Source organism: Bacteroides sp. CAG:189 (genome assembly GCF_000432295.1).
Classification (GTDB): domain Bacteria; phylum Bacteroidota; class Bacteroidia; order Bacteroidales; family Bacteroidaceae; genus Bacteroides; species Bacteroides salyersiae.
This window is the reverse complement of sequence record NZ_HF991091.1, coordinates 1-45147: the sequence shown is the minus strand read 5'-3', so window position 1 is coordinate 45147 and position 45147 is coordinate 1. Positions and strand designations below refer to the sequence as shown.

Genomic DNA, 45147 nt, shown 5'->3' with positions numbered 1-45147 from the left:
GACGCTCTTATATAGATCTGATAGCCAAACCTTTTATGCCCAAAGATGACAAAATGAGTTATTATTTCTACGATATCAACGCAAAGGTCAACCACAAGTTTTCAGACCGAAGCCGTCTCTTTCTCAGTTTTTATAAAGGAAAAGATCATTACTCTTTCAAAAGTAAAAGTGTATTTTCTACCACCACATGGGGCAATGATTATGATTTCGGCAACACCTATGAAAATAAAATGTCGCTCGACTGGGGAAACACTGTTGCATCCGTCCGCTGGAATTATATCTTCAACCAGAAATTGTTCTGCAACACCACCATCGCTTACAACAAATATCAAATGGATGCCAACTCCGGCACATACAGCAGCAACTGGGTTGGCAATGCAGTAAACGAAAGCAGCTACCTTGCCAACTATCATTCCGGCATCCGCGACTGGAATTATCAAATGGATTTCGATTACAATCCGTCTCCCACGCATCATATCAAATTCGGCGCAGGTTACCTCCGCCACAATTTTCACCCGGAAGTGGCAACTTCCAAAATCACAGAAAAGGAAGAGGGCGACATTGCACAGGATACCACCTACAACAGTATCTCCAATAGTACAGTCCGGGCACACGAAATATCAGCATACATAGAAGACAATTTCGATATCGGTTCGCGCCTGCGCATGAATATCGGTTTACACCTATCCACATTTTATGTGCAGAAAAAGAGTTATTTCTCCGCACAGCCCCGTGTATCCGCCCGTTATCAATTGAATAAAGACATCGCATTGAAAACGTCGTATACCAAAATGAGCCAGTATATACATCTGCTTTCATCAACTCCCATCTCCATGCCGACAGACCTGTGGGTGCCCGTAACCAGCAAAATCAAACCGATGCAAGCTCATCAATATTCATTGGGAAGTTATTATACGGGCCTGAAAGGATGGGAGTTTTCTGTAGAAGGTTACTACAAGCAAATGCGTAATGTTCTGGAATATAAAGAAGGAGTCAGTTTCTTAGGATCTTCTTCCGGCTGGGAGAACAAGGTAGAAATGGGAAAAGGGCGCTCCATGGGAATAGAGTTCATGGTACAGAAAGCTACCGGAAAAACAACCGGATGGATAGCCTACACACTGGCGAAAAGCGATCGTAAGTTCTCTCCGGGCAGTATCAATAATGGAATACGATTTCCCTATAAGTATGACCGGAGGCATAATCTCACCTTAGTAGCCAATCATCAATTCAATAACCGGATCGACATAGGAGTTTCATGGATATTTGCTACCGGTGGAACAGCTACCATTCCCGAAGAGGTAACGGCTGTAATCCGTCCCGGAGAAAATTTTGTCCGGCAGGAAGATTACGTTGAACATCGCAATAACTACAGGCTTCCCGCCAGTCACCGCCTCAACATAGGTGTCAATTTCAATAAAAAGACCAAACACGGTATCCGTACCTGGAACATCAGCCTTTACAACGCCTATAATGCAATGAATCCGACCTTGGTATACAGTAACGGAAGCGGTGGATACGCCACATATATCAAAAATCAGGAAAATGGGAAAGTCTACTATCAATATATACCCGGGAAACGGAAAATAACCAAGCTGACCATATTACCCTGTATTCCTTCCGTCACTTACACTTATAAATTCTAAGCATTATGATAAAAAGAGAGAACCTGTTGCTTCTTTTTCTGCTATCGACATTCATCAGCAGTTGTGAAAATGAAATCCCTTTTAACAAAGAAGCCAACCCGCCCAAGCTGATAATGAACGCACTCATTAATGCCGACAGCACAAACAATGTGCTCTATCTCAATAAAAGCGGGCAGAATGTAATCAGCCACGTCACTGACGCCAGCGTAGAGATCCGGGTGAATGACGCATTGGTAGAGACTCCGGAAGCATTGCCGATGCCCGAAGGGGAATTTACCTCCCTTCAGAAACGCTTTCTTATTACCACAAAGTTCCACCCTGGAGACAAAGTACGTATCGATGCCATGACCGGAGACAGTGTCCATCATGCTTGGGCAGAAGTAATTGTCCCACAGCCACCAATGCCCATCGTACGGGTAGACACAGCAACCGTCCCGGTCAATGAGTACGACAACTATTATACAAACCGCCTGCGTTACCGTATCACATTTTCTGACCGCACTGATAATACGAGGAATTATTACCGGCTCGTTCTGGATCGCCGTAACACGATCTACGCTACCATTTTCAGTCCCGAACTAAAAGACACAATACTTACCAGCCAGAACTTTCGAATGCTTTCTCGCGAAGATGTAGTCCTTACTGACGGACACCCATCCATGTCGGGAAATGACAACGACCTGTTCGAACAAGCAGAAAACATCTATGGAGTATTCGATAACAGCCGCTTCGCCGGACAAAGTTATACGATGACAGTTTATGCTACAAGTTATGAAGAGTGGCCGGATCTCTTTCCGCCTCACACTGTCAAACGGAAAATCAGCGATTGCCACGTCCGGCTGCTCAGTATCAACGAAACGGATTTTCTGTATTTTAAAGCACTGAATCTAATCGACTCCGATGTGTACGATGAAACCATCATGGAACCGATTGTCTTTGCCAGTAATGTGCACGGCGGACTCGGAATCGTGAGCATCAGCACAGAAACAAGCGTAAAGATCAATCTCACAGATGAAAAGTATGACGAACGATAAAAAATATCGGTCAAAGAATGAACCTTGCACTGCCTACACCATAAGAAAACATTATCTTTGCAGCCTAAAAGTACGGAAATCATGTTTACTATTATCGGAATAATGCTCACAGGAATGCTCGTCGGCTATCTGTTGCGGAGCAAACGTCTTTTATGGATTCATAAAGTGATCACCCTACTGATATGGCTGCTGCTTTTTCTATTAGGCATCGACGTAGGAGGAAACGAAACGATCATCAGGATCCTGCATGCCATCGGCCTGGAAGCTCTTGCCATCACATTCGCCGCCGTTGCCGGAAGCGTACTGGCAGCATGGGGACTGTGGTACCTTGTATATATAAGGAATAAGGAGGCGAAGCAATGAAAGGGAGTCTCATTATCGTTTCATTCTTTATCGTAGGAACCTTTTGCGGGTTATATCATCTGATTCCGTATGAATTCACTCACAGCAATCTAAGTTATTATGCCCTGTGCGGCCTGATGTTCTGTGTCGGAATCAGTATCGGTAACGATCCGAATACCTTGAAAAGTTTCCGCTCGCTCAATCCACGGTTGCTCTTTCTACCTGTCATGACAATACTGGGTACGTTAGCCGGATGTGCTGTTGCCAGCTTGTTCCTGCCCCATCGTTCGGCCACAGATTGTATGGCGGTAGGTGCCGGATTCGGTTATTATTCCCTCTCCAGTATCTTCATCACCGAATATAAAGGGGCAGAATTAGGAACGATTGCATTGCTATCGAATATTCTTCGTGAAATTATAGCCCTGTTAGGTGCCTCACTTTTCGTGAAGTTTTTCGGCCGGCTGGCTCCCATCTCCGTAGGCGGTGCTACCACCATGGATACTACTCTACCCATCATTACCCGCTATTGCGGAAAAGAATTTGTCATAATTTCCATCTTTCATGGCTTTATTGTAGATTTCAGCGTACCGTTTCTTGTGACACTATTCTGTTCCGTGTAGGCAAACGTATTTCAAATAGATTACATTTAAAGGCATATCTTCTACTTTTTAATGCTCATTTATTGATGTACATCAATAAATGCAGGTGTAATATGCACTTTATCCCTATTTTATTTTTATGCTATAAAACATATTCTTATATTTGCATAGGTAAAAAGAAAAATTAAGCGCTTAACTACGTTTTCAATAGGTATTAGATTTAGTTTTTAGGATTAGTTTTTAGGTATAACAATTAAAAAGTAGGTATTATGAAAAGATTAGGATTAACATTCGTGGCAGCATTCTGCCTGGCTGCTATGACTTTTGCAGCAGGAAACCAACCTACGACTGCAAAATGGGAAGGAAACATCAACGTAAATAAGTTGAGTCAGTATCTGAATTTAAATTCAGTACAAAGTGAAGAGGTTTCCAATATCTGTGAATATTTCACAGAACAGATGGGACGTGCTACTGTTGCCAGAAAAAATAAGGAAACAAAGTTGCACAACGCCGTTTACGGAAACCTGAAATTGATGAAAAGAACGCTCACCGATGAACAGTATGCCAAATACACAGCTTTACTGAACATCACTTTAAAGAATAAAGGCATTGAACTGAGCAAGTAAATTGATTAATACATAAATGTGAAAAAGGTGTCGACAGTTTTATGCGTCGGCACCTTTTTTTCTATCATTACTTCGTAACGAAACCTAACGGATAGTTACCAATGTAGCTCCAAAACCATATTCCTGAAAAGAAGCGTCCTGATAACGGCAAGTGCTATATTTGCGCTTTAACTCATCGAGTAAGGCCTTGCGGAGTACTCCATCTCCCTTACCGTGAATGAAAACTATTTTTTGTTCGCGCTTTGTCTTATACCGTTCCATCACCTCACGAAACTTATCCAACTGATAATTCAATATCTCGGCATTACTCATACCATGAGTATCATCCAACAATTCATTGATATGCAGATCTACCTCCACAATACCATTGGAAACACCCCGTTTCACGATCGGCTGTGATTTAGGTTTCTCCACATCTTTTTTCTGCAACAGAGCCGCCTGTATTTCTTCGGCCGAAACATACACCTGCTTAGCCGGAACATCATTTGTTATGATATCATAAATCAATGCCGGCTCTTCAAAGAAATCCGATTCACGGAAAGTATGCAGTTTATAGAACTTTACCGTATCGATACGAAGCTCCACACTGACCGCCGGTTTCACAGAGAAAGTCTTGCTGTCCTTAAAAGCAATAAACTGTATGGAAACACGCTCCAATTCATTCAATACGTCTTTGGCAAAATCCTCAAGAAACAGCTTCGTATTAGGCTCTGCCAATCCGTGAGAGCGAGTTTTCCAAGCCTTGCCTTCAGCACTGAGGTAAGTATAATAAAGATAGTAATTACTATCATTCACCAGATAAGCCTCGAAAGCAGTGCTGCTGATAGCCTTGACATCTTCGGGCACGAAAGCTAAAAAAACGTTCAGAACATCCCCACCCCGCATTTCCGGTCGACGCTGCAGAACAGGAATTTCCGGTTTGACGGGCTTGGCAGGTTCTTCAGCCTTTTTAGGAGCCGCAGCCGGTTTTCTATTTATGTTATAGTCGTCCGTTTCAATCACCACGCACTCACGAACCTGCATCGGGATATCAAATCCGTCCGCATCTTCCACCAACACAATGTCTTTTCCCTGGAAACCTTTCACAATTCCCCCGCCTACTTCACTGAGAAAGCGCACTTTATCACCTATTTTCATTTTTCTATTTACAATTTACCGTTTACAAACTACAATTTAGGGCAAATATAGTTACTTTTGCGATCGTAATGAAAGAAAAGATGAAAGAAAACCCTAAACATATCCGTATTAGCGAATACAACTATCCCCTGCCGGAGGAACGTATCGCCAAATTTCCCCTTCCCGTACGTGACCAGTCAAAACTGCTCGTATACCGTCAAGGTGCAGTAACCGAAGACGTGTTTACCTCTCTTCCCAAATACCTCGCCAAAGACAGCCTGATGATATTCAACAACACGAAAGTCATTCAGGCCCGCCTCCACTTCCGTAAAGAAACAGGAGCACTGATAGAGGTGTTTTGCCTCGAGCCTGTCCAACCGAATGACTACGCACTGAACTTTCAGCAAACGGAACATGCAGCATGGCTCTGCATGATCGGCAACCTGAAGAAATGGAAAGAGGGCCCGCTCCACAGAGAACTGACGGTAAAGGGACATCCGCTCACACTTACCGCCACACGTGGCGAATGCCGGGGAACAAGCCACTGGGTAGACTTCTCTTGGAATAATTCCGAAGTCACCTTTGCCGATATCTTAGAGGTTTTCGGAGAGTTGCCCATCCCGCCCTACCTGAACCGGGAAACCCAGGAAAGCGACAAGGAGACTTATCAAACGGTATATTCAAAAATAAAAGGTTCCGTAGCCGCCCCGACAGCAGGACTTCACTTTACACCACGGGTACTGGATACTCTCCGGAAAAAAGGAGTCGATCTGGAAGAACTGACATTGCATGTGGGAGCAGGAACATTCAAACCGGTAAAAAGTGAAGAAATTGAAGGACACGAAATGCATACGGAATACATTTCCGTCTCACGTTCGACCCTCCGGAAGTTGATCGGCCATAACGCCTGTGCCATTGCCGTGGGAACAACCTCGGTACGTACTTTAGAAAGTCTGTATCATATCGGAGTAACTCTGGCTGCCAATCCACAAGCAACAGAAGAGGAACTCCACGTACGCCAATGGCAACCCTACGAAAAATACGATGAGATTCCGCCGGTCGTGGCGCTTCAGAAAATACTGGATTACCTTGATTACAACGGTATGGAGACTTTGCACACCAGTACACAGATCATCATCGCCCCCGGATACGACTATAAGATAGTAAAAGCAATGATAACCAATTTCCACCAGCCGCAAAGTACCTTGCTGCTTTTGGTTTCAGCATTTGTAAAAGGAAACTGGCGAACGATATACGACTATGCACTCAGTCACGATTTCCGTTTTCTGAGTTACGGAGATTCATCGTTGCTGATCCCATAAACATTCATATGCCATTCAAGGCGAACCAAACCTTTTAAAAGACAATAAAGATGCAAAGCGATAATAACGAAGAGATGTTCCCCGTTGTAGACGAAGAAGGAAACATCATCGCTGCCGCCACCCGTGGCGAATGCCATAACGGCAGCAAACTGCTCCATCCGGTAATACACCTGCATGTTTTCAATAGTAAAGGAGAACTATATTTACAGAAACGTCCGGATTGGAAAGACATACAGCCGGGGAAATGGGATACCTCTGTAGGAGGGCACATCGACTTGGAGGAAAGTGTAGATATTGCCCTAAGACGCGAAACACAGGAAGAATTAGGTATCACGGATTTTATGCCGGAAAAGTTAACCAGTTATATTTTTGAATCTACCCGCGAACGGGAGCTCGTCTTCGTACACAAAACCATATACGACGGAGAAATACACCCCAGCGATGAATTAAATGGTGGCCGATTCTGGAGTTTGGAAGAGATAAAAGAGAACTTGGGAAAAGAGGTGTTTACTCCAAATTTTGAAGGAGAGATAGAGAAAGTCATTGCGTTACACACTTCGAACAAAGTATAATAGCGAAATGTTATCACAACCGATAATGAAACATATCGTTATATACTAACCTATCTTTACTAAAAACCGTTTTAAAAGTATACTAAGAATACTTCCTAAAGAGATTCTTACAGGTATATATAAAAAAGAGGAAGTCACTGACCTCCTCTTTAATTTTAATATGTGTAGTTTAACTGAATTACTTTATGATTACAACAATAAATACTGTATTAGCTAAAACTAAATACAGTTTTATTTTTTTGCCAAATCGTTAATGACATCCATGATCTTCTGCCCGATTTCTTCGGCAGCTTCCATTGTAGATGCCTCGCTATACACACGGATAATCGGTTCCGTATTACTCTTACGCAAGTGTACCCATTTGTCGGCAAAATCAATCTTCACACCGTCGATATCATTAATCTCCTCGTTCTTATAGATTTCCTTCACCTTAGCCAAAATAGCATCCACATCTATTTCCGGAGTAAGATCTACACGATTCTTGGCAATAAAGTAAGGAGGATAAGTAGCACGCAACTCGCTCACCTTTTTACCTTCATGAGCCAAATGACTGAGGAAAAGGGCGATACCTACCAAAGCATCACGTCCGTAATGACTGGCCGGATAAATAACTCCACCGTTGCCTTCACCACCAATAACGGCATTGGTAGCTTTCATCTTAGTCACCACATTAACCTCGCCTACCGCCGAAGCATTGTATTCCATACCATATTTACGAGTCACATCACGCAAAGCGCGGGTAGAACTTAAATTAGAAACCGTATTGCCCGGAGTATGCTTCAATACATAATCGGCTACGGTTACCAATGTATATTCTTCGCCATACATCACACCGTTTTCACAAATCATAGCCAAGCGATCCACATCCGGATCTACAACAAAAGCCACATCTGCCTTACCGCCTTTCATAAGATTCATGATATCTCCCAAATTCTTTTCAAGCGGCTCCGGATTGTGTGCAAAGTTTCCGGTAGGCTCACAATAGAGCTTTTCTACATGCTTCACGCCCAAACGTTCCAACAACTCGGGAAGTATAATTCCACCAACCGAATTTACACAATCGATCGCCACACGGAAGTCTGCTTTCTTAATAGCGTCCACATCCACCAAGTCGAGTGCCAGCACACTGTCAATATGCTTTGTGTTATAAGTAAGGTCTTTGCGATAAGAACCGAGATGGTCTACATCGGCATAATCAAATTCTTCCGCTTCAGCAATGCGAAGAACTTCATTTCCTTCGGCTGCATTCAAGAACTCGCCATGCTCGTTGAGAAGTTTCAATGCATTCCACTGTTTAGGATTATGCGAAGCGGTCAGGATAATACCTCCGCAAGCTCCCTCCATCGTTACAGCCAACTCGGTAGTAGGAGTAGAAGCAAGATCAATATCTACTACATCCCAACCCATACCCATAAGAGTACCGACTACTACGTTCTTCACCATTTCACCGGAGATACGTGCATCACGGCCTACAACGATTTTATTACTGGTCGATTTACATGTCTTACGAATCAAAGTGGCATAAGCCGACGTGAATTTCACTATGTCAAGCGGGTTCAATCCCTCGCCTGCCCCTCCGCCAATCGTTCCGCGGATACCAGAGATAGATTTGATTAGAGTCATAAGGATTTAAATATCAAAAATTAAAGTTAGTTGTATCAGTGTTGTATTAATCGATAGAAAGTTCCCGTATATCATAGAAGTAAGGATATACTTTCTGCTGTGCAATCGAGTGTCCGCTCTTCGAAGGAACAATCAACTTTACGTGCGCACCATCTTTCACATATTGCAACGCCATAAGCCAGCCTGCAGGAACAGAAGTGCCATACATGCCATCTATGGTATAGTCATAATAATAGTAAGAAGAAATCCCCGGCTCCTGCACAAACTGCCCGTAAATAGTAGTCCCACTAACCGTATAGCGGAAGCCTGCCGGATAATCATTCAAAAATCCTAAATAGGGATTATCGACATTAGAAGCTAATGTAATAGAGTCCGTAAGAATATCTTTCTCTATAAAACGTGCAAGGATCAGATTGTTGTTCTCAAAAGGGAGAGCAGACTCCAGATTCGGATAAGGAACAGACGATGCACGCGGAGTTCCAAAACGTTTCACAATCTGCATGTAGACACCATTCGAAAAACCGACATATTGATTGTATCCCGGATAATCGGGTTCACATTTAGTGATGGTATCCACCAGAAATTCACTTTCGGAGATTACCTGAATATTATACTTATTAATAAAATCATTCACACCATCTCTCTCTTCCTCAAGCATCTCGGCATAAGTCTTCGTATTATCACATGATTGAAAAGCGGCTCCAACAGCCAGCAGAGAGATAAATAATAATATAAGTTTCTTCATTCGTCTGTATCTTAACTATATGTCCGTACAAATGTACCGCAATTTAGTTGAAAATTGAATGTTGAGAGTTGAAAGTTCAACACTTTTAACTTATTTAGTTCAAAAGAAAGGAGGGAATTAAGAGAAGAAGGAGGATTAAGGGAAGATGGAAGATGAGAGATGGGAGAAGTACTATGATTCATTCTATTGGAACTCATTGTTCCGATAGAATGAAACTTAGTGTTGCAACAGAATGAAACTCATCGTTCCAATAAGATAAAACTCATCGCCTAAAAGGCTCATTTACTTCTTCCATCTCCCATTAATCTCTTCATCTCTTTTTTAGTTTTCCGTCAGCAACGTTTTATATTTTTTCAATGCTTCTTCAAAAACCTGCTTAGCTTCGGCCATCGTACCGGTAAACTCACCGCCTGAGGCATTCAGATGTCCACCGCCATTGAAGAATTCCGCAGCTAACTTATTACAAGGGAATGTTCCGACAGAACGCAAGGAGCTCTTAATTATCCTTCTCTCTGTATCTTCCCGTAAGAAACAAGAAAAACGAACATTCTTTATTGAAAGAGGGATATTGACAAATCCTTCGCTATCACCTTTAATATAGTCGAACTTACCTTGTTCTTCTTTAGTCAAAGAAATCAATGCGGAATTGTACTCACGATAGACTTTCATATTCGACAATACGTATCCCATCAATCTCAACCGGCTCTCCGAATAAGTATTGTACACCTTTCGATAAATATCATCCTTATCAATTCCTTTAGACAACAATTCGCTTATAATAAAGTAAATCTCACGGTTATTGGAATTATACGTAAACCCTCCGGTATCGGTCATCATACCTGTATAGATACATTCGGCACCTTCACGAGAAATATCACTGAAATACCCCATACGACAAATCAAACGGAAAACAAGTTCGGAAGTGGAAGAAATTTCCGGATGAGAAATGACGATCCTACAAAAATCTTCCGGATAAAGGTGATGATCAATCAGGATTTTACGGGCGGGGGAAGTTGCTACCGAATCCGCCATTTCCTCAATACGTTTCAAAGAATTAAAGTCGAGACAACAAATAATATCAGCCTCGTTTATCAATTTATCAGCAAACTCCTTATAGCGGTCATAGAGCAGAATATCTTTACTGCCAGGCATCCATTTCAGGAAATCGGGAAAAGCGTTGGGTACAATAACATTGACGGCTTTATCCTGTGAATCCAAAAATTGGGCTAACCCTAAAGAGGAACCGATCGCATCACCATCGGGCGACACATGAGACACAATCACTATCTTATCAGCACGTTCAAACCATTTCGTAAAATGATCTATCTTAGCTTGTTCAATTACTTTAGTCAACATATACTATATATTATTTCACGGCAAAATTACGATATTTCTTCATACTTAAAGCATAAAGCTCACAGAACCTTCATCCGGCAGTGATATAAAAGGAAGATCCAACTGTCTGCACTCTTTCCCGTATGCCTGCCGGCGACGATCAGAAAGGGAAGCATCCAATATTACAGTACGAACCGTAAACAACTCCAACAGTTCTTTCAAACAGCCATCATACCCCTTACACAAATAAAGATAATCTATAGATAACGGCTGAGCCGCCCATTTGTTCCGCCAACGGTTATCACTAACCACACAAATACGCTGACCGGAATAAGAAAGAATATGATCACGATAAGCCAACATATCCCCTGTATAGTCCGTAATTATAGCTTGTGGTGGCTCCAGATGCAAGCGATTCCAATATCCGGAAACAGCTTTACGCAAGCGGGAAGTATCCGGAATGCTATCTGCATAAATCAGCCAGGAATGCCCATCGGCTGCCAAACAGTGAACCGCAGGGCAGTTACGAACATTATAAAACACAAAACCCGGTTTAGGACGATCATTAGCCTGCCGTACCATATGGCAGGTACAAACAGCCAACAAACAGAAAGTACCGATAATCAAACCCCTCGCTTTGCATGTATTCAAATAGTATCCTAATAAAAAGAGAAAAAGATAAATACCCAATACATCTGTACCGTAAAGCCATATGCCATCAAAGGATGCCCAGGGAAGTTGCTCTACCCAACGGACACAAGAGTTCAACAATCCGATCAGCCACTTTACTCCTATCGCAATAATCGATTGAAGAGGAAAATAAGGCGTAAACAACAACATGATGACAGTTGTATACATAATAAAGGAAACAAGAGGTATTACCAATAAATTGGTCAACAAAAAATGTGTAGAGAATCGGGAAAAATACAGAAGTACCAACGGAGCCGTACCAATCTGCGCAGCAATAGAGACACTCATTAAACCGCACAGATAATGACCGATGCGGGAATGTACTCCGGGAAACCACCTGTATATCCGCGGTTGTAATAGCAATATGGCCGTCACTGCACAAAACGAAAGTTGGAAACCAACGTCAAACAGCCAGACAGGCCGACAGAGAAGCATAAAGAAAGCCACCGCAAAAAGCGTATTCAAAGAAAAATTCTTTCGCCGGCTCAGCCCCGACAAAGCAAATAAAGAAAACATAAATACCGAACGAACCACCGAAGCAGACAGTCCTGTGAAAAAAGCAAATCCCCAAAGAAATGCAATGATCAATAAGGTACGCAACACCGCCATTGCCCGCCAACGCCCCGGCAACCACCGTAGACAAAACCAAAGCAAAGCAACGCATACAAAAAACCGATATGCAAACCGGACAACGCCAGTACATGACTGGAACCGGATACCGAAAAACTCTCGCGTATTTCCTCACTCAACCCCTCTTTATACCCCACGGTAAGGGCAGAAAGTACCGCAAAATCATCTCCTTGGAATCCCAGATGACGATAAATGGCCAATACCCGCTCTCTGCAATCAAATGCCTTTTGCCGAAACGAATGGACAGCATCTTGTGAAATTCTTCTCCACTTACCCGTATGAACATTTCCAATGGCACTAACCTGATGCCGAAAAAGAAAACGGGCATAGTCAAACTCATCCGGATTCCCATTATTGGCAGGAGTAGAAAACCCGGTATAGGCAATTAATTCGTCACCACAACCTAAACATTCACTAAGCGAATCCCTACTCAAATAAACAATAGCTTTGTGATTCAGCGTTGTTTTTCGATAAGATGAATCAATCCGTTCTGTCAATAATACCCGGCAGAAAACGTTTCGTTCTTTTATCTGTGGTTCTTCTACAAGAAACATTCGATAAGTCGTTTCTTCACTGCCAAAAGCAAATTCAACCGCCTGCATTTGACAATTCATCCTCATAAAACCTAAAACAAAGCAAAAGAAAAAAAGAACAACACCGAATATCCAACGTCTGGAATAGCATTTCTGAAAAGAAGAAAGCATCAATATCCCGAGAAAAGAAAAGAATAGCGGAAAAACACAAGAGGCAACCCAACCGGATTGCCCCTGGAAAATAAGTTCATCGCTGCAATAAATGCCCACAATCAAAGGGCCTAACAAGCGAAAAAAAGGATAGCGATGTAGCCAGGCAAAGAGCATTATTTATTATAGCTCTTTCAAACGACGGATCATTCCTTCGGGATCTTCAGCGGCAAATACTGCGTTTCCTGCCACTAAGATATCTGCTCCGGCAGCCACTAAACGTGCACCGGTTTCCACATTTACACCACCATCTACTTCGATCAAAGCCTTAGAGCCTGTACGTTCTATCAAAGCACGAAGTTCACGAACTTTCTCAACCGAGTGCTCTATAAACTTCTGCCCGCCAAAACCGGGATTAACGCTCATAATAAGCACCATGTACACATCACGGATGATATCCTGGAGCATTGCCACCGGAGTAGCAGGATTAATGGTCACAGCCGGTTGCATACCGGCCTCCCGAATCTGCTGTACCACCCTGTGCAAATGAGGACATGCCTCATAATGTACAGTCATCACATGAGCACCCAATGCCTTCACTTCCTGAATAAATTTCTCGGGCTGCACGATCATCAGATGCACATCAAGCGGTTTCTCACTCAACTTTGCCACATATTTCAATACAGGAAATCCAAAGGAAATGTTAGGAACAAATACCCCATCCATAATATCGATATGAACCCAATCGGCTTCACTACGGTTTAACATTTCAACATCCTTAGCCAAATGAGCAAAGTCTGCCGAGAGAATAGATGGTGATATCATTGGTTTCATTAGTCCGTCTTTTTTTAAGAATTTAGTACAATGATACAAAAGTAGGGGGAATAAACGGAAGTAACAAATTTATCCCAAAATAATCCCCTGCAACCCTTGCGGCAATTGCTGTTCTACATAATAGTTACTTGCAAAAGAACGCAGAAAAGCCAATGTTTGTTCACTGACCCGGAGTCTCTTACTTTCCGGCAAATGCTTTTCTTCGGGACACTGCTGATGAGAGGGAGTAGTTTTTTTATTCATAGGCCTTATATATCAAAAGGTTTGTTTCCTTTAGAACGTAGGAAACAAACCTTTTAGTATATAGGTACTTAATTAAATTTAGTCTACGGTAAGAACGACTCCATTCTTTTCTGCCATACGACGCAAATTAAGGATAGCATAGCGCATGCGACCCAAAGAAGTATTAATGCTTACACCTGTTTGCTCGGCAATCTCTTTAAAACTAAGATCTTGATAGAAACGCATATACACCACTTCGCGCTGTTCATCCGGCAAAAATTCCATCAAACGACGTACATCCGCCAATATCTGCCGGTTGACAATCGTATTTTCTATCGTACCTTCGGCCAAGCCTATATTGTTCAGAATGTTCACTTCCGGTTCATCGCAAGATACCAGATTCTCGGATTTTTCTTGGCGGAAAGAGTCAATAATCAAATTATGGGCAATACGGCGCAACCATGCTGAGAATTTGCCATTCTCATTATAACGTCCTTGGCGAATTGTGATAATTGCCTTCATAAATGTTTCTTGAAAAATGTCTTCTGTCATCTCGGAGTTGCGTACTATATAATAAATATAGGTATATAGCTTATCCTTATATCTGTTCAGAAGAACATTAAATGCCTGATTCTCTCCTTTAGCATAGAGAGCGACCAACGTTTCGTCAGCCTTGTTATTCCATGTGTCCATTACGTATGCGATTAGATATAATTAGCGTAACGTGTTTCTATAGGCATTCATATTTAAAGGATTAATAACTCGGGACAAAGAAAAGGAATCCCAATGAAAGAACCAAAAGAAAAGAGAAATATTTTTAATGGAGACAACAATATTAACTCATTGGCGAAGTTAATGATCAATGAAAGAATGAAAGTGGGCCAATGGACTGCGTTGTAAAATAACGTGAAATATGTCAATTGAATAATCGGCTAATATTGTCAACAGATGAATTTCTTCATTCTCTTCATTCCTTAATTCTTTCATTCTCCAATTATTACCTCATCAATGCCGTTTTATCTATTTTATACCCACGCAATAGTTCATCTGTTCTCAGTCGTTTTTTGCCGGGAAGCTGAAGAGTCAGGATACCTACAAAACCATCAGTCGCAGCTATTTTCAGATAGTTTTTACCGTCTGTAACAATCGTGCCGGGAACCAACTGATGAGTCTCCTGTATTTTTTCTGTCTCAAACACTTTTACGGCAACCGCTTCACCGGTAGCGTCGGTAAGTTCACACCATGCAGCCGGATAAGGAGAAAGTCCGCGAATAAAATCATAAATACGTTTCACCGGTTGATTCCAATCGATTCTACAGGTCTCTTTAAATATCTTCGGTGCAGAACGGAGTTCGCCAACAACAGCCATTTCGTCTTGTGGAATAGCTTTTACCTCATCATTCAATATTGCATCTACCGTTTCTACAACTAAACGGCCACCTAACACCATCAATTTATCGTGTACGACACCTACATTATCCGTATCGGCAATAGGAACACGAACTTGCTGAATAACTTCTCCCGTATCTATCTCATGTTTCAAAAAGAAAGTAGTAATACCTGTTTCCGTATCACCGTTAATCACCGCCCAATTAATCGGAGCTGCTCCACGATATTGAGGAAGCAAAGAAGCATGCAAGTTAAAAGTTCCCAAACGGGGCATATTCCATACCACCTCGGGCAACATACGAAAGGCAACTACAATCTGCAAATCGGCTTTCCAATCACGCAAAGCCTGTACAAAAGCCTCATCCTTTAGTTTTTCCGGCTGCAACAGGGGGAGATCATGATCCAATGCATACTGCTTGACTGGAGAATATTGAATTTTATGTCCACGCCCGGCAGGTTTATCGGGCATCGTAATAACACCGACTATATTGTATCCGCCTTCTACAAGGCAACGCAGGCCTTCCACCGCAAACTCGGGCGTACCCATATAAACGATTCTCAGATCTTCTTTCTTCATACTATAAATAATTAAATAATGTGCTAATATGCCAATGTGCCAATTAAGGAATGAAATAACAATTATCCAATAAAATGCCAATATACTAATTCAGAAATGCACCAATTTGTTTTATATCCTTTACATAGCGCAGCCTATTGGCATATTGCCACATTGGCACATTATTATATTGGCACATTATTTCTTAGTCTTCCGAGAAATGCACCAGTACCTGCCGATATGAATTGAATATTTTCGACTTTGATACAAATCCTAAATACTTACCTTCTTCGTTCACCACAGGTAAATTCCATGCTTTTGTATCATCAAAAGTCTGCATTACCTGCTCCATACCATCGGTATTAAACAATTTAGCCGGTGCGGATGTCATCAATTTACTAACCGTAAAACGATGATAAAGTTCTTGTCGGAACATTATATTCCGGATGTCATCCAACAGGACAATGCCAATCAGAACACCCTCTTTATCAGTTACCGGAAAAACATTACGGTGAGAAGAAGCTATCGCTTTCACCAATTCCCCTAAATCCATTTCCGGATGAACAGTTACAAAATCTGTTTCAACCACATTTTCCATCTTCATCAATGTGAGTACGGCACGGTCTTTATGATGAGTCAGCAACTGGCCTTTCTTTGCCAAACGCATGGAATAAATACTATGCGGCTCAAAAGCGATAATAGTCAAATAAGAACTGACGGAAACAATCATCAACGGCAAAAACAAGTCATAGCCGCCTGTCAACTCGGCAATAAGGAACACCCCTGTCAATGGGGCATGCATTACTCCACTCATCACACCCGCCATCCCCATGAGTGCGAAATTCTTTTCGGGCAAATAAGCAGAGAACTCAAAGTCATTGCTGAAATGAGAAAAGATAAACCCGGCAATACAACCCAAATAAAGCGAAGGCGCAAAAATACCACCACAACCGCCACCACCATTTGTAGCACTGGAAGCAAAAACTTTCAATAGGATAATCAAACACAAATAGACCAGCAAAAGGTTGCCATAACCATAAAACAAAGAATTGTTCAGTACCGTATCCCAATCGGCATTACTCGTTCCATTCAGCAACAGTTCAATTGTGTCGTAACCTTCACCATAAAGCGGAGGAAAAAGAAAGATGAGTACACTCAGCATCACACCGCCTAAAGCTAATTTCTTATACGGATTGTTGAGTTTTCCAAAAACCCCTTCCACCGAATTCATGGCACGGGTAAAATAAAGAGAAACGAGTCCGCAAAAGATTCCTAACAAAATAACGAAAGGAATACGTTCTAGCTCAAACGCCTGATCGAGATGGAATTTAAACATGGCTTCCGTGCCGGTAACAATATAGGAAACCGTTGCAGCAGTTACGGCAGAAATAAGCAGAGGCAACAAAGACGACATCGTAAGATCGATCATCAGTACTTCCAGCGTGAACACCAGTCCTGCAATCGGCGCTTTGAAAATGCCCGCAATGGCCCCGGCAGCACCACACCCCACAAGCAGCATCAACGTACGATGTTCCATCTTGAACACACTTCCTAAGTTAGAGCCGATGGCCGAACCTGTCAGTACAATAGGCGCTTCTGCTCCGACCGACCCGCCAAAACCGATAGTAATGGCACTGGCAATCGTAGACGACCACACATTATGGCGTTTAATACGTCCTTGCCGGCGAGAGATAGCATACAGAATCTTTGTCACCCCATGACTGATATCATCTTTCACAATGTTCCGCACGAACCATCCCGACAAGAAGATACCCACCACCGGGTAAACCAAATAAAGGTAGTTCGCTTCCGTAGCATTGAAATTATCAGTGAGGAAATTCTGTATCGAATGGATAAAGAACTTCAAAATCAGTGCAGCAAATGCTGTGAAAATACCTACAAGAAAACTGAGAATCAGAATAAACTGTTTCTCCTTAATGTTGTTTTCACGCCAACGGATAAAACGTTGGATCAGAGTAATCTTTTCTTTTTCCATCTTATTTTTAAATGCCTTTGCCGATCCAAACCTCCCGGACCGTTGCCAGCAGAATTTTGATATCGAGCCAAAAGCTATAGTGTTCTAAATAATAAAGGTCGTAACGGGCACGTTCAACCATTTTCTCTGTCGTGTTAGCATAACCGAATTTCACCATTCCCAAAGAAGTAATTCCCGGTTTCAAACGGAACACCTGTTTATAACGGGGTTCTTTCTTTAGAATCTGCTGTACGAAATAAGCACGTTCGGGGCGGGGGCCTACAATGGACATATCTCCTTTCAGCACATTCCAAAATTGTGGCAATTCATCCAGATGATGTTTACGCAACGTACGTCCGAAAGGTGTCACACGACAATCATCGGAGACAGCGAGCAAAGGAGTGCCGTCTTCGGCATCCGCCACCATCGTACGAAACTTCACCATCCGAAAAGGAATACCTCCCTTTCCCAACCGCTCCTGTTGGTAAAAAACACTACCCGTTCCCTGCATGCGGATACGAATAGCAATATAGAGCAGTAATGGCCAACACAGCAGCAACACCAACGCCGCCACTATATAATCCATCAACTGCTTCATCTATTCACGTATTATCTTTATTACCCCACCTTTTTCGAGTTTAATAATACTCGACGGCTTCGGACGGCTCATGTCATCCTGACGAAAACCGACAACATAATCTACTTGTGATTTAACCTCATCACTTATCTCGCTGAAATTAGCTGCACCCGGTTGCCCGCTTATATTTGCCGAGGTTGAAACAATGGCTTTGCGAAATTGCTGACAAAGGCGACGTGAAAAATCTTCACCGGTCACACGGATACCTACACTGCCATCTTCAGCAAGCAGATTGGGAGCCAAGTTACGTGCACCGGAATAGATGATAGTCAACGGCTTATCAGCAACCTCGATCAAATCCCATGCAACATCAGGAACATCCTGTACGTAGAAATCTACTTTTACGGGCGAATCGACCAATACCAGCATCGCCTTGCTGTCAGCACGCTGCTTAATCTCATATACCCTACGCACAGCATCCGGATTGGTAGCGTCGCACCCCAATCCCCAAACGGTATCTGTAGGATAAAGGATGACTCCCCCCTCCTGCATTACCTGGCAAGCTTTTTTAATATCTTCTATCATTTCTTGATTCATATCTGATGAGAATAACGCGCAAAAATACTACTTTTGCATGGTAATAACAAAGTTTAAGAGAAAACAATGGAAGAAATTAAATTTCGCCACACCCTGCCTATACAACTACGCTTCAATGATGTAGACAAATTCGGTCATGTCAACAACACGGTTTACTTTTCATTTTACGATCTTGGAAAAACAGAATATTTCGCTTCTGTCTGCCCAGGAGTAGATTGGGAAAAAGATGGTATTGTAGTAGTTCACATCGAAGCAAACTTCCTCACTCAGATTTTTGCATCGGACCGGATTGCCGTACAAACGGCCGTATCGGAAATCGGCACTAAAAGTTTCCACCTCATCCAACGGGTAATCGATGTGGAAACCGAAGAAGTAAAATGCATCTGTACCTCCGTCATGGTAGCGTTTGATCTGGATAAGCACGAATCCAAACCACTGCCGGAAGAGTGGATAAATGCCATCTGCGAATACGAAGGAAGAGATGTAAGAAAGAAAAAAGCATAGAATCTTCCGCTACCTCAAAACGTCCAACCGGACAAAGTTTCTACAAAGCGAAAATATCATCCCATGAAATATTTTCGCTACATTCTATCTGTGCTTCCTGTTTTTTTCGTACTTTTACAGCTTGTTGGAGAAAAGTGCTTCTCCGGCACCCTTGAGATAAGAAAAAGAAAAAACAATATATAAAATGAATCACAAATGGAATTATCAACCCATCACATCAGAACAGGTAGAGATAAGCCAGACATTGGCCCAAGAGTTAGGGATTAGCCCTATCTTAGGACGACTTTTGGTGCAGCGGGGGATTACGCGGGTACATGAAGCCCGGAAATTCTTCCGTCCGCAACTACCCGACCTGCACGATCCGTTCTTAATGAAGGATATGGATATCGCAGTGGAACGTCTGAACAGGGCGATGGGAAAGAAAGAGCGCATTCTGATTTATGGAGATTATGACGTAGACGGTACCACAGCCGTGGCACTGGTTTATAAGTTTATCCAACAGTTTTATTCAAACTTAGACTATTACATCCCCGACCGTTACAACGAAGGTTACGGGATTTCGCGCCAAGGAGTGGATTATGCCGCCGACACCGGTGTCGGCTTGATAATCGTACTCGACTGCGGCATCAAAGCCGTTGATGAAATTGCATATGCCCGCGAAAGAGGTATTGATTTCATTATCTGCGATCATCACGTACCCGATGATGTATTGCCACCCGCCGTAGCCATTCTCAATGCAAAACGGTTGGATAATACCTATCCGTACGAACACTTATCGGGATGCGGGGTAGGTTTCAAATTTATGCAGGCATTTGCTATCAGCAACGGTATCGAATTTCATCATCTCATCCCATTGCTTGATCTCGTAGCGGTCAGTATCGCTTCGGACATCGTGCCGATTATGGGAGAAAACCGTATTTTGGCACATCACGGTCTGAAACAGCTCAACAGCAACCCCAGTGTAGGAATGAAAGCCATCATCGATGTATGTGGTTTGGCAGAGAAGGACATTACTGTCAGTGATATCGTATTCAAAATCGGACCGCGTATCAATGCATCCGGCCGTATCCAAAACGGGAAAGAAGCAGTAGACTTGTTGACGGAAAAGGATTTCTCAATGGCTTTGGAAAAAGCCAACCAGATAAACCAATACAATGAAACCCGCAAAGACCTGGATAAAAGCATGACGGAAGAAGCCAACCAGATCGTAGCTAACCTCGAAGGTCTGGCCGACCGCCGCTCCATCGTTCTTTACAACGAAGAATGGCACAAGGGAGTCATCGGCATTGTAGCTTCGCGGCTGACGGAAATATACTATCGCCCCGCCGTAGTATTAACCAGAACCGATGATATGGCCACCGGTTCTGCCCGTTCCGTTTCCGGTTTTGATGTATACAAGGCAATAGAACACTGCCGGGATTTATTGGAAAACTTCGGAGGACACACCTATGCTGCCGGACTATCCATGAAGGTAGAAAACGTACAGGCATTTACCCAGCGCTTTGAAGAGTTCGTTTCAAAACACATCCTTCCGGAACAGACCAGCGCTGTCATAGATATCGATGCAGAGATAGACTTTCGGGACATCACTTCGAAATTCTTTAATGATCTGAAGAAGTTCAACCCATTCGGTCCCGATAATCAAAAACCCATATTCTGCACACATCACGTCTACGACTATGGTACAAGTAAAGTGGTAGGTCGCGATCAGGAACACATCAAGCTCGAACTGGTAGACAACAAATCGAACAATGTAATGAACGGTATTGCTTTCGGACAGAGTTCACACGTACGTTATATCAAAACCAAACGTTCGTTTGACATCTGCTACACCATCGAAGAGAATACTCATAAACGAGGTGAAGTGCAATTGCAGATTGAAGATATAAAACCCATTGAATAACCTTATTCAGTTAAAAGCCCTTTTTCAGTTGAAAGTTGAAAGTTGAGAGTTGAAAGTTGAAAATTACTATTCAGCGTGATTACGCAGCAAACTTTCAACTAAAAAAAGGCTCTTAACTAAGACGATCGCGCAGCCAACTCTCAACTTTCAACTTTCAACTAAATAAATGTTTTACCACGAAATACTCAAACAGTACTGGGGATATGACTCTTTCCGTGGCATACAGGAGGAGATCATAAAAAGTATCGGTGAAGGACGGGATACATTGGGCCTCATGCCTACGGGTGGCGGGAAATCCATTACTTTTCAAGTTCCGGCCCTTGCCAAAGACGGTCTGTGTATTGTTATAACTCCACTTATCGCCCTGATGAAAGATCAGGTGCAGAACCTCCGGCAACGAGGAATTAAAGCCGTAGCCATTTATTCGGGCATGACCCGGCAGGAGATACTCATTGCACTCGAGAATTGTATTTTCGGTAACTATAAATTCCTCTATATCTCTCCTGAGCGGTTGGATACGGATATCTTCAAGCAGAAACTCCGTGCCATGAAAGTCAACATGATTACTGTCGATGAAAGCCATTGTATCTCTCAATGGGGATATGACTTCCGCCCCGCTTATCTCAAGATTGCCGATATACGCGAATTATTGCCGGGTGTTCCCTTGCTGGCCTTGACAGCCACAGCCACTCCCGATGTAGTGCAAGATATTCAAAGCCGATTGAAATTCAGAGAAAAGAATGTATTCCGCATGAGTTTCGAACGGAAAAACCTTGCCTACATCGTACGAAAGACAGATAACAAAACCGCCGAATTATTGCATATTCTCCGCAGAATGCCGGGTAGCGCCATTATTTATGTCCGTAGTCGCCGGCGTACGAAAGAGACGACCGAACTGTTAACCCATGAAGGCATTACTGCGGACTTCTACCATGCCGGTCTGGATAATGCCGTTAAAGATATCCGTCAGAAACGTTGGCAGGATGGCGAATGCCGGGTCATGGTGGCAACAAATGCCTTCGGGATGGGGATCGATAAACCCGATGTGCGTCTGGTGATTCACCTCGACCTTCCAGATTCTCCCGAAGCTTACTTTCAAGAAGCCGGACGCGCCGGACGTGATGGTGAAAAAGCGTATGCCGTAATCCTGTATTCAAAATCGGACAAAGTAACTCTGCACAAACGCATCCCGGACACCTTTCCCGACAAAGATTACATAAAAAAGGTATACGAACATCTCCAATACTACTATCAGATGGCAATGGGAGATGGATTGGGCTGTACAAAAGAGTTTAATCTGGAGGAGTTTTGCCGGAAATTCAAACATTTCCCCGTACCGGCAGACAGTGCACTGAAAATACTTACCCAAGCCGGATACATAGAATACACCGATGAACAGGACAATGCTTCACGCATTATCTTTACCATCCGCCGTGACGAATTATATAAATTGCGCGAAATGGGAAATGAAACGGAAGCATTGGTGCAAACCATTCTCCGTTCTTATACCGGCCTCTTCACCGATTATGCCTATATCAGCGAAACAGCCCTTAGCTTGCGTACAGGATTGACACGCCAACAAATCTATAACGTTTTAATGTCATTGTCCAAACGCCGCATCATTGATTACATTCCACGCAAAAAGACACCTTATATTATATATACGCGTGAGCGTGTCGAACTCAACCATCTGCACATCTCCCCCGCCGTATACGAAGAACGCAAAGAGCGTTATGAAGCACGTATCCGTGCAATGGTAGATTACGTCACCTCCGAAACCGCTTGCCGCAGCCGCATGCTTCTTCGATATTTCGGTGAAAAGAATGAGAACAATTGCGGACAATGCGATGTATGTCTCAGTGGACATGCAGCCCATGAATTACCCACCGATACTTTCGAAAAGCTGAAAAAAGAACTATTAACCATACTCCAAGAACAAGTTCTCACCCCTGCCGAAGTTGCTGAAAAAACAGAAGCAGACCGGGACCTACTGTCACATGCCATTCAATATCTGCTCGAAGAAGGGGAGATAAAAATAAAAGACGGTATACTGAGCATCGGCTGACGACACACACGAGAATATCCCCTCACACGAAACTCCACGCTATTCGATGCGGTAAATCAAACAAGAATTACTACATTTGCAATCAATAATCTTATAAACACATATACATATGCCGAACTTCTTCAAATCATTCTTTTCGGGTAAATCCGAAGACCCGGAAAACGAGAAACAGAAAACTGCCAAAAAGAACTTTGAGATATTCAAATACGATGGATTGCGCGCTCAACGTATGGGCAGACCGGATTATGCCATAAAATGTTTTACCGAAGCCCTCGCCATAGAAGAGGATTTTGAAACACTAAGTTATCTTAGCCAACTCTACGTGCAACTAACCGAACTGGACAAAGCCCGCGAAATACTGAACCGCATGGTGGAACTGGAGCCTACACTGACCAGCACCTATCTTGCTCTGGCCAATGTATGCTACATGCAGGAAGACTATAAAAGCATGGAGACTGCCGCCCAAAAAGCTATCGAAATAGAAGAAGGTAACGCCATGGCACACTACCTGCTCGGTAAGGCTACACAAGGAATGAATGATGACCTCATGGCTATCGGGCACCTGACTAAAGCAATCGTTTTGAAAGATGATTTCATAGAAGCGCGCCTGTTACGCGCCGAAGCCTTGGTAAAAATGAACCAACTCAAAGAAGCCGCCGAAGACATCGAAGCGGTTCTTGCCCAAAACCCGGACGACGAGGCTGCCATCCTGCTACATGGAAAACTACAGGAAGCCGAAGGAAAGCCCGAAGAAGCAGAGACCGATTATCTGAAAGTCACGGAGGTAAATCCATTCAACGAACAGGCTTACCTCTATCTCGGACAACTCTTTATCACACAGAAGAAACTGACAGAGGCTATCAGTCTTTTCGACGAAGCAATCGAATTAAATCCCAACTTCGGAAAAGCCTATCACGAACGTGGTCGTGCCAAACTGCTGAACGGTGACAAGGACGGTTCCATCGAAGATATGAAAAAAGCTCTCGAAATCAATCCTAAGGAGGGAGAAAACGTAAACGGCCAATTCAATAATCTGGCTCCCAAACAAGAAACTATGCCCGGCATATTCTGATGCCTCGTACCTCCATTCGGAAAGCTACGACAAGTGGCGAGAACATTAAATAAAAAAGAGAGGAAGCTTTGACAAATAGCCATATCACTGCGGCAGCAAGGCAAAAAACAAACATATTCTTAGGAAAATGCAAAAAAAACTCTCTTTTTGCTTGTGTTTAAAAGAAAAGTATTACATTTGTCCCCGAATTAAAACAGAAACAACTGTCAAGTATGAACGCATTTAGCTTTACATATTACTTCTTTTTTTACTTTTACTTTAGCCAGAAAGTAGAGCGGGAGTTTGTATGTGTCAAGTGACAGTGATGCTTAAGAACTGAATAGAGAACTAAAGTAATATACTTAATCCCGCTCCATTGTTTTACTTTTACTTTAGCCAGAAAGTAGAGCGGGAGTTTGTATGTATCAAGTGACAGTGATGCTTAAGGACTGAATGAAGAAAGTAATCATATAAATCCCGCTCCATAATGGATGCGGGATTTTTTTATATCATACACTGAAAGAAATGAAGAAGATAGCAATTCAAGGAACGCTCGGCTCTTATCATGATATCGCCGCACACAAGTATTTCGAAGGGGAAGAAATAGAATTAATCTGTTGCGCCACTTTCGAGGATGTGTTTCAAGCGATTCACAAAGACAGCCTGGTCATCGGTATGCTGGCCATCGAGAATACCATCGCGGGGAGCCTGCTGCATAACAACGAACTGCTGCGTCAAAGCGGTACGCAGATTATGGGAGAATATAAACTACGCATATCACACAGTTTTGTCTGCCTGCCCGAAGAGGACTGGGACGATATCACAGAAGTCAACTCCCACCCCATCGCATTAATGCAATGCCGCGAATTCCTGCAACAGCATCCCGACATCAAAGTGGTGGAAGGCGAAGACACCGCCCTAAGTGCCGAAATGATAAAAACCGGAGACCTGAAAGGACACGCCGCTATCTGTTCTAAAGTAGCCGCCGAACGCTATGGCATGAAAATTCTACAAGAAGGCATCGAGACCAATAAACACAACTTCACCCGTTTCCTCGTGGTAGCCGATCCCTGGCAAGTGGACGAACTTCGCCGTTGTCAGTCATCAGATATAAACAAAGCGAGTATGGTATTCACCTTACCCCACACGGAAGGCAGCCTGTCTCAAGTGCTCTCCATCCTGTCTTTCTACAACATCAATCTGACCAAGATACAGTCACTTCCCATCATCGGCCGGGAATGGGAATATCAATTTTATGTAGACGTGTCATTCAACGACTATTTGAGATATAAACAGGCAATTACCGCAATTACTCCATTAACGAAAGAACTTAAAATATTAGGCGAATATGCAGAAGGAAAATCAAACATATAATGTAGCTCCTGCCGACCGGCTGGCTGGCGTAAGCGAATACTATTTCTCGAAAAAACTGAAAGAAGTAGCGCAAATGAATGCGGAAGGTAAAGACGTTATCAGTTTGGGTATCGGCAGTCCCGACATGCCACCGTCCGAAGAAACCGTGCAGACATTGTGCAACGAAGCACAAAATCCAGACGGACACGGCTATCAACCTTATGTCGGCATCCCGGAATTACGTAAAAGTTTTGCCGCCTGGTATCAGAAATGGTACAATGTGGAACTGAATCCGGCAACAGAGATACAGCCGTTGATAGGTTCGAAAGAAGGAATCCTGCATGTAACACTGGCTTTCGTCAATCCGGGAGAGCAGGTACTGGTTCCCAATCCGGGATATCCTACCTATACTTCATTGAGCAAAATATTAGGGGCAGAGATCGTGAACTACAATCTGAAAGAAGACGCAGGATGGATGCCCGATTTCGATGAACTGGAAAAAACGGATATGAGCCGGGTGAAACTGATGTGGACCAACTATCCGAATATGCCCACGGGAGCAAACGCTACCATAGAAATGTATGAACGCCTGGTGGACTTTGCCCGTCGCAAAAACATTATCATCGTGAACGATAACCCTTACAGCTTCATTTTGAACAACCATCCGTTGAGCATTCTCAGCGTACCGGGAGCGAAAGAGTGCTGCATTGAATTCAACTCCATGAGTAAAAGCCACAATATGCCGGGATGGCGCATCGGTATGCTGGCATCCAATGCACAATTCGTACAATGGATACTGAAAGTGAAAAGCAACATCGACAGTGGTATGTTCCGTGCCATGCAACTGGCAGCCGCCAAAGCTTTGGAAGCGGATGCCGAATGGTACGAAAGTAACAATCGTAACTACCGCAACCGCCGTCATCTGGCCGGAGAGATCATGAAAACGTTAGGATGTAGTTATGATGAAAACCAAGTAGGCATGTTCCTGTGGGGAAAAATCCCCGATACATACACCCATGTCGAAGAACTGACCGAGAGGATTCTACATGAAGCACGCGTCTTTATCACTCCGGGATTCATTTTCGGAAGCAATGGTGCAAGATACATCCGTATCTCCCTTTGTTGCAAAGACGCCAAACTTGCAGAAGCATTGGAAAGAATAAGAAAAGCAGTTTAATGCCGACGCATCCGTTCAGAGAATGAGAATAACAAAAACAAATAACAAATAAACAAAAGCTCCAGTCAATCACCACATCGGCGCATTGACCTATAAGCAAATTATTAAATTATGGAACTCGAATCAATTTTATTGCCGGGCGTTGAAGCCAAAAGACCGATCGTTATCGCCGGTCCATGCAGTGCAGAAACAGAAGAACAAGTAATGACTACCGCCAAAGAGCTGGCCTCTAAAGGAATGAAAATATTCCGTGCCGGAATTTGGAAACCACGTACCAAACCGGGCGGTTTCGAAGGCATCGGTGTAGAAGGACTGAGCTGGCTGAAAGAGGTGAAAAAAGAAACCGGTATGTATGTTTCTACCGAAGTAGCTACTGCAAAACATGTATACGAATGTCTGAAAGCCGGTATCGACATCCTATGGGTAGGTGCACGCACCACCGCCAACCCCTTTGCCGTACAGGAAATTGCCGATGCGCTGAAAGGAGTAGATATCCCCGTGTTGGTAAAGAACCCGGTAAATCCCGACCTCGAACTATGGATCGGTGCACTGGAACGTATCAACAACGCAGGTTTGAAACGCTTGGGAGCCATTCATCGCGGTTTCAGCAGCTACGATAAAAAGCTATACCGTAATCTTCCGCAATGGCACATCCCCATCGAGTTGCGCCGTCGTCTACCGGAACTGCCTATCTTCTGCGACCCGAGCCACATCGGTGGAAAACGCGAACTGGTAGCACCGCTTTGCCAACAGGCGATGGACCTCAACTTCGATGGTCTGATCGTAGAAAGCCATTGTAATCCGGATTGCGCATGGAGCGACGCTGCCCAGCAAGTCACTCCGGATGTATTGGACTACATCCTGAACCTGCTCGTCATCCGTAAGGAAACACAAACTACTGAAAACCTGAGCCAGCTACGCAAGCAGATTGATGAATGTGATGATAACATCATCCAAGAACTGGCAAAACGTATGCGCGTGGCACGCGAAATAGGCACATACAAAAAAGAGCATGGCATCACCGTACTCCAAAGAGGACGTTATAACGAAATTCTGGAAAAACGCGGTGCACAAGGCGAGCAATGCGGAATGGGAGCCGAATTCATGAAAACCATCTTCGAAGCGATACACGAAGAATCGGTTCGTCAGCAAATGGAGATTATTAATAAATAGACAGTTCATTACGGGAAAAGGAACCCGTCACAGTTAGAAAAAGATAAAAACCATAATGGGTATGTAGCGTTTCACATTCGTGCGACGCTCTTCTCTCATTTGTGAGACGAGTATCTCTCAACTGTGAGAAAACCGTTTCACAGCTGTGAAACGATAATTGTTCCTACATCTTTGGCTCCGCTTCTTTTACTGTCAAGAGAAAGCAAAGCCTTTTTAAACCAATCATATCGTATGCGAATCTTAATTCTCGGAGCCGGAAAAATGGGCTCTTTTTTTACTGACATACTGAGTTTTCAGCACGAGACGGCCGTGTTCGACGTCAACCCGCATCAGTTGCGTTTTGTCTACAACACGTATCGTTTCACAACTCTGGAAGAAATCAAAGAGTTTGAACCGGAATTAGTCATCAATGCAGCTACAGTGAAATATACGCTGGACGCTTTCCGCAAAGTTCTGCCTGTATTGCCTAAAGACTGTATCCTAAGCGACATTGCTTCCGTAAAAACCGGACTGAAGAAATTTTATGAAGAGAGCGGCTTCCGTTATGTCTCCACCCATCCGATGTTCGGTCCCACTTTTGCCAGTCTCAGCAACTTGAGCAGTGAGAGTGCCATTATCATTAGCGAAAGTGATCATTTGGGGAAAGTATTCTTCAAGGATTTGTACAACAGTCTCCGGTTGAACATATTCGAATATACTTTCGACGAACATGATGAAACAGTAGCTTATTCACTCTCCATCCCTTTCGTTTCCACCTTTGTATTTGCTGCCGTCATGAAGCATCAAGAAGCTCCGGGAACGACTTTCAAGAAGCATATGGCCATTGCTAAAGGACTTCTGAGCGAAGACGATTATCTCTTGCAGGAAATTCTTTTCAACCCTCGTACCCCGGCACAAGTAGCCAATATCCGGACGGAATTGAAGAATCTTCTGGAGATTATAGAGAATAAGGATGCCGAAGGAATGAAGAAATATCTGACGAAGATACGGGAAAAGATTAAATAATATATCTAATTTTAAACGACCAACTCTGGTGTCATTTATATTGGATACCAGAGTTTTTTATGTAAAAAAAGAACATAGTATCAAAAATATTCATACATTTGTACTACACCTTATATTTTACAAGCGTATGAAACATATTACTTCTCTAACGATTTACTGTTGTCTATTATTGGCTACCTGTATGCAAGGGCATTCTCAAGAAAAAATGGTCACGACTAATTACAATGAAAATCTCCCAACGGAAACCCTTCCAGCTCCTATTATTGAGGTAGCTACAAGCACAGATGGAGGAAGATATATGCGTATCACAATGTTTTGCGAAACAGCAGATGCAGAAATCCACTACACATTAGACGGTACTATTCCTACCAAACAATCCCCCCTTTACACAGAGGAGATTACCGGTAATAGCCACAGCGTAACCATAAAAGCCATTACAACAAAGGATGGCTATCTTGATTCACCAATAGCAGAATATATGTATGGAGGTTCTGGCATTATAAATGAGCAAACAGATAAAAAGATTATCTTACGCATCTATCTACCGCTATCCGGTACCCCCCTATTCTCACCAACCGAAGGAATGAATATTGTTATCACAACCTATGAAGACGGACAATTGGAGACTCACAAAATGATATGGAAACCATAAGTTATTTTTAAGCTAAGGAACCCCCTCCTTATCTGGTATGAATATTAATTAACTTGATTATCCCGGAAATATCTTGTACCTTTGTGTTCGCAAAAAACAAAGGAGAATCCATGATAGATCAAGCAACCATAGACCGTATACTCGATGCTGCACAAATTGTAGACGTAGTATCCGAATTCGTCACACTACGCAAACGCGGGGTGAACTATGTGGGCTTGTGCCCGTTCCATAATGAAAAAACCCCTTCTTTCAGCGTTTCCCCCTCGAAAGGGCTATGTAAATGCTTTAGCTGCGGGAAAGGAGGAAATGCCGTACACTTCGTTATGGAACACGAGCAGATGTCGTACTACGAAGCACTAAAATATCTGGCTAAAAAGTATAACATCGAAATCAAGGAACGGGAGTTGACCAATGAAGAGAAACAAGCGCAAAGTACGCGTGAAAGTATGTTCATTGTCAACAACTTTGCCCGTGACTACTTTCAAAATATACTAAAGAATCACGTAGACGGTAGAAGTATCGGTATGGCTTATTTCCGTCAACGGGGTTTCCGGGACGATATTATTGAAAAATTCCAATTGGGTTTCAGTACGGAAAGCCACGATGCACTGGCACAAGAGGCTATCCGTAAAGGATTCAAAAAGGAATATCTCGTTAAAACCGGGCTTTGTTACGAAACAGACGACGGCCGTCTGCGCGACCGCTTTTGGGGACGTGTCATGTTTCCTGTACATACACTTTCGGGTAAAGTTGTAGCATTCGGTGGACGTGTGCTCAGCACGGAAAACAAAAAACTGGCCAAATACGTAAACTCTCCCGAATCGGAAATTTACCATAAAAGCAACGAACTATACGGAATTTACTTTGCCAAACAAGCAATTGTAAAGCAAGACCGATGTTTCCTTGTAGAAGGTTATACAGACGTTATCTCCATGCATCAATCAGGTGTGGAAAATGTGGTCGCTTCGTCCGGAACTTCTCTGACTCCCGGCCAGATACGCCTTATCCACCGTTTTACCAATAACATTACTGTACTCTACGACGGTGACATGGCCGGCATCAAAGCCTCCATCCGTGGTATTGACATGCTGCTGGAAGAAGGAATGAACATTAAAGTCTGCCTTCTGCCCGACGGCGACGACCCGGATTCTTTTGCCCGTAAACACAATGCCACCGAGTTTCAACAGTTCATCAAAGAACATGAAACGGACTTTATCCGCTTTAAAACCAATCTATTGCTGGAAGACGCCGGTAAAGATCCCATCAAACGGGCAGAACTGATAAACAACATCGTGCAAAGCATCTCGGTAATCCCGGAAGCCATTGTACGCGACGTATATATCAAAGAGTGCGGACAACTATTGCGCGTGGAAGACAAACTACTCGTTTCGGAAGTTGCCAAACGAAGGGAAATACAGGCGGAAAAAGAAAACAAGCCAATCCTTAATAACCCTAACAATGCGCCTTCCGGAATGCCGGCTGATGTATCGGGCGGAGATTTCCCGCCGCCGTTTCTCCCGGATGATGTGGAAGATCCTTACCGGTCCTATATCCCGCAGGAAGGAAAAGAGGGGCAAGAATTTTATCGATATGAACGTTTGGTTATCCAGGCAATAATACGTTATGGAGAGAAGATCATGTGTAACATGGAAGATGAAGAAGGAAAAGAAATTCCGGTTAGCGTCATCGAATATGTAGTCAATGACTTGAAAGAAGACGATCTTGCCTTCCATAATCCGATGCACCGCCGTATTCTTACCGAAGCAATGACCCATGTCCATGATTCGGGCTTCATTGCCGAACGTTACTTCATAGCTCATTCCGATCCGGAACTCAGTTCCATTGCCACGGAATTGGCCAGTGACCGGTATCAACTGAGCAAGTTCCACTCAAAAACACAGAAAATAACCACAGACGAGGAACGTCTTTTCGAATTAGTTCCCCTACTGATGATCAACTTTAAGAATGCCATTGTAGCCGCAGAGTTAAAACATATCATGTATGCCCTGCAAGATCCTGTCAATGAAGCCGACGATGAGAAATGCGCCGCCCTTATGCAACGCTATAAAGAGATGAAACAAATAGAAAGCTTAATGGCCAAAAGACTGGGAGACAGGGTGGTGCTTCGTTAGTGATAAGCGCCAATCACTTATCACTACTCGCTAAACTCACCGATTGATCAGATTCATAAATTCCTCCCGGGTTTTAGCTTGATTGAAAGCTCCGGTAAAATCAGAAGTGGTAGTTATCGAGTTCTGCTTTTCCACCCCACGCATCTGCATGCACATATGCTTTGCCTCTACCACTACCATTACTCCTAACGGGTTGAGAGTTTCTTGAATACACTCCTTGATTTGCAGTGTCATGCGTTCTTGTACTTGCAGGCGATGAGAAAAAATATCGACTACGCGGGCGATCTTGCTCAAACCTGTGATATAGCCGTTAGGGATATATGCTACATGCGCCTTCCCGTAGAAGGGCAACATGTGATGCTCACAAAGAGAGAAGAAATCAATATCTTTCACAATCACCATCTGGCTATATTCCTCCTTAAACTTAGCCGAACGCAATACTTCATGAGGATCCATGTGATAGCCTTTAGTCAGACTCAACATTGCTTTGGCTACACGTTCCGGAGTTTTCAGCAGACCTTCTCTTTCAGCATCTTCGCCCAACAAAGTAATAATACTACGATAATGACTTTTCAAATCCTCCAATGCCGGAGAGACGATTTCTTCTTTTTCTAACATACGAAATTATAAGGGGATATTTATTTGATCTTTTACAATAGAAACTTCCTTGAATACACCGGTCGCTCTTAACTTCCGCATCATAGCATCCGCTTCTTCGATACTACGGAAATCTCCCACACGACAAAGCCAACGGGGAGAAGTAAAAAAGGCATATGTTTTCAAATCCGGAAAATATTCTTTCACTTTTGAAGCCATATTAGTCGCTTCATTACGGGCTGTACGCGAATTATTACCGGCATACACCTGTACACGATAACCGGGAGACTTCAAAATCGTCTGTTCTCCGGTAGCAACATATTCCGTCCCCAACAACGCTTCTATCCGTGGATCCTGATGAATGGTTACCTTACCCTGCCCGGGCACATATCGCTCTAAACTCTTTACTATATTCTGAGCCCGAACTATACCTGTAAAAGCAAATAACAACAAAAGTAAACTGAGTTTTCTCATAAAAGTAGTTTTGGGCGGTTCGTAAACTGCAACACAGTTATAAACCACAAATGATAAAGACTACAATAATTATAAACTACGAGTTACAAGCCATGAAACATCCCTACATCGGAGTATCCCCGCAGCCTGTAACTCATAGTCTGCTAATTATTTAAAAGCATCGATGATACCTTTGAAGTCAGCAACCTTCAAAGCAGCGCCACCGATCAAACCACCGTCAACATCCGGGTTTGAGAACAATTCTTTAGCATTGGAAGGCTTGCAGCTACCACCATAAAGAATAGAAGTGTTATCAGCAATTTCTTTGCCATATTTCTCAGCAACCACCGAACGGATGAAAGCGTGAATTTCCTGTGCTTGAGCAGGAGTAGCAGTCTTACCTGTACCAATAGCCCAAACCGGTTCGTAAGCCAGAATAATCTTTGCGAAATCTTCGGCAGACAATTCGAATACAGAAGCTAATTGAGCGGCAACCACTTCGTTTTGCTTGTTTGCTTCACGTTCTTCCAACACTTCACCGATACAGAAAATCGGAGTCAGACCATTAGCCAAGGCCAATTTAACTTTCTCTTTCAAGATTTCAACAGTTTCACCATAATAAGCACGACGCTCAGAGTGACCTAAGATTACATATTTTGCACCTGTAGAAGCAACCATAGCGGCTGAAACTTCACCTGTATAAGCACCTTCCACTTTATCTGCACAGTTTTCTGCACCTACACCGATAACCGCAGCATCAACGATAGGAGTAACAGAAGCCAGATGAATAAACGGAGTACAAATTACTACATCACAATTAGGCTTATCAGCAGCCAATGCTTCATTCAATTCTTTTGCAAGAGCAATACCCTCCTGAAGGGTTTTGTTCATTTTCCAATTTCCTGCTACAATGTTCTTTCTCATTTTGTTTTTATTATTAAAAGGGTTAATATATTTACGATTTAACGATTTAAATTACACGATATACTTATTAGGCTACACGATTGATGAATTACCACTTAAACTACCTTATTTCCGATTTGCATTATAGTGATTTAGAGTTTCATACGCTATGAAGATTTATCGCTATCGCTTTTCGTCTCACTGCCATCACTACCTTCATCGCTTGGCGTCTCTTCCTGTGTAGAAAGCTTCACAGCTTTTAGCAGTTCAGCATTTCGCCTCCGAAGAGCTTCACTTTTCTTTTCCCGCCGTTTCACTACCAGAATATCCATACCCAATACGAACAACAAAGGAATAGCAAACCATAAAAAGACATAACCAATGGTATAACTATCAGTCACTTTCTTCAGTTTTCCCAGCTCAAGAGTCTCGAGTTTACCGGTCAAGGCATATTCATCCGGCAAATCCGCATCATTCCATTTATTTAGAATCACACCGTTCCTTATCAACATCAATCCCGGATTGGAACGTATCATAGTCTTCAGCGTAATGTCGTCTACAAGGCAGAACGGATACTCAGCCCCGGTCTTGTCACGCCAAAGTTCTATCTCTTCGCTCGGAGAAGAGGTCAGACAATAAAAACCATAACCGTTTTCCACCGAATAGTCATATATTTCATTTATGAGATCGATATTGCTATCATCCGCTTCCTCTATCCGATGTGCCACCAACAGAAAAGTATAATTTATATCTGTCAGAACCTTATCCGTTATATCCTCACCGGTACTCTGTTCCACCAGTGAAAAGTCATGGATGGGCGGTTCGTACCCTTTCTCTTTCAAAACAGTACGTGTATCCACAAATGTCCAGGTACTATCCGGATAATTCTCGAGTGTAAACTCTTTTTTCTCACCATCCTTCTCCATAAGAAAAGTCGTTTCATACACATTCGGCTTTGCCCCGTCCGGTATTTCCATCCCCTGAAGAATATTCTTACCTATCTTATAAGGACGAAAATCCAAAACAGGTAAATGAGCCAGGCAATAAAACGAAAGTGCAAACACAAACAATATGGTATATAACGAAACTAACCATTCCGTCTTAGCCGAGATGAAACGTATAATCTCCTTTTTCCACCGAAAAGTAGAATAGGCTGCAATAAACAACACAATATTCTTCCCAAAAGTTTCCCAATTCGTCAGCACCCATGCATCACCAAAACAACCACAGTCGGAAACCGGGTTCTTCAATGCCAGATAAAGGGTAAGCGGAGTCATGAATATCATCAGTAGGAAAGCCAACAGAGTAGTCGTCTTTTTTCGAATCCCGAAAAACAAACAGACCCCGATGGAGAACTCTATGGCTGATAAGATAACCGCTGCCAACAAAGGAAAAAAAGAGGGAAACCAAGACAGCATACCGAAAGCTTCCAGATAATCTTGTATTTTATACTGGAACCCTAAAGGATCAACCGCCTTCACAAATCCGGAGAATATAAATGCCACTGCCAACAAAAAGCGGCAGGCATTGACCCACGTCTTTTGAATAATATGTAAATTCCTAACCTTCAAATTCAATCTTAATCAAACCAAAAACGGAATAATTAATCATATCCATATAATTTGCATCGATGCCTTCCGAAACCAATGTATGTCCTGCCAAACTCTCAATCTGTTTAGTACGGTAAATCTTCATCAGAATCAGGTCGGTATAAGAACTGACACGCATGCAACGCCATGCCTCGTCGTAATCATGATTTTTGGCAAGCATCAGTTCCAACGCTTCTTTAGCATATTTATCATAAAAGGCCATTGCTTCTTCATTACTGATATCGGCAACATCGGCATAACCGAGTTCCAACTGTATAAGTCCGACAATACCATAATTGACAATTGCAATAAATTCCGAACGAATTCCTTCGTCTATCAGTGTCACACCTTTGGTTTCGATACTGCGAATACGGTTGGCTTTAATAAAAATCTGATCAGTCACGGAAGCCGGACGCAGAATACGCCATGCAGGACCGTAATCATGCAGTTTCTTGGAAAATAAGTCACGGCATAAAGCGATGACATGCTCAAATTGTTGCTTGGTATCTTTCATATCCTTACAAATAGAGCACAAAGGTAACAATAATTGAAGAAAAAAGAAAAAAATAGCCAGGCAATGTATAACTACCTGGCTACTTGTGATCTAAATAGGGTCTATTTCGTTAAGAACAGCGTAAAACCTGTCCGGGACGAAGAATGGTCTTTGTTGTAATACGGTTCAGCTTACAAAGCGTACTGATAGAAACTCCACGCAACTTAGCAATGCGCGAAAGCGTATCTCCGCTCTTTACTTTATGATACCGGATCGTTCCGTCACTTGCCAACTGAGTGTCATGCGAACCGGCAGCACGCTGATAACCTTTTGTCTTTTTAAATGTATAAGTATCTGCCACAATATCCTGCTTAGGAAAATCGAACATAAGAGCCGGATTGATAGCAATTCCCAAAAAGCGGGTTTCAAAGTGAAGATGTGAACCGGTAGAACGTCCTGTATTACCGCCCAAACCAATAACCTCACCAGCTTTTACCAATTGATTTTCTTCTACCAGTTGTTTTGACAAGTGCCCGTATATGGTTTCCAATCCATTATCGTGGCGAATGACTACATACTTACCATACCCGCGACGTTCATATCTCACAATACGTACTTTTCCATCGAATGCGGCGACAATCGTATCACCGATATTTACTTTCAGATCTAGCCCATTATGCATTCTTCTCCAACGGGGACCGAAAGGCGAAGTGATGCGTGTGCTCGGAGTCGGCATATGAAAGCCTGTCAAATCAATTGTATATGATTCCGGAATGATGACTTCCTTACCATATGCATGCACATACTGATTATTCCAGTTAGGATAAAGGCTTAATGCAGGATATTCGGATTGCTCCGCACGGATCTGCCGTTGCAATGCGAGAGAGTCTACTGATTTTAATTTCTTATCGATCGGTGCCTGTCGGGCGATCAAATCCTGAGAAAAAGAATTCAGGCTGATCATAGCCGCTGCGGCAATCATTACGGTTTTAATACAATTGAAATTCATTCGCTTCGTCAAATTCAATTAATATTCGTCATTTGCATACAGGTAGTCAAATACAGCCTGCTTATAGTCGAATATTTCTTCCGGTTTAAAAAATCTGTTTAATTCGGCCGCCGCGGTCTCCGGTGAATCAGAAGCATGAACAATGTTTTCTTGAAAACTCATACTGTAATCTCCCCGAATGGTTCCCGGTGCTGCCAGACGTCCGTTAGTAGGGCCTGCCAACGTACGGACTGCTTGAATTGCATCTACACCCTCAAAACAACAAACGACAACAGGAGCTGTCATCATAGAATCCTTTACACGTTGAAAGAACGGCTTTGTACTGAGATGGGCGTAATGTTCGCTCAACACTTCATCTGTCAACTGCATCATCTTCATCCCGGCTAAGCGTAAACCTTTACGTTCGAAACGGTGAAGAATCTCACCTATCAACGCCCGTTGTACGGTGCAAGGCTTCAAGATAACCAGTGTTTTTTCAATCATAATATGACTGTTATCAAAGTGTTAAACGATACATTTATTATAAAATTCCTCCAAAGATAGTATTTTCCTTCGAAAGGCCGGGTAGTCTCTTAACTTTTTTTTGTATCCTCCGAAAGGAAAAACGAGAAAAACAGGCTTTAAAGTACTATAAATAGGAGGTCTATGAAGAATATATGTTTTGCAACATATTCTGCAAATAAGCTGCATGTTTAACCGTTTTTCAACTTATCGAAGCCCAGTTAACGTTCGTCTTGCGAAGTGCCCTAAGCTGTTGCCATAATATATCATTTTCAGGATGGCATGCTTCCGGATCAGCGTCCACAATGTCTTGAGCAATATTACGAACATATTGCAGCAATTGTCCATCCCGTGCTATATCGGCTATTTTCAAATCAAAAGCAATGCCACTCTGCTGAGTGCCTTCCAAATCTCCGGGGCCACGCAATTTCAAATCGGCTTCCGCTATCTCAAAACCATCATTGGTACGCACCATTATTTCAAGGCGCTTCCGTGTTTCCTCCGTCAACTTATAATTAGTCACCAAAATGCAGTAAGACTGTTCCGCCCCACGGCCGACACGTCCCCGAAGCTGATGTAACTGCGACAATCCGAACCGTTCGGCATTTTCTATAATCATCACAGAGGCATTCGGTACGTTTACTCCTACCTCGATCACCGTAGTAGCCACCATTATCTGTGCCTCTCCCGAGACAAAAAGCTGCATTTGCCCGTCTTTTTCAGCCGGTTTCATCTTTCCATGCACTTTACAGACTTTGCAATCCGGAAACTCTTCACATATTTGCAAATACCCTTCTTCAAGGTTTTTCAAATCAATCTTTTCACTTTCTTTTATAAGCGGATAGACAATGTAAACCTGGCGTCCTTCAGCTATCTGCTTATGTACGGAACGATAAAGACTTTCGCGACGATTATCAAATTGATGAATAGTAGTAATCGGCTTCCGTCCCGGAGGTAACTCATCAATGACAGAAACATCCAAATCACCATAAAGAGTCATAGCCAAAGTCCTCGGTATAGGAGTAGCCGTCATCACAAGCACATGGGGAGGCTGGATATTCTTACTCCATAGGCGGGCACGTTGTGCCACCCCAAAACGATGCTGTTCGTCGATAACGACAAAACCGAGGGAAGAAAAATTGACAGTATCCTCTATGACAGCATGAGTACCGATCAGGATACGTACATCCCCTGTGAGCAAACCGGAAAGGATGGCTTCACGTTTCTTCCTTTTCACCGAACCGGTAAGCAATTCCACACGGATATCCATACCGAAAAGAAGCTCCTTTATCGTTTCGTAATGCTGGTTGGCAAGAATTTCCGTAGGGGCCATCATACAAGCCTGATAACCATTATCAAGTGCCATCAACATACTCATTAATGCTACCAAGGTCTTACCGCTACCTACATCTCCCTGCAACAAACGGTTCATCTGGCGTCCCGAACCTACATCCTGCCGAATCTCCTTCAACACTCGTTTTTGGGCTCCTGTCAATTCAAAAGGTAAGTTGCGGGAATAAAAGGTATTGAATACCTTGCCTACCGTCTCAAAAACAAAGCCCCGATATCTCCGTTGCCGATCTTTAGAATATCGCAGGATGTTAAGTTGCACGTAAAAAAGTTCTTCAAACTTCAAACGATACTGTGCTTTTCTTAAGAACTCCGGATTGACAGGGAAATGAATATTTTGCAAAGCATCCGTAAGTGGCATCAGGTGATGATCGGCCAATATCTTTGAGGATAAAGTTTCAGGAAGCGGTTCTTGTATCTGTTGAAGCACCGTCGCCATCATTTTGGCTATTGCATGAGAGTTGAGAAAGCTCCGCTTCATCTTCTCCGTCGTATTGTAATAAGGCTGCAAACCGGTAGCCGTCAACTTAAGCTCTGCCGTCTTATCTATATCGGGATGCGCCACATTAATTCGTCCGCCAAAAACCGTCGGTTTACCGAAAACGATATATTCTTCGTGAACTTTATATTTACCGAAAATGAATTTGATTCCTTGAAACCACACCAAATCCACCACACCGGTACCATCCGAAAAATGAGCGACTAATCGTCTTTGACGTCCTTCACCAAAAGTCTCAAAACCCAAGATCTGCCCTTTAAGTTGTATATAAGGCATGTTCCCGTCTATTTCATGAATATAATAGATACGGCTGCGATCTACATATTTATAAGGGAAATAGTAAATAAGATCATGTACGGAATATATCTCCAACTCTTTGTTGAGTACACCCGCTTTCTGTGGCCCTACGCCGGATATATATTTTATGTCACGTGTAGTTAAATCAAACATTCACCAGAACACTACTTATTTTCAAATCAAAAGGAGTGGTAATCTTGATATTCTCACGATTGCCTTCTGCCAGATAAACAGACTCTCCCATCGCTTCCACCACAGAAGCATCATCCGTAAAAAACGAAGTATATTCCTGTGCATAAGCTCGTCTCAATAGCTCCACATCAAAAACTTGCGGAGTTTGAACCAACTTGTAATCACTGCGAGATACAGTCTCGCTCCCCGTATCCGTAAGATGACGAATCGTTTCCACCACGTCAACGACAGGAATTACCGCTTTTTTTGTTTCAGCCAATTGATAACAACGCTCGATGACCTGTCGTGAAACGAACGGGCGTACTCCATCGTGCACGCCTACCAGTCCCGGCTCAACATATGCCAAACCGTTCTTTACCGAATGGAAGCGAGTCTCACCGCCATCGGCGAGCACATGTCCAATCGAGAAATGATACTTCTGACAAAGTTCTCTCCAATAGGTCTGCTGTTCTTGCGGCAACACAAGGACGATTTTCATTTCTTCATCGAAACGATAAAACGCTTCGATGGTATGCATCAACACAGGTTTCCCACCAATAGGAAGGAATTGTTTAGGAAGATCGCTTCCCATACGCAAACCCTTGCCACCGGCTACGATCAAGGCGGTACGAGTCATTCTATCAGCGTCTTACGCACATTGCTTCTACCAACTCATCCACTTTCTCTTTGCCTACAAGTTTTTCTACGATTGCCAATACGAAATCCATAGCAGCACCCGGTCCCATACCTGTGATAATATTCCCATCTACTACAGCCGGCTCATCAAGGCATTCGGCACCTTCCAGATATTGTTCAAAGCTCGGATAGCAAGTCGCCTTACGGCCTTTAAGAAGTCCTAATTTTCCAAGCACCATCGGTGCCGCACAAATAGCAGCTATCGGTTTATTCTTTTCTGCAAAATCCAGAATTAGTTTACGCAAGCCTTCATGCTTATCAAGAGTCGACGCGCCGGGCATACCACCAGGCAAGAGCAACAATTCAGCATCAAAGAAGTCGCAATTTACAAAGTTCACATCACAAAGTACAGAAACATCATGTGCACCAACGACAATCTCATCCGGTGTCACAGATACAATCTCTACATTCAATCCGGCACGTCTCAGCGTGTCAATGGCAGTAAAGGCTTCAATTTCCTCAAAACCGTCTGCAAAAAAGGCATATACAGTTCCCATAATGTTAATGATGTGTCAATACGCCAATGATAAAAAACACCGGCCAATCGGCACGTTAATTAGTTTATATCTAATAAATCAAATTTATTCTCTTTCATTGATACACCGGCAATCCACTCATTGTATCAAGATTTTTATCGCAAATTAAAATAATAGGTGATTGTTCCTGTCTGATTGTTTACGCCTTCGACTGCATTAAAACGAGCTTTCTTGGCCGCATCTAACGCTGCTTTACGCAAAGCGGCATTAACCGTATTTGTCTGCCGGTTAATGCTTGTAGCAATCACTTGTCCGGCAGGATTCACAGTAATAGAAACGACTACACGTCCCTCTTCCTGGACATTATATACAGGGCGAGGTAACCCTCCTTCTCCTATAGAACGTCCATTAAGGTCAAATGTTCCATAACCGCCTGTTCCTGTTTTAGAACCCGTTGAAGAATTTCCGTCTTTACTACCTTCCACACCCGTTCCGCTATCAGAAGTTCCCTTGCTTCCTTCCATCTGTGCACCCTTACCGAAAGCTCCTGACACCCGTTTGGCAGCGACTTCCGCAGCAGCTTTCCGTTCTCTTTCAGCTTTCTCTTCTGCAAGTTTCTTCGCTTCCGCCGCTTTTTCCGCAGCTGTTTTCTCAGGCTTTTTCACCTCCTTAGGTTTTTCTTTCTTCGGCTCCGTTTTAGGTTTTATAGCAACAGTCTCTTCATCCGTCTGTGTTATCATTTCCTGCTCTGTTGTTTCCTGTGGCTCTACTTCCGGAACTTCCTCCGGGGGCAGTACATCCACATCCACCATTGTGGCAGGATCATAATTTCCTTGTGCGACATCCACATCCCCCATCATGACAGGCACCCCTCCCTCATCCTGATTATTGGGAACAGTAAAACTCACCAAAATCAAAAGAGCAATAATCGCCACATGCACCAACAGCGCACCCAGCACTCCTACGTATTCACCCTTTCTCTTTCCGCTCATTACTTACCTGTTTCGGGCGGCCGTGTAGCCAGCACCATTTTAAAATGATTCTCATTCGCAATATTCAACACTTTTACTATTTCACGGTAAGGTACCGTCTCATCTGCATAAAGTGCTACATACATTTCCGGTTCTCTTTCTGCACAACTCTGCAAAAAAGGAGTCAATTCGTCCAACGTCAGAGCATGCTCTTTCTCATTTCCGAAAGCTGCATAAAAGTTCAAATCCTTATCAATGATCACCCTTGTCAGAGGTTTTGCAGAAGTCTGCTGTTTTCCTTGAGGCAACAGTACTTTAATAGCATTGGGTGATACCACAGTGGAAGTAATCATAAAAAAGATCAACAACAAAAATATCACATCCGTCATGGAGGCCATACTAAAGTTGGGCGATATTTTAGCTCTTCGTTTTAATGCCATATTAATTTATTCAATAGGTGTTTAATACCTTATTTCTGCGCAGGTTCATTAAGTAAATCCATGAATGCCATCGTTTTCGTTTCCATCTTATTCACCACACGATCCACCAACATTACAAGATAGTTATAAGCAAACATAGCAATGATCCCCACTATCAAACCTCCTACAGTAGTAATCATAGCCTCGTAGATACCTCCGGAAAGAAGGGTAATATCAATATTACCGCTACCTGCATTGGCCATTTCATAAAAAGCACGCACCATACCGGTAACTGTACCTAAGAAACCGAGCATCGGAGCACCGCCGGCAATCGTAGCCATCACAGGCAAACCTTTTTCCAATTTTGCCACTTCGATATTCCCGACATTTTCAATAGCAGCCTGCACATCATTCACCGGACGGCCGAGCCGGCTAATCCCTTTCTCGATCATACGTGCCGAAGGAGTGTCTACCGTACGGCAATAATTAATGGCCGATTTGATCTCCCCACTATGAATATAATCCTTGATTTTATCCATAAACATCGGATCTTCCTTATTGGCTTTCCGAATAGCATACATACGCTCGAATAAAATATAGAAACATCCCACAGATAATACTGCAAGCACTATCATGATCCAGCCGCCTTTCACAGCCATATCAAGCATATTCATTTCTGCCGGTGCATTTACAGTGGTAAGCACCGGATTGGCTGTTGCCAGTGAATCAGCCATATTTGCAGCCCCTTGGGCCAATAACAACAGTGTATTCATTAACGGAGACAATTTTTATATTCTTGAATAGTACGCTCAAGTCCCAAATAAAGTGCATCGCTAATCAAAGCATGTCCAATAGACACTTCATCCAGCCAAGGTATGTTTTTATAAAAGAAGTTTAGATTCAACAGACTCAAATCATGACCGGCATTCAATCCCAGTCCCAATTTGCGTGCCACCCTCGCAGCTTCTACAAAAGGAGCTATTGCTACCTCCGGATCTTTAGGAAAAGCTGTGGCATAAGGTTCAGTATAAAGTTCAACCCGGTCGGCTCCGGCTTTAGCTGCATACTCTATCATCTCCGTATCTGTCGAAACAAACACAGAGGTACGGATACCGGCAGTATTAAATTGATCAAGTACGTCTGTCAGAAAATCAATATTGGTCTTTGTATCCCAACCGGAATTTGAAGTAATCTGAGTAGGAGAATCGGGCACTAAAGTCACCTGATGAGGTTTCACTTTCAATACAAGATCGATAAATTCAGGAGAAGGATATCCTTCAATATTAAACTCTGTCCGTAATAACGGACGTAAATCATATACGTCGGCTCTACGGATATGCCGTTCATCCGGCCTAGGATGAACAGTTATCCCATCCGCTCCGAAAGTCTCACAATCAAGTGCCACTTTTACTACATTAGGGATATCCCCTCCACGAGCATTTCTTAAAGTAGCCACTTTATTTATGTTCACACTTAATCTGGTCATCATTACATGAATTGTTTGCTGCAAAAATACAAATATTAGTAACACCATAACAGCAATACGGAAAAAAAATCCCAAATTTGCACCCTAACTAATGTTGTTCAGTATGAAATTTGCTATCTTCGGAAACACATACCAAGCCAAAAAATCATCACATGCAGAAACTCTGTTTCATATATTAGAAAAACATGGAGCAGAGGTGTATTTATGCAGAGAATTCTATCGCTTTCTGGTGTCGGATATGAAACTTAACATCCATCCGGCCGGTTTGTTTGATGGAAACAATTTTTCTGTAGACATGGTTATCTGTATTGGGGGAGATGGTACCTTCTTGAAGGCTGCCAGCAGAGTAGGTGACAAGAATATTCCCATTTTGGGTATAAATACCGGACGTTTAGGTTTTTTAGCTGATATATCTCCGGCAGAAATGGAAGCCACTTTCGAGGAAATTTATGCCGGACACTATACGGTAGAAGAACGAAGTGTGCTCCAATTAATCTGTGAAGATAAACATCTACAATGTTCCCCGTTTGCATTGAATGAAATAGCCGTACTAAAACGTGATAGCTCGTCTATGATAAGTATACGAACTGCAATAAACGGTGCATTCCTCACTACTTATCAAGCGGATGGATTGATTATCGCCACTCCTACCGGATCTACTGCCTATTCATTAAGTGTAGGAGGTCCTATCATTGTGCCGCATTCAAAAACAATAGCCATTACTCCCGTCGCTCCACACAGTCTTAATGTAAGACCAATCGTCATTCGTGATGATTGGGAAATAACCCTTGATGTGGAAAGCCGTAGCCACAACTTTCTCATAGCCATTGACGGACGGAGCGAAACATGTAAAGAAACCACTCGCTTAACCATCCGTAAAGCTTCCTATGCAATAAAAGTCGTTAAACGTTACGACCATATATTTTTCGATACACTCCGCTCTAAATTAATGTGGGGGGCGGACACGAGAGAAGGGAGGAAGAATTAATTAAAGGGAGATGTGAGAATTGAGATGTGAGAAGCAGGCTGCGCTGTCACGCAGCATAGCATTTCTCCCCTCTCCATTCTCACATCTCCCATCCTTCTTCTCTCCCCCCCAATTCCTTCCAATA

42 protein-coding genes and 2 pseudogenes are annotated in these 45147 nt (G+C 43.0%); 18 read left to right on the top strand and 26 right to left on the bottom strand.

Annotated features, from left to right (window positions below):
- The 5 genes and pseudogenes from QVP90_RS12820 to QVP90_RS12800 form a co-directional block, all read left to right on the top strand.
- A pseudogene (locus tag QVP90_RS12820) lies at positions 1-1643 on the top strand (TonB-dependent receptor); the annotation flags it as partial.
- Positions 1644-1648: 5 nt separating this feature from the next.
- On the top strand, positions 1649-2677 hold the full coding sequence (locus tag QVP90_RS12815; RefSeq protein WP_007482125.1) for a DUF4249 domain-containing protein: 1029 nt from the start codon (positions 1649-1651) through the stop codon (positions 2675-2677).
- A gap of 81 nt (positions 2678-2758) precedes the next feature.
- Entirely contained in the window at positions 2759-3040 is a 282-nt protein-coding gene (locus QVP90_RS12810) for a LysO family transporter (RefSeq protein WP_021936647.1), read from the top strand.
- A complete protein-coding gene (locus QVP90_RS12805) occupies positions 3037-3639 on the top strand; it encodes a lysine exporter LysO family protein (protein ID WP_005933593.1) in 603 nt (200 codons plus the stop codon). Before QVP90_RS12810 ends, QVP90_RS12805 begins: the two co-directional genes overlap by 4 nt.
- Before the next feature lie 248 nt (positions 3640-3887).
- On the top strand, positions 3888-4244 hold the full coding sequence (locus tag QVP90_RS12800; protein ID WP_005933596.1) for a hypothetical protein: 357 nt from the start codon (positions 3888-3890) through the stop codon (positions 4242-4244).
- An 84-nt stretch (positions 4245-4328) separates the two neighbouring features.
- Here the strand turns inward: QVP90_RS12800 and QVP90_RS12795 are convergent, their stop codons facing one another.
- Positions 4329-5381, bottom strand: a complete 1053-nt coding sequence (locus tag QVP90_RS12795; RefSeq protein ID WP_007482124.1) for a DUF2027 domain-containing protein — start codon at positions 5379-5381, stop codon at positions 4329-4331.
- A gap of 80 nt (positions 5382-5461) precedes the next feature.
- On the opposite strand from QVP90_RS12795, the gene QVP90_RS12790 reads away from it, so the two are divergent.
- Positions 5462-6682 (top strand): S-adenosylmethionine:tRNA ribosyltransferase-isomerase, encoded by a 1221-nt coding sequence (locus QVP90_RS12790; RefSeq protein ID WP_005933601.1) that lies wholly within the window; start codon positions 5462-5464, stop codon positions 6680-6682.
- A 50-nt stretch (positions 6683-6732) separates the two neighbouring features.
- Entirely contained in the window at positions 6733-7254 is a 522-nt protein-coding gene (locus tag QVP90_RS12785; RefSeq protein WP_021936646.1) for an NUDIX hydrolase, read from the top strand.
- 231 nt (positions 7255-7485) lie between these two features.
- On the opposite strand, the gene glmM is transcribed toward QVP90_RS12785, so the two are convergent.
- The 11 genes and pseudogenes from glmM to QVP90_RS12730 all read right to left on the bottom strand — a co-directional run bounded on the left by glmM (position 7486) and on the right by QVP90_RS12730 (position 19098).
- Positions 7486-8877, bottom strand: a complete 1392-nt coding sequence (gene glmM, locus QVP90_RS12780) for a phosphoglucosamine mutase (protein ID WP_007482123.1) — start codon at positions 8875-8877, stop codon at positions 7486-7488.
- 46 nt (positions 8878-8923) lie between these two features.
- Positions 8924-9622, bottom strand: a complete 699-nt coding sequence (locus QVP90_RS12775) for a DUF4827 domain-containing protein (RefSeq protein ID WP_021936645.1) — start codon at positions 9620-9622, stop codon at positions 8924-8926.
- A 321-nt stretch (positions 9623-9943) separates the two neighbouring features.
- A complete protein-coding gene (locus QVP90_RS12770) occupies positions 9944-10978 on the bottom strand; it encodes a DHH family phosphoesterase (protein ID WP_021936644.1) in 1035 nt (344 codons plus the stop codon).
- 45 nt (positions 10979-11023) lie between these two features.
- Positions 11024-13137 (bottom strand): annotated as a pseudogene (locus QVP90_RS12765) (ComEC/Rec2 family competence protein).
- Positions 13138-13143: 6 nt separating this feature from the next.
- On the bottom strand, positions 13144-13794 hold the full coding sequence (gene rpe, locus QVP90_RS12760) for a ribulose-phosphate 3-epimerase (protein WP_005933615.1): 651 nt from the start codon (positions 13792-13794) through the stop codon (positions 13144-13146).
- 69 nt (positions 13795-13863) lie between these two features.
- Positions 13864-14037 (bottom strand): hypothetical protein, encoded by a 174-nt coding sequence (locus QVP90_RS12755; RefSeq protein ID WP_005933617.1) that lies wholly within the window; start codon positions 14035-14037, stop codon positions 13864-13866.
- Positions 14038-14115: 78 nt separating this feature from the next.
- Positions 14116-14709 carry an RNA polymerase sigma factor gene (locus QVP90_RS12750; RefSeq protein WP_005933619.1) on the bottom strand — a complete coding sequence of 198 codons (594 nt, stop codon included), beginning with the start codon at positions 14707-14709 and terminating at the stop codon, positions 14116-14118.
- Between the two features lie 304 nt (positions 14710-15013).
- Positions 15014-15982, bottom strand: coding sequence for a methionyl-tRNA formyltransferase (gene fmt / locus QVP90_RS12745; protein ID WP_005933623.1), 969 nt, complete (start codon positions 15980-15982; stop codon positions 15014-15016).
- A 184-nt stretch (positions 15983-16166) separates the two neighbouring features.
- Positions 16167-17957, bottom strand: a complete 1791-nt coding sequence (locus QVP90_RS12740) for a chloride channel protein (RefSeq protein ID WP_005933626.1) — start codon at positions 17955-17957, stop codon at positions 16167-16169.
- A 7-nt stretch (positions 17958-17964) separates the two neighbouring features.
- The gene (locus tag QVP90_RS12735; protein ID WP_005933629.1) at positions 17965-18534 is read right to left on the bottom strand and encodes a sugar transferase; all 570 of its coding nucleotides are present in this window, start codon (positions 18532-18534) and stop codon (positions 17965-17967) included.
- Positions 18535-19098, bottom strand: coding sequence for an L-threonylcarbamoyladenylate synthase (locus QVP90_RS12730; protein ID WP_025818995.1), 564 nt, complete (start codon positions 19096-19098; stop codon positions 18535-18537).
- Positions 19099-19176: 78 nt separating this feature from the next.
- Here QVP90_RS12730 and QVP90_RS12725 point away from each other — a divergent pair, with 78 nt between their 5' ends.
- The 10 genes from QVP90_RS12725 (at position 19177) to dnaG (ending at position 32125) form a co-directional block, all read left to right on the top strand.
- A complete protein-coding gene (locus QVP90_RS12725) occupies positions 19177-19614 on the top strand; it encodes an acyl-CoA thioesterase (RefSeq protein ID WP_005933635.1) in 438 nt (145 codons plus the stop codon).
- A gap of 184 nt (positions 19615-19798) precedes the next feature.
- Positions 19799-21517 carry a single-stranded-DNA-specific exonuclease RecJ gene (gene recJ / locus QVP90_RS12720; RefSeq protein WP_005933637.1) on the top strand — a complete coding sequence of 573 codons (1719 nt, stop codon included), beginning with the start codon at positions 19799-19801 and terminating at the stop codon, positions 21515-21517.
- A gap of 166 nt (positions 21518-21683) precedes the next feature.
- Positions 21684-23582: a RecQ family ATP-dependent DNA helicase gene (locus QVP90_RS12715; protein ID WP_007482120.1), complete on the top strand. Its 1899-nt coding sequence runs from the start codon at positions 21684-21686 to the stop codon at positions 23580-23582.
- 109 nt (positions 23583-23691) lie between these two features.
- Positions 23692-24654, top strand: coding sequence for a tetratricopeptide repeat protein (locus tag QVP90_RS12710; RefSeq protein ID WP_007482119.1), 963 nt, complete (start codon positions 23692-23694; stop codon positions 24652-24654).
- A gap of 504 nt (positions 24655-25158) precedes the next feature.
- Positions 25159-26007, top strand: a complete 849-nt coding sequence (locus QVP90_RS12705) for a prephenate dehydratase (protein ID WP_005933644.1) — start codon at positions 25159-25161, stop codon at positions 26005-26007.
- On the top strand, positions 25982-27163 hold the full coding sequence (locus tag QVP90_RS12700; RefSeq protein WP_005933647.1) for a pyridoxal phosphate-dependent aminotransferase: 1182 nt from the start codon (positions 25982-25984) through the stop codon (positions 27161-27163). The genes QVP90_RS12705 and QVP90_RS12700 overlap by 26 nt, the downstream gene beginning before the upstream one ends.
- Positions 27164-27274: 111 nt before the next feature.
- The gene (locus tag QVP90_RS12695; protein ID WP_005933649.1) at positions 27275-28336 is read left to right on the top strand and encodes a bifunctional 3-deoxy-7-phosphoheptulonate synthase/chorismate mutase type II; all 1062 of its coding nucleotides are present in this window, start codon (positions 27275-27277) and stop codon (positions 28334-28336) included.
- Positions 28337-28567: 231 nt separating this feature from the next.
- Complete coding sequence (locus QVP90_RS12690; RefSeq protein ID WP_005933653.1) at positions 28568-29341, top strand: prephenate dehydrogenase; 774 nt, start codon at positions 28568-28570, stop codon at positions 29339-29341.
- A gap of 205 nt (positions 29342-29546) precedes the next feature.
- The gene (locus QVP90_RS12685; RefSeq protein WP_288204456.1) at positions 29547-29993 is read left to right on the top strand and encodes a chitobiase/beta-hexosaminidase C-terminal domain-containing protein; all 447 of its coding nucleotides are present in this window, start codon (positions 29547-29549) and stop codon (positions 29991-29993) included.
- Positions 29994-30103: 110 nt separating this feature from the next.
- Complete coding sequence (gene dnaG, locus QVP90_RS12680; RefSeq protein ID WP_007482117.1) at positions 30104-32125, top strand: DNA primase; 2022 nt, start codon at positions 30104-30106, stop codon at positions 32123-32125.
- 36 nt (positions 32126-32161) lie between these two features.
- Here dnaG and folE read toward each other — a convergent pair whose 3' ends face one another.
- The 14 genes from folE to QVP90_RS12610 form a co-directional block, all read right to left on the bottom strand.
- The gene (gene folE, locus QVP90_RS12675; RefSeq protein WP_005933661.1) at positions 32162-32743 is read right to left on the bottom strand and encodes a GTP cyclohydrolase I FolE; all 582 of its coding nucleotides are present in this window, start codon (positions 32741-32743) and stop codon (positions 32162-32164) included.
- A 6-nt stretch (positions 32744-32749) separates the two neighbouring features.
- Positions 32750-33196 carry an SPOR domain-containing protein gene (locus tag QVP90_RS12670; RefSeq protein ID WP_025818994.1) on the bottom strand — a complete coding sequence of 149 codons (447 nt, stop codon included), beginning with the start codon at positions 33194-33196 and terminating at the stop codon, positions 32750-32752.
- Between the two features lie 147 nt (positions 33197-33343).
- The gene (gene tpiA / locus QVP90_RS12665) at positions 33344-34099 is read right to left on the bottom strand and encodes a triose-phosphate isomerase (protein ID WP_005933667.1); all 756 of its coding nucleotides are present in this window, start codon (positions 34097-34099) and stop codon (positions 33344-33346) included.
- A gap of 146 nt (positions 34100-34245) precedes the next feature.
- Positions 34246-35649, bottom strand: a complete 1404-nt coding sequence (locus QVP90_RS12660) for a BT_3928 family protein (protein WP_005933671.1) — start codon at positions 35647-35649, stop codon at positions 34246-34248.
- Positions 35639-36181, bottom strand: a complete 543-nt coding sequence (locus QVP90_RS12655; protein ID WP_005933673.1) for a DUF1599 domain-containing protein — start codon at positions 36179-36181, stop codon at positions 35639-35641. Before QVP90_RS12655 ends, QVP90_RS12660 begins: the two co-directional genes overlap by 11 nt.
- Positions 36182-36290: 109 nt before the next feature.
- Positions 36291-37169: a M23 family metallopeptidase gene (locus QVP90_RS12650; protein WP_264380952.1), complete on the bottom strand. Its 879-nt coding sequence runs from the start codon at positions 37167-37169 to the stop codon at positions 36291-36293.
- Positions 37170-37187: 18 nt separating this feature from the next.
- A complete protein-coding gene (ndk, locus tag QVP90_RS12645) occupies positions 37188-37652 on the bottom strand; it encodes a nucleoside-diphosphate kinase (RefSeq protein ID WP_021936639.1) in 465 nt (154 codons plus the stop codon).
- A 220-nt stretch (positions 37653-37872) separates the two neighbouring features.
- On the bottom strand, positions 37873-39969 hold the full coding sequence (recG, locus tag QVP90_RS12640) for an ATP-dependent DNA helicase RecG (protein ID WP_021936638.1): 2097 nt from the start codon (positions 39967-39969) through the stop codon (positions 37873-37875).
- Positions 39962-40624 (bottom strand): 2-C-methyl-D-erythritol 4-phosphate cytidylyltransferase, encoded by a 663-nt coding sequence (locus tag QVP90_RS12635; RefSeq protein WP_005933681.1) that lies wholly within the window; start codon positions 40622-40624, stop codon positions 39962-39964. Before QVP90_RS12635 ends, recG begins: the two co-directional genes overlap by 8 nt.
- Positions 40625-40628: 4 nt before the next feature.
- Positions 40629-41180 (bottom strand): DJ-1 family glyoxalase III, encoded by a 552-nt coding sequence (locus QVP90_RS12630; protein WP_021936637.1) that lies wholly within the window; start codon positions 41178-41180, stop codon positions 40629-40631.
- Positions 41181-41314: 134 nt separating this feature from the next.
- Positions 41315-42151, bottom strand: a complete 837-nt coding sequence (locus QVP90_RS12625) for a TonB family protein (protein ID WP_005933687.1) — start codon at positions 42149-42151, stop codon at positions 41315-41317.
- The gene (locus QVP90_RS12620) at positions 42151-42570 is read right to left on the bottom strand and encodes an ExbD/TolR family protein (RefSeq protein ID WP_005933690.1); all 420 of its coding nucleotides are present in this window, start codon (positions 42568-42570) and stop codon (positions 42151-42153) included. Before QVP90_RS12620 ends, QVP90_RS12625 begins: the two co-directional genes overlap by 1 nt.
- Positions 42571-42599: 29 nt before the next feature.
- Positions 42600-43322 (bottom strand): MotA/TolQ/ExbB proton channel family protein, encoded by a 723-nt coding sequence (locus QVP90_RS12615; RefSeq protein WP_005933693.1) that lies wholly within the window; start codon positions 43320-43322, stop codon positions 42600-42602.
- Positions 43322-44035 carry a pyridoxine 5'-phosphate synthase gene (locus QVP90_RS12610; protein ID WP_005933696.1) on the bottom strand — a complete coding sequence of 238 codons (714 nt, stop codon included), beginning with the start codon at positions 44033-44035 and terminating at the stop codon, positions 43322-43324. Before QVP90_RS12610 ends, QVP90_RS12615 begins: the two co-directional genes overlap by 1 nt.
- 103 nt (positions 44036-44138) lie before the next feature.
- Between QVP90_RS12610 and QVP90_RS12605 the strand changes: the two genes are divergently transcribed.
- The gene (locus QVP90_RS12605; RefSeq protein WP_005933699.1) at positions 44139-45023 is read left to right on the top strand and encodes an NAD kinase; all 885 of its coding nucleotides are present in this window, start codon (positions 44139-44141) and stop codon (positions 45021-45023) included.
- Positions 45024-45147: the final 124 nt, after the last annotated feature.

Coding starts and splice junctions, on each gene's coding strand:
- QVP90_RS12710 (WP_007482119.1), top strand. CDS start 23,692: ATGCCGAACTTCTTCAAATCATTCTTTTCGGGTAAATCCGAAGACCCG.
- ndk (WP_021936639.1), bottom strand. CDS start 37,652: ATGATTGAAAAAACACTGGTTATCTTGAAGCCTTGCACCGTACAACGG.
- rpe (WP_005933615.1), bottom strand. CDS start 13,794: ATGAAACCAATGATATCACCATCTATTCTCTCGGCAGACTTTGCTCAT.
- QVP90_RS12610 (WP_005933696.1), bottom strand. CDS start 44,035: ATGACCAGATTAAGTGTGAACATAAATAAAGTGGCTACTTTAAGAAAT.
- QVP90_RS12725 (WP_005933635.1), top strand. CDS start 19,177: ATGGAAGAAATTAAATTTCGCCACACCCTGCCTATACAACTACGCTTC.
- QVP90_RS12770 (WP_021936644.1), bottom strand. CDS start 10,978: ATGTTGACTAAAGTAATTGAACAAGCTAAGATAGATCATTTTACGAAA.
- QVP90_RS12615 (WP_005933693.1), bottom strand. CDS start 43,322: ATGAATACACTGTTGTTATTGGCCCAAGGGGCTGCAAATATGGCTGAT.
- dnaG (WP_007482117.1), top strand. CDS start 30,104: ATGATAGATCAAGCAACCATAGACCGTATACTCGATGCTGCACAAATT.
- QVP90_RS12695 (WP_005933649.1), top strand. CDS start 27,275: ATGGAACTCGAATCAATTTTATTGCCGGGCGTTGAAGCCAAAAGACCG.
- QVP90_RS12605 (WP_005933699.1), top strand. CDS start 44,139: ATGAAATTTGCTATCTTCGGAAACACATACCAAGCCAAAAAATCATCA.
- QVP90_RS12805 (WP_005933593.1), top strand. CDS start 3,037: ATGAAAGGGAGTCTCATTATCGTTTCATTCTTTATCGTAGGAACCTTT.
- QVP90_RS12715 (WP_007482120.1), top strand. CDS start 21,684: ATGTTTTACCACGAAATACTCAAACAGTACTGGGGATATGACTCTTTC.
- QVP90_RS12685 (WP_288204456.1), top strand. CDS start 29,547: ATGGTCACGACTAATTACAATGAAAATCTCCCAACGGAAACCCTTCCA.
- QVP90_RS12795 (WP_007482124.1), bottom strand. CDS start 5,381: ATGAAAATAGGTGATAAAGTGCGCTTTCTCAGTGAAGTAGGCGGGGGA.
- QVP90_RS12700 (WP_005933647.1), top strand. CDS start 25,982: ATGCAGAAGGAAAATCAAACATATAATGTAGCTCCTGCCGACCGGCTG.
- fmt (WP_005933623.1), bottom strand. CDS start 15,982: ATGAAGAAAGAAGATCTGAGAATCGTTTATATGGGTACGCCCGAGTTT.
- folE (WP_005933661.1), bottom strand. CDS start 32,743: ATGTTAGAAAAAGAAGAAATCGTCTCTCCGGCATTGGAGGATTTGAAA.
- QVP90_RS12625 (WP_005933687.1), bottom strand. CDS start 42,151: ATGAGCGGAAAGAGAAAGGGTGAATACGTAGGAGTGCTGGGTGCGCTG.
- recJ (WP_005933637.1), top strand. CDS start 19,799: ATGAATCACAAATGGAATTATCAACCCATCACATCAGAACAGGTAGAG.
- QVP90_RS12755 (WP_005933617.1), bottom strand. CDS start 14,037: ATGAATAAAAAAACTACTCCCTCTCATCAGCAGTGTCCCGAAGAAAAG.
- QVP90_RS12740 (WP_005933626.1), bottom strand. CDS start 17,957: ATGGAAAAAGAAAAGATTACTCTGATCCAACGTTTTATCCGTTGGCGT.
- QVP90_RS12620 (WP_005933690.1), bottom strand. CDS start 42,570: ATGGCATTAAAACGAAGAGCTAAAATATCGCCCAACTTTAGTATGGCC.
- QVP90_RS12670 (WP_025818994.1), bottom strand. CDS start 33,196: ATGAGAAAACTCAGTTTACTTTTGTTGTTATTTGCTTTTACAGGTATA.
- QVP90_RS12810 (WP_021936647.1), top strand. CDS start 2,759: ATGTTTACTATTATCGGAATAATGCTCACAGGAATGCTCGTCGGCTAT.
- QVP90_RS12735 (WP_005933629.1), bottom strand. CDS start 18,534: ATGAAGCAGTTGATGGATTATATAGTGGCGGCGTTGGTGTTGCTGCTG.
- QVP90_RS12775 (WP_021936645.1), bottom strand. CDS start 9,622: ATGAAGAAACTTATATTATTATTTATCTCTCTGCTGGCTGTTGGAGCC.
- QVP90_RS12790 (WP_005933601.1), top strand. CDS start 5,462: ATGAAAGAAAACCCTAAACATATCCGTATTAGCGAATACAACTATCCC.
- QVP90_RS12730 (WP_025818995.1), bottom strand. CDS start 19,098: ATGATAGAAGATATTAAAAAAGCTTGCCAGGTAATGCAGGAGGGGGGA.
- QVP90_RS12650 (WP_264380952.1), bottom strand. CDS start 37,169: ATGAATTTCAATTGTATTAAAACCGTAATGATTGCCGCAGCGGCTATG.
- QVP90_RS12815 (WP_007482125.1), top strand. CDS start 1,649: ATGATAAAAAGAGAGAACCTGTTGCTTCTTTTTCTGCTATCGACATTC.
- tpiA (WP_005933667.1), bottom strand. CDS start 34,099: ATGAGAAAGAACATTGTAGCAGGAAATTGGAAAATGAACAAAACCCTT.
- QVP90_RS12800 (WP_005933596.1), top strand. CDS start 3,888: ATGAAAAGATTAGGATTAACATTCGTGGCAGCATTCTGCCTGGCTGCT.
- QVP90_RS12690 (WP_005933653.1), top strand. CDS start 28,568: ATGCGAATCTTAATTCTCGGAGCCGGAAAAATGGGCTCTTTTTTTACT.
- QVP90_RS12785 (WP_021936646.1), top strand. CDS start 6,733: ATGCAAAGCGATAATAACGAAGAGATGTTCCCCGTTGTAGACGAAGAA.
- glmM (WP_007482123.1), bottom strand. CDS start 8,877: ATGACTCTAATCAAATCTATCTCTGGTATCCGCGGAACGATTGGCGGA.
- QVP90_RS12655 (WP_005933673.1), bottom strand. CDS start 36,181: ATGAAAGATACCAAGCAACAATTTGAGCATGTCATCGCTTTATGCCGT.
- QVP90_RS12750 (WP_005933619.1), bottom strand. CDS start 14,709: ATGGACACATGGAATAACAAGGCTGACGAAACGTTGGTCGCTCTCTAT.
- QVP90_RS12705 (WP_005933644.1), top strand. CDS start 25,159: ATGAAGAAGATAGCAATTCAAGGAACGCTCGGCTCTTATCATGATATC.
- QVP90_RS12630 (WP_021936637.1), bottom strand. CDS start 41,180: ATGGGAACTGTATATGCCTTTTTTGCAGACGGTTTTGAGGAAATTGAA.
- recG (WP_021936638.1), bottom strand. CDS start 39,969: ATGTTTGATTTAACTACACGTGACATAAAATATATATCCGGCGTAGGG.
- QVP90_RS12635 (WP_005933681.1), bottom strand. CDS start 40,624: ATGACTCGTACCGCCTTGATCGTAGCCGGTGGCAAGGGTTTGCGTATG.